This is a genomic window from Aliirhizobium wenxiniae, from assembly GCF_014201355.1.
GTDB classification, from domain to species: Bacteria; Pseudomonadota; Alphaproteobacteria; order Rhizobiales; family Rhizobiaceae; genus Neorhizobium; species Neorhizobium wenxiniae.
Window position 1 is genome coordinate 731983 of sequence record NZ_JACHEG010000001.1, and the last position, 57087, is coordinate 789069.

Annotated in this window: 52 protein-coding genes and 1 tRNA gene (1 of these 53 only partly in view); 28 read left to right on the top strand and 25 right to left on the bottom strand. The window is 58.5% G+C overall.

Going from position 1 to position 57087, the window contains the following annotated elements:
* Window positions 1-1080, bottom strand: partial view of a methionine synthase gene (gene metH, locus HNQ72_RS03575; protein WP_183989587.1) — the 5' portion only. 2697 nt of this gene lie to the left of the window's left edge; only the first 1080 of its 3777 coding nucleotides appear in the window; the start codon lies at window positions 1078-1080; the stop codon falls past the left edge of the window.
* Window positions 1081-1284: 204 nt separating this feature from the next.
* Between metH and HNQ72_RS03580 the strand changes: the two genes are divergently transcribed.
* Window positions 1285-2547 carry an AGE family epimerase/isomerase gene (locus HNQ72_RS03580; RefSeq protein ID WP_183989588.1) on the top strand — a complete coding sequence of 421 codons (1263 nt, stop codon included), beginning with the start codon at window positions 1285-1287 and terminating at the stop codon, window positions 2545-2547.
* Between the two features lie 21 nt (window positions 2548-2568).
* Here HNQ72_RS03580 and HNQ72_RS03585 read toward each other — a convergent pair whose 3' ends face one another.
* From HNQ72_RS03585 to HNQ72_RS03605, 5 genes are all read right to left on the bottom strand, one after another.
* Complete coding sequence (locus HNQ72_RS03585) at window positions 2569-3291, bottom strand: copper homeostasis protein CutC (protein ID WP_183989589.1); 723 nt, start codon at window positions 3289-3291, stop codon at window positions 2569-2571.
* A complete protein-coding gene (locus tag HNQ72_RS03590) occupies window positions 3275-4219 on the bottom strand; it encodes an ROK family protein (RefSeq protein WP_183989590.1) in 945 nt (314 codons plus the stop codon). Before HNQ72_RS03590 ends, HNQ72_RS03585 begins: the two co-directional genes overlap by 17 nt.
* Window positions 4219-5775, bottom strand: a complete 1557-nt coding sequence (locus HNQ72_RS03595; RefSeq protein ID WP_183989591.1) for a VOC family protein — start codon at window positions 5773-5775, stop codon at window positions 4219-4221. The genes HNQ72_RS03590 and HNQ72_RS03595 overlap by 1 nt, the downstream gene beginning before the upstream one ends.
* Before the next feature lie 7 nt (window positions 5776-5782).
* Window positions 5783-6931 carry a M20 family metallopeptidase gene (locus tag HNQ72_RS03600; RefSeq protein ID WP_183989592.1) on the bottom strand — a complete coding sequence of 383 codons (1149 nt, stop codon included), beginning with the start codon at window positions 6929-6931 and terminating at the stop codon, window positions 5783-5785.
* Between the two features lie 111 nt (window positions 6932-7042).
* The gene (locus tag HNQ72_RS03605) at window positions 7043-7630 is read right to left on the bottom strand and encodes a DUF922 domain-containing Zn-dependent protease (protein ID WP_183991274.1); all 588 of its coding nucleotides are present in this window, start codon (window positions 7628-7630) and stop codon (window positions 7043-7045) included.
* 277 nt (window positions 7631-7907) lie between these two features.
* On the opposite strand from HNQ72_RS03605, the gene HNQ72_RS03610 reads away from it, so the two are divergent.
* The 8 genes from HNQ72_RS03610 (at window position 7908) to pepT (ending at window position 15986) form a co-directional block, all read left to right on the top strand.
* A complete protein-coding gene (locus tag HNQ72_RS03610; RefSeq protein WP_148147572.1) occupies window positions 7908-8660 on the top strand; it encodes a FadR/GntR family transcriptional regulator in 753 nt (250 codons plus the stop codon).
* 73 nt (window positions 8661-8733) lie between these two features.
* A complete protein-coding gene (gene kdgD, locus HNQ72_RS03615; RefSeq protein ID WP_183989593.1) occupies window positions 8734-9645 on the top strand; it encodes a 5-dehydro-4-deoxyglucarate dehydratase in 912 nt (303 codons plus the stop codon).
* Between the two features lie 5 nt (window positions 9646-9650).
* Window positions 9651-10799 (top strand): mandelate racemase/muconate lactonizing enzyme family protein, encoded by a 1149-nt coding sequence (locus tag HNQ72_RS03620; protein WP_183989594.1) that lies wholly within the window; start codon window positions 9651-9653, stop codon window positions 10797-10799.
* Window positions 10799-11680 (top strand): amidohydrolase family protein, encoded by an 882-nt coding sequence (locus HNQ72_RS03625; RefSeq protein ID WP_183989595.1) that lies wholly within the window; start codon window positions 10799-10801, stop codon window positions 11678-11680. Before HNQ72_RS03620 ends, HNQ72_RS03625 begins: the two co-directional genes overlap by 1 nt.
* 52 nt (window positions 11681-11732) lie before the next feature.
* Window positions 11733-12719 carry a TRAP transporter substrate-binding protein gene (locus tag HNQ72_RS03630; RefSeq protein WP_183989596.1) on the top strand — a complete coding sequence of 329 codons (987 nt, stop codon included), beginning with the start codon at window positions 11733-11735 and terminating at the stop codon, window positions 12717-12719.
* 81 nt (window positions 12720-12800) lie between these two features.
* Window positions 12801-13322 (top strand): TRAP transporter small permease, encoded by a 522-nt coding sequence (locus HNQ72_RS03635; RefSeq protein WP_183989597.1) that lies wholly within the window; start codon window positions 12801-12803, stop codon window positions 13320-13322.
* Window positions 13322-14602 (top strand): TRAP transporter large permease, encoded by a 1281-nt coding sequence (locus HNQ72_RS03640; RefSeq protein WP_183989598.1) that lies wholly within the window; start codon window positions 13322-13324, stop codon window positions 14600-14602. The genes HNQ72_RS03635 and HNQ72_RS03640 overlap by 1 nt, the downstream gene beginning before the upstream one ends.
* 148 nt (window positions 14603-14750) lie before the next feature.
* Complete coding sequence (gene pepT / locus HNQ72_RS03645; RefSeq protein ID WP_183989599.1) at window positions 14751-15986, top strand: peptidase T; 1236 nt, start codon at window positions 14751-14753, stop codon at window positions 15984-15986.
* An 87-nt stretch (window positions 15987-16073) separates the two neighbouring features.
* On the opposite strand, the gene HNQ72_RS03650 is transcribed toward pepT, so the two are convergent.
* A complete protein-coding gene (locus HNQ72_RS03650; RefSeq protein WP_183989600.1) occupies window positions 16074-16790 on the bottom strand; it encodes a Crp/Fnr family transcriptional regulator in 717 nt (238 codons plus the stop codon).
* Window positions 16791-16991: 201 nt separating this feature from the next.
* On the opposite strand from HNQ72_RS03650, the gene HNQ72_RS03655 reads away from it, so the two are divergent.
* Complete coding sequence (locus HNQ72_RS03655; protein WP_183989601.1) at window positions 16992-17354, top strand: response regulator; 363 nt, start codon at window positions 16992-16994, stop codon at window positions 17352-17354.
* On the opposite strand, the gene HNQ72_RS03660 is transcribed toward HNQ72_RS03655, so the two are convergent.
* Window positions 17351-18070: a Crp/Fnr family transcriptional regulator gene (locus tag HNQ72_RS03660; protein ID WP_183989602.1), complete on the bottom strand. Its 720-nt coding sequence runs from the start codon at window positions 18068-18070 to the stop codon at window positions 17351-17353. The two genes, HNQ72_RS03655 and HNQ72_RS03660, sit on opposite strands and share 4 nt — an antisense overlap.
* 421 nt (window positions 18071-18491) lie before the next feature.
* Between HNQ72_RS03660 and HNQ72_RS03665 the strand changes: the two genes are divergently transcribed.
* Complete coding sequence (locus tag HNQ72_RS03665) at window positions 18492-19424, top strand: DnaJ C-terminal domain-containing protein (protein ID WP_183989606.1); 933 nt, start codon at window positions 18492-18494, stop codon at window positions 19422-19424.
* 114 nt (window positions 19425-19538) lie between these two features.
* Window positions 19539-19928: a response regulator gene (locus HNQ72_RS03670; RefSeq protein ID WP_183989608.1), complete on the top strand. Its 390-nt coding sequence runs from the start codon at window positions 19539-19541 to the stop codon at window positions 19926-19928.
* An 87-nt stretch (window positions 19929-20015) separates the two neighbouring features.
* Here the strand turns inward: HNQ72_RS03670 and HNQ72_RS03675 are convergent, their stop codons facing one another.
* Genes HNQ72_RS03675 through HNQ72_RS03685 form a run of 3 tightly spaced genes read right to left on the bottom strand, consistent with a single transcriptional unit; the run spans window position 20016 to window position 21673 of the window.
* Complete coding sequence (locus HNQ72_RS03675; protein ID WP_183989610.1) at window positions 20016-20423, bottom strand: DUF2177 family protein; 408 nt, start codon at window positions 20421-20423, stop codon at window positions 20016-20018.
* Window positions 20424-20432: 9 nt separating this feature from the next.
* The gene (locus HNQ72_RS03680) at window positions 20433-21092 is read right to left on the bottom strand and encodes a ChrR family anti-sigma-E factor (protein WP_183989611.1); all 660 of its coding nucleotides are present in this window, start codon (window positions 21090-21092) and stop codon (window positions 20433-20435) included.
* On the bottom strand, window positions 21089-21673 hold the full coding sequence (locus tag HNQ72_RS03685) for a sigma-70 family RNA polymerase sigma factor (protein ID WP_246450200.1): 585 nt from the start codon (window positions 21671-21673) through the stop codon (window positions 21089-21091). Before HNQ72_RS03685 ends, HNQ72_RS03680 begins: the two co-directional genes overlap by 4 nt.
* Window positions 21674-21880: 207 nt before the next feature.
* Here HNQ72_RS03685 and HNQ72_RS03690 point away from each other — a divergent pair, with 207 nt between their 5' ends.
* The 3 genes from HNQ72_RS03690 to HNQ72_RS03700 are packed head-to-tail and all read left to right on the top strand — an operon-like array spanning window position 21881 to window position 25241.
* Window positions 21881-23236 carry an NAD(P)/FAD-dependent oxidoreductase gene (locus tag HNQ72_RS03690; RefSeq protein ID WP_183989613.1) on the top strand — a complete coding sequence of 452 codons (1356 nt, stop codon included), beginning with the start codon at window positions 21881-21883 and terminating at the stop codon, window positions 23234-23236.
* The gene (locus HNQ72_RS03695; RefSeq protein WP_183989615.1) at window positions 23233-24030 is read left to right on the top strand and encodes a DUF1365 domain-containing protein; all 798 of its coding nucleotides are present in this window, start codon (window positions 23233-23235) and stop codon (window positions 24028-24030) included. The genes HNQ72_RS03690 and HNQ72_RS03695 overlap by 4 nt, the downstream gene beginning before the upstream one ends.
* Window positions 24030-25241: an SAM-dependent methyltransferase gene (locus tag HNQ72_RS03700; RefSeq protein ID WP_183989617.1), complete on the top strand. Its 1212-nt coding sequence runs from the start codon at window positions 24030-24032 to the stop codon at window positions 25239-25241. Before HNQ72_RS03695 ends, HNQ72_RS03700 begins: the two co-directional genes overlap by 1 nt.
* Here HNQ72_RS03700 and HNQ72_RS03705 read toward each other — a convergent pair.
* Window positions 25238-26008 (bottom strand): SDR family NAD(P)-dependent oxidoreductase, encoded by a 771-nt coding sequence (locus HNQ72_RS03705; RefSeq protein ID WP_183989619.1) that lies wholly within the window; start codon window positions 26006-26008, stop codon window positions 25238-25240. The genes HNQ72_RS03700 and HNQ72_RS03705 overlap by 4 nt on opposite strands.
* An 82-nt stretch (window positions 26009-26090) precedes the next feature.
* Complete coding sequence (locus tag HNQ72_RS03710) at window positions 26091-26816, bottom strand: phosphatase PAP2 family protein (protein ID WP_183989621.1); 726 nt, start codon at window positions 26814-26816, stop codon at window positions 26091-26093.
* A 231-nt stretch (window positions 26817-27047) separates the two neighbouring features.
* Here HNQ72_RS03710 and HNQ72_RS03715 point away from each other — a divergent pair, with 231 nt between their 5' ends.
* A complete protein-coding gene (locus HNQ72_RS03715; protein ID WP_183991278.1) occupies window positions 27048-27470 on the top strand; it encodes a secondary thiamine-phosphate synthase enzyme YjbQ in 423 nt (140 codons plus the stop codon).
* A 132-nt stretch (window positions 27471-27602) separates the two neighbouring features.
* The gene (locus HNQ72_RS03720; protein WP_183989623.1) at window positions 27603-27956 is read left to right on the top strand and encodes a hypothetical protein; all 354 of its coding nucleotides are present in this window, start codon (window positions 27603-27605) and stop codon (window positions 27954-27956) included.
* 92 nt (window positions 27957-28048) lie between these two features.
* On the opposite strand, the gene HNQ72_RS03725 is transcribed toward HNQ72_RS03720, so the two are convergent.
* On the bottom strand, window positions 28049-28792 hold the full coding sequence (locus tag HNQ72_RS03725) for an SIMPL domain-containing protein (RefSeq protein WP_183989625.1): 744 nt from the start codon (window positions 28790-28792) through the stop codon (window positions 28049-28051).
* A gap of 216 nt (window positions 28793-29008) precedes the next feature.
* Here HNQ72_RS03725 and HNQ72_RS03730 point away from each other — a divergent pair.
* The 5 genes from HNQ72_RS03730 to HNQ72_RS03750 all read left to right on the top strand — a co-directional run bounded on the left by HNQ72_RS03730 (window position 29009) and on the right by HNQ72_RS03750 (window position 31473).
* Window positions 29009-29084 (top strand) — tRNA-Ile (locus tag HNQ72_RS03730).
* Window positions 29085-29253: 169 nt separating this feature from the next.
* On the top strand, window positions 29254-30045 hold the full coding sequence (locus HNQ72_RS03735) for a hypothetical protein (protein WP_183989627.1): 792 nt from the start codon (window positions 29254-29256) through the stop codon (window positions 30043-30045).
* On the top strand, window positions 29931-30224 hold the full coding sequence (locus HNQ72_RS03740) for a helix-turn-helix transcriptional regulator (RefSeq protein ID WP_244654279.1): 294 nt from the start codon (window positions 29931-29933) through the stop codon (window positions 30222-30224). The genes HNQ72_RS03735 and HNQ72_RS03740 overlap by 115 nt, the downstream gene beginning before the upstream one ends.
* Window positions 30221-30967, top strand: a complete 747-nt coding sequence (locus tag HNQ72_RS03745) for a LysE/ArgO family amino acid transporter (RefSeq protein WP_183989631.1) — start codon at window positions 30221-30223, stop codon at window positions 30965-30967. The genes HNQ72_RS03740 and HNQ72_RS03745 overlap by 4 nt, the downstream gene beginning before the upstream one ends.
* 338 nt (window positions 30968-31305) lie before the next feature.
* Complete coding sequence (locus tag HNQ72_RS03750; protein ID WP_183989633.1) at window positions 31306-31473, top strand: hypothetical protein; 168 nt, start codon at window positions 31306-31308, stop codon at window positions 31471-31473.
* A gap of 8 nt (window positions 31474-31481) precedes the next feature.
* Here HNQ72_RS03750 and HNQ72_RS03755 read toward each other — a convergent pair whose 3' ends face one another.
* The 4 genes from HNQ72_RS03755 to HNQ72_RS03770 form a co-directional block, all read right to left on the bottom strand.
* A complete protein-coding gene (locus HNQ72_RS03755) occupies window positions 31482-32717 on the bottom strand; it encodes a DUF930 domain-containing protein (protein ID WP_183989635.1) in 1236 nt (411 codons plus the stop codon).
* 126 nt (window positions 32718-32843) lie between these two features.
* Window positions 32844-34904, bottom strand: coding sequence for an RNA polymerase sigma factor RpoD (rpoD, locus tag HNQ72_RS03760; RefSeq protein WP_183989636.1), 2061 nt, complete (start codon window positions 34902-34904; stop codon window positions 32844-32846).
* 481 nt (window positions 34905-35385) lie between these two features.
* On the bottom strand, window positions 35386-37404 hold the full coding sequence (gene dnaG / locus HNQ72_RS03765) for a DNA primase (protein WP_183989638.1): 2019 nt from the start codon (window positions 37402-37404) through the stop codon (window positions 35386-35388).
* Between the two features lie 131 nt (window positions 37405-37535).
* Complete coding sequence (locus tag HNQ72_RS03770) at window positions 37536-37988, bottom strand: GatB/YqeY domain-containing protein (protein ID WP_183989640.1); 453 nt, start codon at window positions 37986-37988, stop codon at window positions 37536-37538.
* A gap of 302 nt (window positions 37989-38290) precedes the next feature.
* On the opposite strand from HNQ72_RS03770, the gene carA reads away from it, so the two are divergent.
* Complete coding sequence (gene carA / locus HNQ72_RS03775; protein WP_183989647.1) at window positions 38291-39496, top strand: glutamine-hydrolyzing carbamoyl-phosphate synthase small subunit; 1206 nt, start codon at window positions 38291-38293, stop codon at window positions 39494-39496.
* A 37-nt stretch (window positions 39497-39533) separates the two neighbouring features.
* Here carA and HNQ72_RS03780 read toward each other — a convergent pair whose 3' ends face one another.
* Window positions 39534-40931 carry an MATE family efflux transporter gene (locus HNQ72_RS03780; protein ID WP_183989649.1) on the bottom strand — a complete coding sequence of 466 codons (1398 nt, stop codon included), beginning with the start codon at window positions 40929-40931 and terminating at the stop codon, window positions 39534-39536.
* A 127-nt stretch (window positions 40932-41058) separates the two neighbouring features.
* Window positions 41059-42306, bottom strand: a complete 1248-nt coding sequence (locus HNQ72_RS03785; protein WP_183989651.1) for a TCR/Tet family MFS transporter — start codon at window positions 42304-42306, stop codon at window positions 41059-41061.
* 164 nt (window positions 42307-42470) lie between these two features.
* Here HNQ72_RS03785 and HNQ72_RS03790 point away from each other — a divergent pair, with 164 nt between their 5' ends.
* Together HNQ72_RS03790 and HNQ72_RS03795 are read left to right on the top strand one after the other, a co-directional pair.
* Entirely contained in the window at window positions 42471-42950 is a 480-nt protein-coding gene (locus HNQ72_RS03790) for a DUF2938 domain-containing protein (RefSeq protein WP_183989653.1), read from the top strand.
* A 188-nt stretch (window positions 42951-43138) separates the two neighbouring features.
* Window positions 43139-44917, top strand: coding sequence for a sensor domain-containing diguanylate cyclase (locus tag HNQ72_RS03795; protein WP_183989661.1), 1779 nt, complete (start codon window positions 43139-43141; stop codon window positions 44915-44917).
* A gap of 57 nt (window positions 44918-44974) precedes the next feature.
* Here HNQ72_RS03795 and ypfJ read toward each other — a convergent pair whose 3' ends face one another.
* The 3 genes from ypfJ to HNQ72_RS03810 all read right to left on the bottom strand — a co-directional run bounded on the left by ypfJ (window position 44975) and on the right by HNQ72_RS03810 (window position 48271).
* A complete protein-coding gene (gene ypfJ / locus HNQ72_RS03800; protein ID WP_183989663.1) occupies window positions 44975-45880 on the bottom strand; it encodes a KPN_02809 family neutral zinc metallopeptidase in 906 nt (301 codons plus the stop codon).
* Between the two features lie 89 nt (window positions 45881-45969).
* Complete coding sequence (locus HNQ72_RS03805; protein WP_183989665.1) at window positions 45970-47193, bottom strand: MFS transporter; 1224 nt, start codon at window positions 47191-47193, stop codon at window positions 45970-45972.
* 139 nt (window positions 47194-47332) lie between these two features.
* Entirely contained in the window at window positions 47333-48271 is a 939-nt protein-coding gene (locus HNQ72_RS03810) for a phosphatase PAP2 family protein (protein ID WP_183989667.1), read from the bottom strand.
* A gap of 278 nt (window positions 48272-48549) precedes the next feature.
* On the opposite strand from HNQ72_RS03810, the gene carB reads away from it, so the two are divergent.
* From carB to HNQ72_RS03825, 3 genes are all read left to right on the top strand, one after another.
* The gene (gene carB, locus HNQ72_RS03815; protein ID WP_183989674.1) at window positions 48550-52032 is read left to right on the top strand and encodes a carbamoyl-phosphate synthase large subunit; all 3483 of its coding nucleotides are present in this window, start codon (window positions 48550-48552) and stop codon (window positions 52030-52032) included.
* A 103-nt stretch (window positions 52033-52135) separates the two neighbouring features.
* Window positions 52136-52594, top strand: coding sequence for an SRPBCC domain-containing protein (locus tag HNQ72_RS03820; protein WP_183989681.1), 459 nt, complete (start codon window positions 52136-52138; stop codon window positions 52592-52594).
* A gap of 113 nt (window positions 52595-52707) precedes the next feature.
* Window positions 52708-53913, top strand: coding sequence for a T6SS phospholipase effector Tle1-like catalytic domain-containing protein (locus tag HNQ72_RS03825; RefSeq protein WP_183989684.1), 1206 nt, complete (start codon window positions 52708-52710; stop codon window positions 53911-53913).
* A gap of 395 nt (window positions 53914-54308) precedes the next feature.
* Here HNQ72_RS03825 and HNQ72_RS03830 read toward each other — a convergent pair whose 3' ends face one another.
* Both HNQ72_RS03830 and HNQ72_RS03835 read right to left on the bottom strand, forming a co-directional pair.
* Window positions 54309-55757 carry a UdgX family uracil-DNA binding protein gene (locus tag HNQ72_RS03830; RefSeq protein ID WP_183991280.1) on the bottom strand — a complete coding sequence of 483 codons (1449 nt, stop codon included), beginning with the start codon at window positions 55755-55757 and terminating at the stop codon, window positions 54309-54311.
* Complete coding sequence (locus HNQ72_RS03835; RefSeq protein ID WP_183989686.1) at window positions 55757-56989, bottom strand: putative DNA modification/repair radical SAM protein; 1233 nt, start codon at window positions 56987-56989, stop codon at window positions 55757-55759. The genes HNQ72_RS03830 and HNQ72_RS03835 overlap by 1 nt, the downstream gene beginning before the upstream one ends.
* Between the last annotated feature and the right edge of the window lie 98 nt (window positions 56990-57087).

The following is a 57087-nucleotide window of genomic DNA, read 5'->3' on the forward strand; positions in this document are numbered from 1 at the left end:
AGGCTCGAGACCGGACAGGGACATGAACGGCACATGTTCAGGAAGCGCCCGCGGCGGGTATTTGGACACGGCCTCTGCGATTGCGCGAATATGGTCAGGTGTCGAGCCGCAGCAGCCGCCGACCACATTGACGAGGCCTTCGCGGGCAAACCCCTCCACCTGACGCGCCATCATTTCCGGCGTTTCGTCATACTGGCCGAACTCGTTCGGCAGGCCGGCATTCGGATAGGCGCAGATGAATGTGTCGGACACGGCCGACAGTTCCTGCAGATGCGGACGCATCGCATCGGCACCGAGCGCGCAGTTCAAACCGATGGTGAACGGCTGAGCATGGTTGACCGAGTTCCAGAATGCCGACGGCGTCTGACCCGACAGCGTACGGCCGGAAAGGTCCGTGATCGTGCCGGAGATCATCACCGGCAGATGCACGCCCTTCGCCTCGAAACGTTCCTCGCAGGCGAAGATCGCGGCCTTGGCATTCAGCGTATCGAAGATCGTCTCGATCAGGATGATGTCGGCACCGCCATCGATCAACCCATCGATCTGCTCGCCATAGGCGATCCTGAGGTCGTCGAAAGAAACGGCACGATAGCCGGGATTGTTGACGTCGGGAGAAATCGAAGCCGTGCGGTTAGTCGGGCCGATCGCGCCGGCGACGAAACGGCGACGACCGTCTTCCTTCTCGGCGCGGATCGCGGCACGGCGGGCGAGTCGAGCACCGTCGCGGTTCATGTCATAAACCGCGCCTTGCATCTCGTAATCCGCCTGCGCGATGCGCGTGGAGGAAAACGTGTTGGTTTCGAGAATATCGGCACCAGCCATCGCATAACGATAATGGATGTCCTCGATCGCCTGCGGTTGCGTCAGGATCAGGAGGTCGTTATTGCCCTGCTGATGACAGGCGCAGCCGATAAAGCGCTCACCACGAAAATGGTCTTCGTTGTAACCCAATCCCTGGATCTGCGTACCCATCGCGCCATCGATGACGAGAATGCGCTCACTGGCGGCTTTTTTGAGAGCTTCCAGAATTTCCGCGCCATCGCGGCGAGCACCTTCGGGACCGAACAGTTCATCGAACAAGGCAGACACTCCTGATAGAGATCAAGGCAATATTCATAATCATATAAAGATGCCTTTATGTGAAGTCCAGCACATACGTCGCAATCGCTGTCGGATTTGTCGCAACGGCCAACGGTCCGATTTATGCCAGATTCGCCGATGACAGCTATGGTCACAATGACTATAGCCTTTAAGTAACGTGTTGAGGCACAAGGGAGAAGAAGCATGAGCGATGCAGGTCAGACGTCAAAATTCTGGAGCGATCTAACCTATCATCGCCGCTGGCTGCTCGATCAGGCAGAGGGCCTGATGGACTTCTTCCAGTATCGTGCCATCAACCCCAAGGGCGGCTTCTACGATCTGGACGACGAAGGCCGCCCGCTTCCAAACGCCAATGCAGTCCGCGGCATCCACGCGTCGGCGCGCATGGTCCACTGCTACTCGATCGCCTACATGCTCGGACGTCCGGGTGCCGGTGACCTGATCGACCACGGCATGAATTTTCTCTGGAACGGCCATCGGGACCAGAAGAACGGCGGTTACGTCTGGTCGATGAACGATGACGGTCCGGCAGATACCAACAAGCAGGGTTACGGCCATGCATTCGTTCTGCTCGCCGCCTCTTCCGCCAAGCTCGTCGGCCATCCGCTTGCCGACAAGATGCTGGCCGATATTACCGAAGTGCTGGAAACCCGCTTCTGGGAAAAGCAGCACGGCGCCATCGCCGAGGAATTCACCGCAGACTGGGGACCGATCGACGACGGCACCTATCGCGGTCAGAACTCCAACATGCACCTGACCGAAGCACTGATGGCCGCCTTCGAAGCGACCGGCGAACAGCATTATCTCGACAAGGCAGAGAGTATCGCCGACCTCATCATCCGCCGCCTTGCAGGTGCGACCGGCTTCCGTGTCGGCGAACATTTCGACACGAACTGGACGCTCAACAAGGATTATTACCACCCGGACGAAATGTTCCGCCCGGCAGGCACCACCCCCGGCCACGCGCTGGAGTGGGCACGACTGACTCTTCAACTCTGGGTGCTCGGAGACAAGAAACACGCCTGGATGCCGGATGCAGCCAAGAACCTTTTCATTCAGGCCATGTCACTGGGATGGGACAAGCAGAAGGGCGGCTTCTTCTACACACTCGACTGGGATAACAAGCCGGCCAAGACCAACAAGCTCTGGTGGCCGATGTGCGAGGCTGCAGGTGCCGCTCACTTCATCAACCAGCACCTGCCGCACGATCCCTTCTTCGAGGACAGCTATCGCCTGATCTGGAGCACCATTGCAAACCGCTTCATCGACCACAGAAACGGCGGCTGGCACGAGGAGCTGACGGAAGATCTCGTTCCGGCTCACACCCTCTTCCCAGGCAAGGGCGATATCTACCACGCCTTCCAGGCCTGCCTCATTCCGCTTTACGCGGCAGACGGCAGCCTGACGAAGATGATCGGCGAGACCAACGGCGGCATTTCTGCTTGAGCGGTTTCTGTCGGCACACACTCAGAGTGCCGACAGCGCCTCACGCATCTCTGCTACCACGACTGAGCTGGTCCGGTATTGCTGCCGGGCCGCAAAGCCAAAGCCGACAAGCGCCTCGTCGACAAAAGTCACCGGCAGGCGACATGAGGCATGAATTTCCGCGACACCGGTTCCAGCGATGATATGTGCCGCATTGGCGGGCGTAATCCCGCTCCCGGCCATGATCGCAATTCGCCCGGCCGAGCGATCGGCGAGATGGCGAAGTAAAGCCATGCCGTCCGGCGCCCTGACCGCCAGCCCTGAGGTGAGAATACGTTCAAAGCCCAGACTGATTGCCTGTTCCAGCGCCTCATCCGCATCCGGCACAAGATCGAAAGCGCGATGCAGCGTCCGGCCCATACCGCGCGACTGCTTCACAAGCAATGCCAGCAGATCCACATCCAGCCGACCATCGCCGAGGCTTGCGCCAAGCACGACGCCCGCCAGTCCGCTTTCCCGCGCCGCATCAATATCCGCCAGCATCACATCCCGCGAGGCGGCATCGAAGATGAAATCCCCTGCCCTTGGCCGGATCATCACATAGACCGGCACCGGCATTTTCGCAGCCAGCGCCATCAATCCTTTCGACGGCGTAAGTCCGCCGACATCGAGCGCTGAACACAGTTCGATCCGCTGCGCTCCACCCGCAACGGCGGCCTCCAGCCCTTCCGCACTGTCGACACAGACTTCAAGCCGCACGGGCATCGGCAACTCCCTGGCGCGCCAGCACGGCCGCGCCCATCAGTCCACCATCCTCGCGGCGGATCGCCGGCACCAGCAGCGGCCGATCCAACCGGTTCAGGATGCGTGCCCGAACAGCCTCATCCAGCGCCGCAATCAATGCCGCCGCCGAGGCAAGCCCGCCGCCAACCGGTACGATCGACGGGCCGACCGTGTTGATCGCGACGGCAAGCGGATCGGCAACAAGCTGCAGATAGGCCTCGATCGTCTCTCTGGCCTCGGCATCCTTCGCCTGCCAGTCCTCGATGATCCGATGGCTGCTGCGCTCTTCGCCATGAAACAGCTCGTGCAGTTTCTCTATCCCCCGCGCCCCGCCGATCGTATCGACGCAACCGGATTGTCCGCAGCCGCAGGAAAACCGTGGCACATGAATCTGTCGACCGCCGATCTCGACGCTCGTATTCAGTGCCGGGCCGTGCCCCCATTCGCCGGTCACGCCGCCGGCACCGCGCAATATGCGGCCATCGACGGCAATCCCGCCACCGATCCCCGTGCCGATGATGATGCAGAATACCACCGAATGACCGCGCCCGACGCCATCATTCGCCTCAGCCAGCGTCAGGCAATCGGCATCATTCGCGGCAAACACCGAACGCCCCGTTGCTTGAGAAAACGCCTCGGCAATCGGCAGACCCGTCAGGCAAGGGATATTCGCCGAAAGCCCCTTGCCCGTCACCGGATCGACCAGCCCTGCCGTTGACAGGCCGATCGGTAAGATGCCGCTTGCATCTGCATCATCCGCAAGGTTGCGAAGCGCCTCCGCAAGCTCACGCGAATCCGATTTCGGCACCGGCACGCGCGCAAGTTCCTCCACCTGCCCCGACTTGCGAGAGATGCCGAACTTGATGAACGACCCGCCGATATCGGCACAGAGCACTGCTGCGCTCTGCATCACGCAACCCGCTCCTGCAGCCAGCCGCGCACGATCACCTCGTCTTCGCCCCCGAGCCCGTGATTGGCATCGAGCACTTTCGCCGTCAGTTGCGCCCCGCCAGCGTTCAGCCTGTCCTCCAATTCTCCCGCAAGCGGACCGTAAAAATCGTCGATGGCGCTGAGCGAGAGAACCTGCGTTCCGGACAGATCGACGACCGGCCGCTCCTCCAGCACATTCATCGAGCGTAGCAGTACTGCCTTGCGGATCGCATCTGGCCGAAGCTGCATCGTCGCCGCGAGCATGTTGCCGCCATTCGAATAACCGAGGAAAGTCAGTCGTTCCGGATCGACGCCATAGGCAGGCCCGATATCCTCGATGAAGGCGACAAAAGCCTCAACCTCGGAGGCGATCTCCTTCTGGTCGAATGTCGTCTGGTCGAAACGGCGAAAAAAGCGTGGCGACCCTTCATCCGTCGACCGGCCCCGCAACCCAATCAGCATCGAATTCGGTGCAACCTTGCTCCCGAAAGGCAGCATGGCCGTCTCGTTAGTGCCGCTGCCATGCAAAAGAACCAGCGTCGAACCATCCCAGCTTTCCGGCATGTGGATGCGATGCACGAAAGGCAGGTCGCGATAGATCACCCTCTCCTCGCCCGGCAGGCCGAATTGCGGCAGCATCACTTTCAACGCCTCGTGATCCGCCTTGTAGTGTTTGGGGATGAAAAATCCCGTCCCGAGCGCCTCTACCGTCTCATCCGCAGTAAAGCCCGGATCGTCGGTCGCAACCTCGATCAACGTGCCGCCCGGCTCGCGCACATAGAGCGAATAGAAATAATGCCGGTCATGCACATTGATGTCGCCCGCATCCTCGGCCTGAAGCGCCTTGTGCAGATCGTCGACGGCTTGCTGGCTTTTCGCCCTCACCGCCACATGGTCGATCGTTCCGGTTCCAGGTGCCGCCGTCCAGAACCCGCCGGCATTGCGTACATCGATGATCTGCCCGCCTTCGGATACCAGCCGCTGGATCGCTCCCTCCACCGCGCCGGGCACGAAGCCCGTATGCCGTTCAAGAAACGCAGCCGTTTCGTCCGCCTTTTCAGACAGTATTGTTGCCCCGCGAATGCCACGGATGGCATCCGCTTCGGCGATTCCTCCATCCTTCCACCAGACCCAGTCGCCATAGTCATCGACGCCGACAAGCTTGACGATGATCCCGTCCGGATCGGTCAGTCTCAGCACCGGTTCGCCGAACTCCTGTATCGGCCCGGTCATCTTCACATTGCATTGCAGTGCCCGCGTCAGCCAGAAACCGATCGCCTCGCGATCGATGGCGAAGCTGATCTCGCTTGGCGCTCCGTGCCCGACACGCCCGAGGGAACCGTCTTCCCAGGCCAGAAACGTGACCAGCGAACCCGGCGTCGCAGCACCGTCTCCATAAAAAAGGTGAAGCTGCTGCGCATCCTCGAAACCGGCTGTACGCTTGACGAGGCGCAGGCCCAGAAAACCGACATAGAAGTCGACATTCGCCTGGATCTTTCGCGTGATCGCCGTGAGGTGGTGAATACCGCTGGTCATGATCGTCTCACTTCGGCTCAAGGTTCATCATAAGGTTGGCAAGCAGCGCGGTGCGCGGCGCAAGGCTGCTGACGAAAATATGCTCGTCGAAAGTATGCGCCCCCGCCCCATCGGCGCCGAGACCGTCTAGTGTCGGCACGCCGAGAGCTGCGGTAAAATTGCCATCCGACCCGCCGCCCGTCGTCACACCTTCCAGCGTGATACCGAGCTTTGCGGCAATCTCTGCCGCGGTATCGAACAGTTTCACGCCCTCTTCGGATTGCGCAAAAGGCGGCCGGTTCATCTGGCCGGTGATCTCGAACGTGATATCCGGATCGACCGGCTTCATGGCCTCAATTCTGGCCGTGATCTCGCCAGCGGCCTTGTCGTCCGGCACGCGCACATCCACCACCATCCGGCATTCCGCCGGCACCGTGTTCCGCCCCGTCCCGCCCTGGATCGTGCCGACCGTCACGGTGATGCCGCGCTCGACATCGTTCAGCGCCTCAAGATCGAGCACCAGCCGCGCAGCCGCCCGAATTGCGCTGCGGCCATCCTGCGGGCGTGTACCTGCATGCGAAGCACGTCCTCGCACGGTGATATCGTACATGGCGACCCCCTTGCGGGCGATGACGATCTTGCCGCCATCCCGCGCCGGCTCGACAACCAGCGTGTAACCGGCACTTGCCGCCAGCTTTTCCATATAGGCACGCGACGAAAGACTGCCGATCTCTTCGTCCGGCACGAAAACCAGATCGACCGGCATGCGGCTGCCCTTGGCGACCGCAATCTTCAGCGCTTCGAGCGCCATCAGCGCTCCGGATTTCATGTCGTAAATGCCGGGACCGTAAAGCTTGTCGCCGTCCCGCTTCAACGGCAATTGCTTGGCGATCACGCCATGCGCATGCACGGTATCGAAATGCGCCAGAACCAGCACGCTCTTTTCATTGCTGCCTTCAGCCCGCGGCGAGCGCACTGTCAGAATATCGCCAAGTCCCAGCGTTCCGGGCAGGCGCTCCACATTCAGCAAAGCGGATTTCGCCAGTCCCTCTACCCGATCGACCAGCCGGTTGACCGCATTCGCATCGTGAGATGGTGTTTCGATCTCCACCCATGCCACGAGTTCCTGCAATAGAGCCTTGTCGTCAATATCGGCGGCTGAAACGGAATTGGTCATTGAAATCCCCTTGCTATGTTCTGCGAGCGTGGGGACTATAACCACGATACCGTCACGGGCAACGCCTCGTGGCTATGATCGGACTGTTCACAAATTCAGCAACAATCAGATTTATTCGTTCACCAATTTAAAGATGAGCTGGTGAACATTGCCGCCATTGTTCATCTCCAGCTTGTCATAGTCCCGGTGCCGCTCGCGATTGCGTTTCGAAATCTCGCCAAGCCTTGCGGTCAGGTCCTGCCTTATCTTCTGGCATTTTGGATCATCCGCAGCCGTAAGCCCAATGCTCACCGCCTCGATCTCCTTCACCATCTCCACGATCATGTCGCCATGCACTCGCTCATGGCGACGCACGCCTTCAGCAAACGTATCCCATTTCGCCTTCAGGGCGCCCGGCATCTTGCCGGCTTTCGGCAGCGTGTAGATCAGCGTCAGGCTTGGCCGTGCCGAGACCAGTTTGCATGACCCATCCGGCTGTGGCTGATAGTTTCGAGACCAGAGCAGCTTGAAATCCGTATGCGCGATAGTCCGCATCTGGCCACCGACAAGCGGTCCCTTCTCGCCAATCTGGGAATAAAGCTCGATGCCCGTGGAACCGCTGACCGTATAGGTCTTCACCTGTTCGACTGGCGCCCATTGCGCGGCCGCCAAAGACGGCGGAATGAACAGGAGGCTTCCGGCCACAACCCTTACCAGCATTCTTCTCACGGCAAACTCCAGCATCTGTCCTCTGCCGTGGTAGAGCGACGCGCCGTCGTTTTCAACACCGCACGCGATCGGAAGCCATGTCCGCGAACCGCGTCATTCCGGCTTATGTCGCCTCATTGCGGCCTATGCGATAAATCAGCACTGGAACATACCGCTGCGGATGGGTGACAAACAGGCAAACTTGTCATACATGTTAAATTAAGCAGCAATAAGCGATCGAACCCGGAAAACTCCCGGGACTATAATCTCCCAGGAAGGAAACGCATCCATGAGCGAGGAACTCAACACGGATCTGATCGCCTCCCCAAAGACGCGCGCAACGCAATTGAGCGACACACTGCGCCAGGCGATCGCCGAAGGACAATTCCCGCCGGGATCAAAACTTCCAAGTGAAGCGCAGCTGACATTGGCACATGGGGTCAGCAGGACGGTAGTCCGGGAAGCTCTAGCCGCCTTGCGGTCGGATCGCCTTGTGGAGGCCCGGCAAGGTGCTGGCGTCTTCGTTCTCCAAGCAACCCCGACACCGCCGCCATTCAACCTCTCCCTTGGCCATATCGATCTCGCGCGTGTTTCCTCGATGATCGAGCTGCTTGAATTGAGGACCGCCGTTGAGGTCGAATCAGCTGGAATGGCGGCCCTTCGGCGCTCGCCAGCACAGGAAGAGGTGATATTCGAGCGTCACTATGCCGTGCGCTCCTGTCTGGAAGCACATCAGCCGACGAGCGAGGCCGACTTCGCTCTTCACCTCTCCATCGCCGACGCGACAAACAATCCGCGCTTCCGCGAATTTCTGACCATGATCGGCAAGAACGTCATCCCCCGCGCCGCCCTGCGCGGCGACGAAACGGCGGAAGAGCAGATGGATTACATCAACCTGCTTGTCGACGAACACCATGCGATCGTCACCGCCATCTCCGAAGGAGACGAGGAAAAGGCCCGGGAAGCGATGCGCCGGCACCTGCGCGGAAGTCAGTTGCGCTACAGAAACCTGCTTCGCGCGCAGCGAGAAGATGTCAGATAACTCGTTGACATAAATTTCGCCAACCTGTATGACAATTTCTGTCTGGAGGAGACATTCAAGAGGAAATTTCATTATGACGCCTGAAGAAATCAAGGCAGCGCTTGGCGCCGGCCTACTGTCCTTTCCTGTTACCCATTTCGATGAAGAGGGGGAATTCAAACAGGATAGCTACCAGAGCCACATCGAATGGCTGTCCGGTTTCGAAGCGCCGGTTCTTTTTGCAGCCGGTGGCACCGGCGAGTTCTTCTCGCTCTCTCCTGATGAAGTGCCCACCATTGTGAAATCCGCCAAGGAAGCGGCGGCCAACAGCAATACCGCGATCGTTTCCGGTTGCGGCTTCGGCACCCGTGTCGGCGTTGAAATGGCAAAGGCCGTCGAAAAGGCCGGCGCCGATGGCATTCTTCTTTTGCCGCACTACCTGATCGATGCGCCGCAGGAAGGCCTCTATCAGCACGTCAAGAAAATCTGCCAGTCTGTCGGCATCGGCGTCATGGTTTATAACCGTGACAACTCCGTACTGCAGGTCGACACGCTGAAGCGCCTCTGCGACGAATGCCCGAACCTGATCGGTTTCAAGGATGGCACCGGCGACATCGGCCTCGTTCGCCAGGTCACGGCAACCATGGGCGATCGCCTGATGTATCTCGGCGGCATGCCGACAGCGGAACTGTTTGCCGAAGCCTATCTCGGCGCTGGTTTCACCACCTATTCGTCCGCCGTCTTCAACTTCGTTCCCGGTCTTGCAGTCGAGTTCTACAAGGAACTCCGCGCAGGCAACCGCGCCCGTTGCGAACAGATCCTGACGGAGTTCTTCTATCCGTTCATGGCGCTGCGTGCCCGTCGCAAGGGTTATGCCGTCGCCGCGATCAAGGCCGGCGTACGTCTGCAGGGCTTCGATGCCGGCAAGGTCCGTCCGCCGCTGGACGATCTGACGGCGGAAGAGGAGCAGATGCTCCTCAAGCTCATCGGCAGCCACAAGAGGTAAGCCGGATGAAAATAGCGTCGGTTCGCACTCATCTTCTTGAACACCGGCTCGATGTGGCTTTCGAAAGCGCCTCCATGCGCTTCGATCGCCGGGCTCATATATTGGTTGAGATCGAGTGCGACGACGGCACGGTGGGCTGGGGCGAATGCCTCGGCCCTGCCCGTCCCAATGCCGCAGTCGTTCAGGCCTATGCCAACTGGCTGATCGGTGAAAATCCGCTTGAGACCGAAAAGATCTGGGCGAAGCTCTATAATGCGCTTCGCGACCAAGGCCAGCGCGGTCTGGCCATTACCGCCCTGTCCGGCATCGACATGGCGCTCTGGGATATCAAGGGCAAACATTTCAACGCCCCCATTTCCATCCTTCTAGGCGGGCGTTTCCGCGAGAGCATCAAGGCCTACGCAACGGGCAGCTTCAAGCGCGACGGCGTCGACCGCGTCGAGGACAATGCCACCGACGTCGCCCGCTACAGGGCGGAAGGTTTCCACGCCACCAAGATCAAGATCGGCTTCGGCGTCGAGGAAGACCTGCGCGTCATCCGCGCCGTTCGCGAAGCCGCCGGCCCCGACATGCGGCTGATGATCGACGCCAACCATGGTTACGACGCTGTCGAGGCGATCAGGCTTGGCAATGCGGCTGCGCAATACGGCATCGACTGGTTCGAGGAACCCGTTGTGCCTGAACAGCTTGCCGCCTATCGCGAAGTCCGTAGCCGACAGCCGATCCCGGTCGCCGGTGGCGAGACCTGGCACACCCGCTGGGGCATGCGCGAGCCGATCGAGACCCGTGCGATCGATATCGTGCAGCCGGATCTCGCAGGGGTCGGTGGTTTTACCGAGGCAAAGCGCGTTGCGGATCTTGCGGCTCTTCATGGCATCCGCGTTGTTCCCCATGTCTGGGGAACTGCGATCCATATCGCTGCCGCCCTGCAGTTCATGGCGGCGATGGTACCAAGCCCGGTTCGGCTCAACCCGATCGAACCGATCCTCGAATTCGATCGCACTCACAATCCCTTCCGTCAGGCGATCGTCAAGACGCCGATCGAGCATAAGGGCGGCGTGGTGCAGATCCCGAACGGCCCCGGCCTCGGCATCGAGATCGACCGCGATGCACTGAAGGAATTCCGCATGCCCGACGAAAAGGGAGCGGCCTGATGCTCGTTCGCACCCTCACCGGCAAGGCTCCGAAGATTAAGCTGCCGCGGGGTGCGGTCGATACGCAGATGCACATGTATCTGCCGGGTTATCCGTCACTGCCCGGTGGCCCGGGCTTGCCGGCAGGCGCCCTGCCCGATCCCGATCAATATCGCAAGCTCATGCAATGGCTCGGCATCGACCGGGTCATCATCACGCAGGGCAATGCGCATCAGCGGGACAATTCCAATCTGGTTGCCTGCCTCGACATCATGGGCAATGTCGCCCGTGGCGTCGGCATCATCGACGGCAATACCAGCGATGCCGAGATGGTCCGCCTTTCAGAAGCCGGCATTGTCGGCGCCCGCATCATGGATCTGCCGGGCGGCGCAGTCGATCTTTCGGAACTCGAAACGGTCGATGCAAAAGCAGCTGCCCACGGCTGGATGCTCGCCGTGCAGTTCGACGGCAGCAATATCCTTGACCACGAAGCGCGTCTGGAAAATCTGAAGTCCCGCTGGGTCTTCGACCACCATGGCAAATTCTTCTCCGGCGTCACACCCGAAAGCGACGAGATCGCCGCCGTCAAACGCCTCATCGACGCCGGAAACTGCTGGTTCAAGTTCGCCGGTGTCTATGAATCATCGAAAACGGGTGGCCCCGATTACGCCGATGTCGCAGCTGTTGCGCGCGAGATCGCAAACTATGCCCCGGAACGGATTGTCTGGGGCACCAACTGGCCGCACAATCTGGCCCGCGAACAGGCGGATTACCCGGATGACGCAGCATTGACCGATACCGTACTTGGCTGGCTGCCGGACGACACCGCCCGGCATCTTGCCCTGATAGAGAACCCGCAGACCCTTTTCGGTCTGCAGGAATGGAGTGCATCAACGAGTTGATATTTTGAATAACCGGTGCGTGGAGGCACCGGTTTCTTTGGAGGAGGAAAACATGAAAATCACGAAAGCTCTCGGGCTGGCGCTGACGCTCGCCCTCGCTGCGACGACGGCCGTCCCGCTCGCTCACGCGCAGCAGGTCACGTTGCGCTCGGCTGACATCCATCCGGACGGTTATCCAACCGTCGACGCGGTCAAATATATGAGTGATCTCGTCAAGGAACGCACCGGAGGCCGCATCGGCATCCAGGTGATGAACAACTCGGTTCTCGGTGGCGAAAAGGACACGATCGAACAGACCCGTTTCGGCGTCATCGACATGAACCGCGTCAACGCCGCCCCGTTCAACAACCTTATCCCGGAAACGGTTGTCCTCGGCCTGCCCTTCCTGTTCCGTTCGACCGACCATATGCATAAGGTCGTCGACGGCCCGATCGGCGACAAGATCTTGGCTGCGTTCGAACCTCATGGCCTGATCGGCCTTGCCTATTACGACAGCGGCGCCCGCTCCTTCTACACGACCAAGAAGCCGGTCGAGAAACTGGCCGACCTCAAGGGCCTGAAGATCCGCGTCCAGCAGTCCGATCTCTGGATCGCCATGATGCAGGCTTTTGGCGCCAACCCGACGCCGATGCCGATGGGCGAAGTCTATTCCTCACTTGAAACCGGCGTGGTCGATGGCGCGGAAAACAACTGGCCGTCCTACGAGTCTGCCCGGCACTACGAAGTGGCGAAGAACTACACGCTGACCCAGCACTCGATGAACCCGGAAATCCTCGTCATGTCGAAGGTCTCGTGGGACAAGCTGACCCCGGACGACCAGAAGATCGTCCGTCAGGCGGCCAAGGACTCGGTCGTGAAGATGCGTGAACTCTGGACCGCCCGCGAAAAGACCTCGGAAGAAAAGGTTCGTGCCGGCGGCGTCAAGGTCATCAACGTCAACAAGGAAGAGTTCTCGGCCGCGATGAAGCCGGTCTACGACAAGTTCGTCACCGACGCGAGCATGAAGGCGCTGCTGGACGAAATCCAGGCAGTTCAATAATCGCCAAAATGATGGCCGGCCTCCTTTGAGGCCGGCTTTCGCATATCCGGCGCAAAGTCCGGAAGGAGGAGGAACAGAACAATGCGAAAATTCATGCAGGCGATAAAACCCGCTTTGGGCGTGGTCAGCCGCCTCTCACTATGGATCGCGGGCATAGGCATGATCGCCATGACGCTGATCGTCGGCTGGCAGATTTTCGGCCGCTACATACTCAATGACTCGCCGGCATGGTCGGAGCCTCTGTCGCTCCACCTGATGGCCTGGTTCATCATGCTCGGCGCCGCCGTCGGTGTGCGCGAAAGCGTGCATCTCGGCCTCGACATCGTGCGCTACATGATGCCACCGAACATCCAGAAGGCGATGGACCTGTTAAGCCTCGGCCTGATCGTGCTCTTCGGCATCGGCATGGCCTATTATTCGACCCTGCTTGCAGCCGGCACATGGTCCGCCCGCATCCCCGTCCTCGGCTGGCCGGGCGGCACCGATTTCTTCCCGATGATCGGCGGTGGAGTGATGATCGCGATCTTTGCTCTTGAACGTTTCATCGACGTCGCGATCGGCGAGGAAATCGCTGCAGACGTGCTTGTCCAGGAGGCCGCATAATGGCCTATACGATCCTTTTCGCTTCATTCACCTTTCTGATGATCATCGGCATGCCGATCGCCTTCTGCCTCGGCATCGCGTCTTTCGCGACGGTACTCTATCTGGGCCTGCCGCCGATCGTCGTTTTCCAGCAGCTGAACTCCGGCATGAACGTTTTTGCCATGATGGCGATCCCGTTCTTCATCTTCGCCGGCGACCTGATGGTGCGCGGCGGCATCGCCGCAAGACTGATCCGCTTTGCGGCCGGCCTGGTCGGCCACATGCGCGGCGGCCTCGGTCAGGTCAATGTCGTCGCCTCTACCCTGTTCGGCGGCATTTCCGGCTCGGCCGTAGCCGATGCCTCGGCCGTCGGTGGCCTGATGATCCCGCAAATGGCCAAGCGCGGCTATGATCGGGATTATGCGGTCAACGTCACCGCCAATGCGGCCATCATCGCCCTGATGATCCCGCCGTCGCACAACATGATCCTCTATTCGATCGCCGCCGGCGGCAATGTCTCGGTCGCCGATCTCTTCACCGCAGGCATCATCCCAGGCCTGCTTCTTGCCGCAGCGCTGATGTTCACCGCATGGTGGGTCGCCGTCAAACGCGGTTACCCGGCCGACGCCTTCCCAGGCTTTCGCCGCCTTGGCTATTATCTGGCAGCCTCGCTTCCGGGCATCCTGCTGATCGCCATCATCTTCGGCGGTGTGCGCTCCGGCGTATTCACCGCGACGGAAAGCTCCTGCATTGCCGTCCTCTACGCCTTCCTTGTCGCCATGCTCGTCTATCGCGAACTGGATTGGTCTGGCTTTGTCGAGGCAGTCATGGGCGCTGTCCGCACCACGGCCATGGTCCTGCTGGTCATCGGCACCGCCGCATCCTTCGGCTGGCTGATGGCCTTCCTGCAGGTCCAGACACTGATCATCGCCGCGATCAGCGCAATCTCGGATAATCCGATCATCGTGCTTCTGATGATCAACATCATCCTTCTGATCCTCGGCACCTTCATGGACATGGCGCCGATGGTCATCATCGCAACGCCGATCCTGCTTCCGGTGGTCAAGGCTTTCGGCATCGATCCGGTCCATTTCGGCGTCGTGATGATCCTCAACGCCGGCATCGGGCTGAATACACCACCGGTCGGAACGGTGCTCTTCGTCAGTTGCGCGGTGGGCGGCATATCCATCCGCGAGGCGATGCGTACGATCTGGCCCTTCTTCGGCGCCAGCCTTCTTGTTCTCCTTGCGGTGACATACATCCCCGCCCTGTCGCTCTGGCTACCGAGCCTGTTCCGGTAGGAATCGACACACCCACAAACTCAGATCCCGCTTCGGCGGGATCTTCCATTTCAGGCACTATTTTTATGCGAGAAATTGCGGTTCACGGCGAGAGCGTCGAGGTCTATGGTCAACCGCATTCAAATCGCTTTCCCATCCGGATTTCATCATGACCGATACCGTTACCAGCCGCTTCCTCCGTTACGTCGTCCTCGACACCCAGTCCGACGCATCTTCGCCCACCCAGCCGTCGACGGCAAAACAGCTAGATCTCGGCAGGCTTCTGGTCAGCGAATTGCAGGCGATCGGCGTGAAGGACGCTGAACTCGATGAGCACGGTTATGTCTACGCGACGATCCCATCCAACACCGGCAAGAACAATGTCCCGGTCGTCTGCTTCTGCGCCCATATGGACACCGCACCGGACTTTTCCGGCACCAACGTCAAACCGCAGGTGATCCGGAATTACCAGGGCGGCGACATCACGCTGCCGGGCGATACCAGCCGCATCATCAAGACGGCCGAACATCCCGAACTAAAGAACCAGATCGGCAACGACGTCATCACCTCCGACGGCACGACCCTGCTGGGCGCCGACGACAAGGCCGGCCTTGCAGAGATCATGACCGCCGCCGAATATCTGCTCGCCAACCCGGACATCAAGCACGGCACGATCCGCATCCTCTTCACGCCCGACGAGGAAATTGCCCGCGGCGTCGCCAAGGTCGATCTGCAGAAGCTCGGCGCAGATTTCGGCTACACGCTCGACGGCGAAACGGCCGGCACGATCGAGGACGAGACCTTCTCGGCCGATAGCGCCGACATCCTGATCAAGGGTGTCGCGATCCATCCCGGTTTCGCCTATGGCAAGATGGAAAACGCCATCCGCATCGCCGGCAACATCATCGCCAAACTGCCGAAGGATATGACGCCTGAAACGACCAAGGGCCGCGACGGTTTCATCCATCCGACCTCGGTATCCGGCACGATGGAAAGCGCAAAGATCAGCCTCATCCTGCGCGATTTCAGGACCGAAGGGCTGAAGGAAAAGGCGAAGCTGCTCGAGACCATCATCAGCGAAGTCATGGCCGACTATCCCGGTTCGTCGCATACGCTGAAGATCACCGAGCAGTATCGCAACATGAAGGAAGTGCTCGACCACCACCCCGAGATCGTCGACAACGCCATAGAGGCGATCCGTCGGGCTGGAATGTCACCGGTGCGTGGCAGCATTCGCGGCGGCACCGATGGCGCGCGTCTATCCTTCATGGGCCTGCCTTGCCCCAACATCTTCGCCGGCGGCCATGCCTTCCACTCTCCAATCGAATGGGTCAGCAGCCAAGACATGGAAAAGGCAGTGAAGACGATCGTCGAACTGGCCAAACTATGGGAAGAGCGCGCCTGAGGAACCGACAGGCTTTCCGAATTGCTTACGGGGCGTCAATTCGCAAACGGATTGGCGCCCTGTTCATGAGTGGCCAGATTGTTTCGGTCAGCTGAACGGCCCGAGCAGCCGAAAATATTCGCGCTCGCTTTCGCCGTAAGCATCTGCCGCAAACTCTTCAAGCGCCGGCCTGTCGCGCACGATGATCATGCCGCGTTCGGAATAGATCAGCTTGCGGCCCTCAAGCACATGCAAAGCCGTCGTCACGCTCGGGCGCCTGACCGCGAGCATAATCGACAGAAACTCATGTGTCAGGCTGATCTCGTCGCCGTCGGTGCGGTCGTGGCACATCAGGATCCAGCGTGCCAACCGTTCATCGATATGATGGACGGCATTGGAAAGAGACGTAAAAGCCCCCTGCACCGAAAGCGCCTGAACGTAACGCCCGAGCAGGTTCTTCAATTCGGCATCTTGATCGAGTAGCGGCTTCAAAAGCCCGGTCGAGATGCGAAAGCCGTCCCCCTGAACCTGCATGAAAATCGAAAACGGATCGGAACCTGCATCGAGCACGACAGCAGCGGGCGTCATCCCGTCGCGCCCGAAAATGCCGATCTCGGCATGCTGCCCCTGCGGCGAGCGAGCGACAATCGACGCTATGCCGGTCTCCGGGAAATAGGCGTATTCAGCCTCCTCATGCGGTTCCGAAAGCTCGAAACCGCGCGGCAGGTCCACCGGCTCCAGATTGGCGACGATTGCGGAGAAGGTCGCGGGCAGCATCAGCCGAAGCAGATTGTTACGGACCGCCGTTTGCCGAATGTCAGCCATCGCTCATCCTTGATAGGAGAACATGGCCTGTTCGGCTTCCTCTGAACGAGAAGTCTCCGCTTGATTTGAACGATTTCCATCTATGGCCATAAAATTCGCGACACAACCCGCCGGGCCTCCTCGGTACGGTATCAGACAAAGGGGTACACGCGCGCAAAAACTGTTTAACTAATCAGTATCTTGCAGGGGAAGAGATTCGATTTGGCAGACAGGCTCATATTGTTGCTGGAAGACCAGCCACTGATCTCCCTCGACATCGAGGAAGCGCTGACAGACAAGGGCATGAGCAATTTTGTCACGCTGCGCTCCCAAAAGGAGGCCATGGCCTGGCTTGAGCGATCCTCACCCGACTTCGTATTGCTGGATCTCTACCTCAACGACGGCGACAGCCAGCCGGTCCTTGCCCGCCTGCAGAAAAACAGCATCCCCTTCATGATCTATACCGGTAGCGAAAAACCGCCAGAATGGAATGCGGCGCTTTTCGAAGGAAGCGAATGGATGAGCAAGCCGAGCGATCCGGACGCACTGGCCGACCGGATCAGAACCCGACTTGCTGTCATCTAGGCCGATTTGCGGGTGATATCCTGGATATCCCCGAACATACGTTCATATTCCCGCTCGGCACCGCCATAGGAATCCACAGCAAACTGCTCGAGAGCTTTGCGGTCACGAACGATGATCGTGCCGCGATGCGAATAGATCAGTTGTTTGCCTTCCAGCACATGTAACGCCACCGTCACGCTCGGTCGGCGTACCGACAACATAATAGCCAGAAACTCGTGCGTCAGGTCGATCGCATCGCCATCCACCCGATCGTGGCACATCAGGATCCATCGCGCCAATCGTTCATCCACAGGATGGATGGCGTTCGACAGCGCCGTGAAAGCAGCCTGGCTTAACGCAACATGTGCCCAGCGCGTCAGGAGGCGCTTCAGCGGGGGCGAGGCTTCCATCATCCTGCGCATCACGCCAATCGGTACGCGGGCGCCATGTCCCGGCACCTGCATAACGACGAGATAGGGGGCATCCGCCGCACCCAATGCGATGGAGGACGGAGACACACCCTCACGCCCGAGAAGGCCGATCTCCGTGCGCTTGCCGGACGGGGATGTCACGACTGTGGAGATCACGCCGGAAAACGGGAAGTAGCAGTGTTCGAGCGGTTCGCCCGGCGCCGACAGCACAAACCCTTGCGGAAGATCGATTGGTTCCAAGACGGGTTCGAGGGCCGCGTAATCATCGAGAGAGAGAAGCGCCAGGAGCTTGTTCTGGTTTCGCATGTTTATCCTTTCTGTATCCTCTTTGTTGCGTACGGGTCATCCGCCGTCCCGGTTAGAGCGCGCGTCCTCTGCCTGAAAGCTTTCAGAACTGATCATCGCTGCGTCTCTCCCGTCCCGGCGGGCGCTTTGGTAACGAGTACGATCCCTTGAAGTTCCCAATTCAAAACACCACCTCATGGTTGTCGGTTGCCTGAGTGGGACCGGCATGATGAATTCCGCAGCTTCTACCGACCATGTTGCTTGACGAGGATATGGTGCGACGAAGGCATGATCCCCTTTAGTGCCCGCCGGATAAGGCGGAGCGCCGTCCATTACCCTTGTCCGATGATGGATCGGACCGCTGCAAGGCCGCCTGAAACCGTGCCCTCAGATCCCCGAGACGGCTCTGGTTTCAACTCATGTTTTGCGTCTGGAGGTAGTGATGAGACAGAATCCATATGAAATTTTGGGCGTGAAGCAGGATGCGTCGCAGAAGGACATCCAGAGCGCCTTTCGGAAGCTCGCCAAGAAATATCACCCCGATCTGAACCCCGGCGACAACAAAGCCGAAGAGGTCTTCAAGGAGATATCCGCCGCCAACGAAATTCTTGGCGATGAGGAAAAGCGCGCCCGCTTCGACCGTGGCGAGATCGACATCAACGGTGTCGAACGCGCCCCATTCCAGCAGCACCGGGAATATGCAGGAACTAACGGCGGAGAGGCCTTCTTCGATGAAGGCGGCTTTTCACAGTTCGGCGGCTTCGAGGATATTTTTGAAAGCTTCATGTCCCGCCGCGGAGGCCAGGCGAACTCGCAATTCGGCGGCGGGCAGTTTCGTTCCAAGGGGGCAGACGTTCACTACACGATGGAAGTCCCCTTCCTCGACGCCATCAACGGCACGACCGCACCGGTCTCTCTCGGCACCGGCTCATCGCTTGATGTAAAGATCCCCGCAGGCACACGCGACGGCCAGGTCTTGCGCCTGCGCGGCAAGGGAGGAAAAGGCGCGGCCAAAGGCCAGGATGGCGATGCCCTCATCGAGATCAAGATCAAACCGCACCCGTTCTTTAAGCGCGACGGCGATGATATCCGCGTGGAAATCCCCATCACCATTCGCGAGGCGGTGCTCGGCGGCAAGATCAAGGTACCGACTCCCGGAGGCTACCTGAACGTAACGCTAAAGCCCAACACCAATACCGGCACGACGCTGCGTCTCAAGGGTAAGGGCGCCCCGAAGACCGGCGGCGGATATGGTGATCTGCTGGCGACGGTGAAGATTGTCCTGTCGGAGAAACCGGATCCTGATCTTGCAGCATTGATGGAGAACTGGGCGGAAAAGCCCAACGAAGATCCGCGCAAACATCTTAACCTTTAAGTAAGGTGGAACTTTATAAGTCTGTCAGACGTCGTGTAAGACGAAAGCCACGCTTGAAATATTTGGACCAGGTGTCATCTTGCCCTGGTCCTCATATCACACTGTAAAGGTAAAATGACGGAAGCCGATTATCTGAACGACTATCCGAACATCCTCCTACTGGAGGACGATCTTCTTCTGGCGATGGACATGGAAGACCATCTGCTGCAAACCGGCCACAACATCATAGGCCCTTTCGGCAGGATCGCCGACGCGATGGATGCAATCCCGCGCAATGATCTGGCTGGCGCCATCGTCGATCTCAATCTCCATGGTGAACTGTCAGTTCCGGTCATCGAGATGCTTCGGGAACGGGACGTTCCGGTTATCATATGCAGCAGCCATGCCGAACTGCCGGAACTCAAGAGCAGGCTGAAAGACCTCCCCATGCTTCCCAAACCTTGGCATCCTCAAAAGCTCAACCGGCTGGTCGCAGAGACGTTTGGCGCAAGCAGCACTGCCTGATCACAGCATCACGGATAGCTTTGGTGAAATCAGCCCAGCAATGGGCTACGCCATTCGGCACGCGCCCACATCACCATCCGGAGACAATCACGTTCCGCTGGAAAACTTCTGCGCCACCCAGTACCCGATGACCGCCGAAAACGAGGTGAGAACCGTACCCCAAGCCATATCGACGGCGCTGACCATCGGTGACCAGTTCTTCAAGGTGGCAAGGTTCGTCATGTCGTAGGTGCCGTAAGCAACCAAGCCGAGAATGGCACCTGCAATGGCTGCTGTAGTCCAGTTTCCGGACACCAGCGCCGGCTGAACGGCGAAGTAGACGATACCGGCAACATAGAAGAGATAGAAAATACCGGCAGCTAGGAAGTTAGGTTGGTCAAGCAAAAGGCTGCCGATCCGGCTGCGGTAAAAACCTGTGGCGACCGTGCCGAGCCATATAAAATCGAGACCGAGGAAGGCGACCACAGTTCCTATATAGGCAAGCAGATAGGTCATCTCGTCCTCTCAGATTTTCAGGATCGGCTGCACCAGCCGCACGATCCAGCTCGAGAATTTCAACGGCGCTTCGGTCACGGCGAGGCAGATGCAATCCTCTCCCTCAGTTGCGGTGGGTGTATGCAGCAGATCGCCGTCGGCTTCCTCGATATCCCCGCGGGCGAACAGATCTTCGCCATCGCGAAAACTTCCGGCCAGCACCAGAGTCAGCTCGCGTCCCTCATGGGTGTGCTCCGGCACCGGCTTTCCGGCTGGAATGCGCAGCAGCCTCACCTGCGTATCCTTATCCTTCGTATCGATCAGGATCTGATAGGCACCACGCCCGAGCGTTCGCCATTTGAGGTCGGCAAGATCGCCACCGACATAGGATCGAAGTGGCTCCGGAAGCACGACTGTCTGCTTTGTGATCGTTGGGATCTCAGGCTTGATTTCCTCGACCCTGATATCAGCCGTTCGAGCCTTGAATCGCGCCCAGGCCTCGTCTTCATTGGCGCCTTCGTCTGCCTTGTCCAGAAGCGCTCCTGCGGCCCCTTCCATCGCATGGAGACGCTGACGACATTCGGAGCAAAGCGCCAGATGGGTTGCCACCGCAAGGCTCCAGCCTTCAGAAAGGCCTCCAGCGGCATATTCGATCAGAAAATCGTCGCTCAGATGATGCTTCACACTCATAGCCGTCCCTCCAGCGAGGAACGCAGCTTCTCGAATGCCAGCCGGATCCGCGATTTGACGGTTCCGAGCGGAACACCAAGATCGCGCGCGATTGTCGAATGCGAAGCCTCATCGAAAAAGGCACGCCGCAGCACGTCCAGTTGCTCCTCCGGCAAGGTCGCCATCGCACCGCGCAACAACTGTGCTTCCTGGAGCTGCTGGAACTCCTGATCGGCTGGAGCGACTTCGTCAACAACGAACGCCGGATCATTCATATCGAATTCCGGGCGTTTGCGCCTAAAGGCATCGATGCGCACATTGCGCGCGATTGTATAAATCCATGCAGACACGTTGCCGCGAGCAGGATCGAATTGTCCGGCCTTGTTCCACACCGCAGTCATGGTTTCCTGCATCAACTCTTCGGCAGCTTGTCTGTCTTTGGTCTTGGCTGCCATGAAGCTGCGGATGCGTGGAGCATAAAACCGGAATATAGCTTCGAACGCATCTGCGCTGCGCTCCCGTCCGACGATGGAAAGGAGCCGCACCATCTCGGCCTTCGCGAGATCCTCGGCTTCCGAGCCACCGGAGTTTTTATTGTTCATCCCGAGCCCACGCGCTGCTAGTCCCGCCAGCCGGACAGGCGACGGTCGATATATTTGCCATTTATCAAGCGAGATAGGTGAGCTCAAGTTCATGGCAAGCTTTACGAAAGGCTTCCAGATGTGGATCACACCCTTTGTGAATTTCTGCAGAGATCCGATTGCCGCCCTGGTTCGTAGTTGATTGCAGACAAGAGCGAGGATGCTGGGATGACGCCTTTGACTGGGAGTTTAGGACGGGAAGCGAAAAGGATCGCAGTCATCGGCTCAGGCATCAGCGGCCTGTCCTGCGCATGGCTATTGTCCAAAAGCAATAATGTCACTCTTTACGAAGCCGCTGACCGGCTGGGTGGTCATGCCAATACCGTGAATGCCGAGATAGAGGGTCGCAGCATCCCGGTCGATACTGGCTTCATCGTCTATAACGAGACCAATTATCCGAACCTCGTCGCCTTGTTCGACTATCTGGACGTGCCGACGATCGCTTCGGACATGTCGTTTGCCGCATCCATGGATAATGGCGGGTTCGAATATAGCGGCACCGGCCTGAAGGGACTTCTCGGGCAGAAACGAAACATCGTCCGGCCCCGCTTCTGGTCCATGTTGCGCGACGTTCTCAAATTCTACAAACAATCACCCGCCCTTTTAGATCAGCCGGATATGCGGGAGATCACGCTTGGCGCCTATCTCCGTCAGACAGGCTACTCCGCGTCCTTTATCAACGATCACCTGATGCCGATGGGAGCCGCCATCTGGTCGACGACGGCCAAGGAAATGCATGATTACCCCCTGCATGCCTTCCTGCGTTTTTTTGTCAACCATGGCCTGCTGCGTCTCTCCGGCAGGCCGCAATGGCGAACAGTCGAAGGCGGCAGCCGGGAATATGTAACGCGACTCGCCGCCGGCTTTGGCGGGACGATCAGGCTTTCCGCTCCGGTCGCCTCGATCCGCCGCGCCGCGAACGGCGTAACGGTAACTGACACGCACGGCCATTCGGACGAATTCGATGATGTGGTAGTCGCAGCCCATGCGGATCAGGCCTTGAACATGCTGGCAGATGCCGATGACCGCGAACGGAATCTGCTTGGCGCATTCGGCTATACCCGCAACAAGGCAGTCCTGCACAGCGATCCGGCATTGATGCCAAAACACCGCAATGTCTGGTCGAGCTGGAACTATATCAGCGGCACGGAAGGCAACGGAGATCAGCAACTCTGCGTCACATACTGGATGAACAGGCTCCAGAAGCTGGACACAGCCCAGTCCCTGTTTCTCACACTCAACCCCAACCGGGAACTGCAGCCGAGACTGATCCACGGCACATATGACTATACCCACCCCCGCTTCGACACCCGCGCCCTTAAAGCCCAGCACGATCTTTGGCAGCTTCAGGGCCGCAACCACACATGGTTCTGCGGCGCCTATTTCGGCAGCGGCTTCCATGAGGACGGCCTTCAATCGGGGCTTGCCGTCGCCGAAGCGCTCGGAGGAAACCGCCGTCCATGGAGCGTCGAAAACGAATCCGGCCGCATCAGGATCGAAGAATTTCGCGAGGCTGCCGAATGAGCCTGACCTCCAGCATCTATGCCGGCACAGTCGTCCACACGAGGCTGAGGCCGAAAAAGCATAACCTGCGCTACAGCGTCTTTTCGCTGCTGCTCGATCTCGACGAACTGGCAGAGTTGGATAGCTCTCTGCGCCTGTTCGGCGTCAATCGACGAGGCCTGTTCAGCTTCTGGGAGAAGGACCATGGCGACGGCATATCGGACGGCCTCAAGGCATGGGTAACGAGCCAACTCTCGGATGCCGGGATAAATACCGATGAGCTGAACATAAGGGTCCTCTGCTATCCCCGCATTTTCGGTTACGTCTTCAATCCCCTCACCGTCTATTTCTGCTACGGCGTTAAGAGCGAACTGCGGGCCGTCATCTACGAAGTCTGCAACACCTTCCACGAACGGCATGCCTATATCATTCCAGCCGATGGCGAGGACAGCGGCCAGATAAGCCATTCCTGCAACAAGGATTTATACGTCTCGCCCTTCGTGCCGATGGATTGCCGCTACGATTTCTCGGTCAGGACACCTGCAGAGCAGGTGCGGATCGCGATCAAAGAGTCCGACGCTGACGGCATGTTTCTCTATGCGATGTTCCAGGGCAGGCACGCCCCCCTCACCGACCGCAATCTGGCGATGGCCTTTCTCAAATATCCGCTGATGACGCTCAAGGTAACGGCTGCCATCCACTGGGAGGCGCTGCGCCTATGGCTCAAGCGGGTACCCGTTCATCGTCATGCACGCGCAGCCTCACCCAGAGCCTCGACCATCGTAGCCCATACCCCACGGACGGAGACCCGCTGATGTCGGATGTCGATCACAAGATTGAACTGCCGCTGCCGTCCTTTTCCTTTCTCGAGAGAATCCTCTGCCGATGGGCCAATCGCTTGGCGGTGGGGCAACTGACGCTGCGATTTGCGAGCGGTCGTGAAGCGCGTTTCGTCGGAGAAACAAGCGGGCCGACAGCAACGATCGAATTCAGGACCATGCGCCCACTTCGTCGTCTGGCGGCGGGTGGCAGCCTCGGCTTCGCCACGTCCTATCTCGAAGGCGAATGGGAAACTCCGGATTTAGGGGCAGTGATGGATCTGGCGATTGCCAACGAGGCCCGCTGGAACAGGATGATGAAGGCAAGCCCCATGGCTGCATTCATCGCACGTATCCGCCATCGACTGAACCGCAATTCGAAGGCCGGCAGCCGTCGCAACATCGCCTACCATTACGACCTCGGCAATGCGTTCTACGGGCAGTGGCTCGATGAAACCATGACCTATTCGTCCGCCATTTTCTCCGCACCACGCGAAAATCTGGCCGATGCGCAGAAAGCCAAGTACCGGCGCATTATCGAGGAACTGAATATTGGCAAGGACGACCACGTGCTCGAGATCGGCTGCGGCTGGGGCGCCTTTGCCGAAGAGGCTATCCGCGCAACCGGATGCCGCGTCACCGGGCTGACGCTCTCGAAAGAGCAGGCCGCCTTTGCCGAAACACGACTGAGACAGGCAGGCTTTGAAGACCGCGCCGATATCCGTCTGGAAGATTATCGAGACTGCGAAGGGACATTCACCAAAATCGTTTCAATCGAAATGTTCGAGGCGGTCGGTGAGGAGAATTGGCAGACTTATTTCGACCGGGTCAAATCCCTGCTCTCTCCGAAAGGACAGGCTCTCGTCCAGGTCATCACGATCGCCGAAGAGCGGTTCGCCCATTACCGAAGCCATGCGGATTTCATCCAGGCTTATATCTTTCCAGGCGGCATGCTGCCCAGCATCACGGCGTTCGAAGCAACAGCAAGGGCCTCAGAGCTTTCGGTAGAGGATCGCTTCTGCTTCGGTCGCGATTACGAGCGGACCCTGCTTTTGTGGGACAAGGCGTTCAGAGAGAACTGGCAGAGGATAATGTCACACGGCTTCGACGAACGCTTCTTCCGCATGTGGCACTATTACCTGCAATATTGCGCTGCCGGCTTTCGCACCGGCCGCCTCGATGTCGTGCAGTTCAGGCTGGCTAGCTAAGCTTCCTTGCGAAGCATCCTGCGCGTCACAGCAAGACTGATCGGATAGGGCAAAGCGGCAAGCAGCTTCATCGCCACCTTCATCCTCCACGGGAAGACGATCTCGAAGCGACTGCTCTCAAGCCCCTTGATGATGGCGTCGGCCGCCTCGTCTTCCTTGATCAGGAAGGGCATCGGAAAATCATTCGTCTTCGTCATCGGCGTGTCGACAAAGCCGGGATTGATGACCTGCAGAACCACCCCCTCCCGTTCAAGCTGCGGCCGCAAAGCTTCGCAAAGGGTAATCAGGGCCGATTTCGTCGCGCCATAAACTCCACCACCCGGGAGGCCTATATAACCGGCAACCGAGGCTACTACCGCAATATGCCCCGCTCGTCGTGCAATCATCGGCGCCATTACCGCCTCAAGAACGTGCCCCGTGCCAACGACATTGAGATTGAACATTTCTGCCAGTTGGCCAGCGTCGAACTGGCGCGCACTTTCGCGCATATAAGCGCCGGCGGAAAACAAGGCGAGATCGATTGATCCGAGCGACTGCTCTATATTGCGCACCACTTCGCTCGATGCCCATCCATCCGTTATATCGAGAGGATAGGCTTGGATAAGACCGGGCCGCTCTGCTGCAAGTATATTGAGCTTTTCCACCGAACGGGCACTGGCAGCCACCTGCCAGCCTCGGTCCGCCAGCTTCAGCGCGACCGCGCGCCCTATGCCCGAACTTGCACCGGTAATCCAGGCAAGGCGTTTTCCTGTTATCGTTTCAGCCATGGCATCCTCTATCGAGCTCATGCTTGATACGCAGGGCTAGTGCAATTGGATCCCACCAATGGAATTTACATGACGAGAAATTTCAGCGGACGGAGACGGAGTTTTTCGGCTCTCGTTCAATGAAGCGGCGTGCCAGCAGCCAACAGCCAGCAGCCCAGGCGGCACCGGCACACCAACCACCAAGCACGTCGGTAGGATAATGAACGCCTAGATAGAGGCGCGACAAACCGATCATGAACGTCAGCAAGATCCCCGTAGCCAGAAGGAATATCCGCGTGGAGCGATATTGTTGCGCACGCGAAAGCAGTGCAGCCAGGGTAAGATAGGTAACAGCCGAAAGCATCGCATGGCCGCTCGGAAAGCTCATGTCATGAACCTCGACTAGATGCGGAACGATATCCGGACGGGGCCGCGCGACACCGAGCTTGAGGACGCTGCTAAGCACCCACCCGCCGGCGATCGAAAGAAACATGAATATCGCAATTGCCGTCTGGCGCGCCAGTAGAAGGTAGACGAAAGCAAGAACGGTCATCAGCGAAAGCACCGTAACTCCGCCAAGCGCGGTAATATCACCCACGGCATGCGTCACCCAGGAAGGAGCGATTGGCACTCCAAGATCGGTTGTCTGCCTCAGTGCAAGCAGAATTTCCTCGTCGAACGCATGTGTGTCTCCCTCAAGCACCTCTCCCGTCAGCGTCAGGAAGGCAAAAATCCCGCCTGCCATCAAGGCGAAGATGATAAGGCTTATCGGCTCGAAAGTCATAAAACGATCGATGAAACGACGACTGAATTGCTGATGCAGTGGCATGCGCTCTCGCAGGCTTGTTGAACCTTCAGTCTAGATAGGGGACAAGTGCTCTCACGCAAGAATTTGACAGGCCATTCGGCCCGTATTGACGTTTGGTACGTCCTGACGATCATCTGGCCTTACGCGAACCCGCTTGCGCTGATTCTGTTAAACCTCGACCTGAAGCCGGATGCATGCCTCGCCTCTACATGGGGAACACGAGATCAGCGGAGCGGAAAAACGGAGGATTTGATGCCGCAAACCATGCTTTCCGTATCCACCCAAGGCCAGGGCCTGTACGAATTCACGGACCAGGCTGACGCCTTCGTTCGCAACCATCATGTTGGCCAAGGGCTACTGACGGTGTTTGTCAGGCATACTTCATGTTCCTTGCTCATACAGGAAAACGCCGATCCCGACGTCCAGAGGGATCTGAAAACCTTTTTCGGTCGACTGGTGCCACCCTCCATCCATCCGGACATGAGCTGGGTCGTTCACACGACCGAGGGGCCGGATGACATGCCGGCTCATATCAAGGCCGCACTGACAGCCGTGTCGATAGGCATCCCGGTTAATGGAGGACGCCTGATGCTCGGCACATGGCAAGGCATCTATCTTTTTGAACATCGCGACCAGCCACATCGCCGCGAGATCGTTCTCCATCTTTCAACCTGATCCGGATCACCCTTTGCGGCGCTGAACCCAGCCTGAACGTACCCTTGGGGATGCGTTCAGGCTTTGGGAAATAATGTCCGATCATCGCCTGACATGGCGAAAAGAAAAACGGCTGCAACAGGAGGATCTCCCATGACCAGTTTGCTCACCAGGATCGGACTTGCCGCAATCGTCGGCCTCAGCGGTATTTCCGCCACTGCGTCCACAGCTGCCGCCTTCGAACGAGGCTTCGGCCCCAACGGAAACGGCATATACGTGCAATATTACGAACGGCATGACGATCGGGGCCGCGATTGGCGCCGCCATCATGACCGCCCCGGCTGCTCGCCAGGGCGTGCGCTCGACAAGGCGGAGCGCATGGGGCTTCGGCGCGCCCGGATTGTCGATGCCTCCCGCCGCGCCATCGTCGTCGTGGGCCGCGATCGCCATGGCCGTGACCGCGTGGTCTTCGCCAACGAACGCGGATGCCCAGTAATTCGCCGCTAGGGCAGCAGCCCGAGCCGTGACCTGGAAACCAAAAAGCCCGGCCGCATAAGCGACCGGGCTTTTTTTTGCGGGACAAGTGCCTTTCAGTCAGCTTACTGCTGCAAGGCGAAGGTCACATTGACAGTCACAGTATAGGTGCTTTCTCCGGCTGCGACCGGAACGGAATCCCCAGCCATTTCCTTTGCCATCGCCATCCGCATCATGGGCTGCGCCATAGGACGCACCGAATTTTCACTCATCTCGATGATACGGCCAAGCTTGACACCTGCGGCCTCCGTCAAAGTCTTTGCCTTGGCAAGTGCCTGAGCGACGGCTTTCTTGCGAGCTTCGGTCAAGGCAGCTTCGGGATTATCGTTGGTGAAGCTGATCTGCCCTCCTTCATTGACGCCCAGCTTGACCGACTGATCAAGGAGCGCGCCAAGCTTCGAAAGATCACGCACCCGAACGGTCAACGCGTTGCTGACCTGATAACCGACGATCTTGCCGGGATCCGAGTTTCCATCTTTTGCATCCGTCTGCTCGTGGCGTGGAAAAATCTGGAACTGGCTTGTCTGGATATCTTTCTCCTCCACACCGCGTTCACGCAGTGCACCGACTACATTGCGCATGGCGGCATTGTTGGCCGTGAGGGCCGCCTCGGCGGTCTCAGCCTGCTGCAGCACGGTCAGGGAAAGGATGGCCATATCGGGAGCAACTGCGGTCTCCCCCTCGCCTGACACGTTGATCTGAGCTTCGCGCGGTTTGCTTTCCTGAGCAAAAGCGCTGCTGGACAAGGGACCGGAAAGCACCATGGGCACGAGGAGTGCGGCATAAGCAAAATGGGAGAAAGGCTTCATCGGTTCTTCCTTGTGTTCTTCTCTAGATTTCGACCCACCCGCTCTGCAGCAGACTGAAAGCGATGGGAAAGAGGCAATTCATTGACATTACAGAACCATACCTGCAGGTTCATTGTGAAGCTATTGCGGCAACCGCTTGTGACCGGTGAAGAATTGCGTTAGAGCGAGCACCAAGGTGAGACGAACCATTGCGTCGAACCACTGCCCTAACCGGCAGGGCCTGTAGCTCAATGGTTAGAGCCGGCGGCTCATAACCGCTTGGTTGGGGGTTCGAGTCCCTCCGGGCCCACCATTCTGTATTTTTTGCGTTATTTCCTCTACGCCTCGCGACCACAGCATCTGCAAACACGACAACAAATCACATGTATTTGACAATCGTGATATTCGGGCGCAGCATTCGGTCGGTTCGGATAATGCCTTCATCTTTGTTGTGGCCCTGAGGGTCGTTTCGCGAGGGGGACATGTCGGGCGTCATCGATACCGATCTCGTGAACATGACAGGCCGTACCGCCTATCTCGCAGGCGCGATGGAGCGTTCGCCGCTGCCCTATATCGATGTGTCAGGCTCGCGCTTCGGCAGCCGTGATTTCCGTCTGCGCGTCGAAGGAAGCTTAATTGGAGATGCTTTCTTCACGCGTCTTTTCCTGAACCAGGTCGAACTCAAGCGACTGGATGGCGATATTGCCCGGCACCCGAGCGGTATGTTGCTAATCGCGCTCCTGCAGAACGGCAGCTATGACCAGAATTTCGCCTATCACGCACCATTTTTGCAGACCGGTCCCGGCCACATCCTGATGCTTGATCTGGATGCACCGCAAAGCGTCACCTTTGCGCGGTTTTCCGTTGTCACCTGCGCCTATGTTCCGAGGCGGCATTTCGAACCGTTTATCGGGCCGGAGCCGATCCTCAAGCCGGTCATGATCAGGCCGGACAACGAATTGCATGGCCTGCTCACATCCTGCTTTCTCTCCTGCGCAGCGCTGCATGACCCTACAGCCATCACGGGACAGGCCGCGCTGCAGACGCTGACTCGGCTTGCGATGGTGGCCTACGGACTGGACGCGCGCTCCTGCGATGAACTCCGCACCTCGCTGCTCGAAGCGCGCCGAGCAAGAGCACAATTGTTCATCGCACTACGATGCCCGACCCCGGCCTCAATGCACGGAAGGTCGCGGATCACCTCGCCATCTCGTTGCGCTCGCTGCATCTGGCCTTCGAACCGACCGGCATCAGCGTTTCAGCCGTCATCATGAAGGCACGCCTGACCCAGGCCATGCAGTCCCTTCGGCATTTCCCGCAACGATCAGTCCTTGACGTGGCGCTGGACAGCGGATTCAACAATCTCGCAACCTTTTATCGCGCCTTCGGCCGCCAATTCGGCAATCCGCCCGGCACCCATCGCGTCCCACCACCCAAGAACCGCTGCGATTGAACGATTTTCGCAATCTTGGAGCCACGCTTACGCTGCGTGAGAAGAACACTGGCTCGCTATGCCGCATAACCGCAACAGATGCCGATTGTAACGGCAAACGCGGAGGGTTCGGCGTGTCGGGTTCCTACATCTTGAGTGCTGGCGGCACTGGTTTTGTCTTCGGCACCAGCCTGATCTTTTCGATAGGCCCGCAAAACCTCTATCTGATCAGGGCCGGCGCGCTGACAAAGGCGCCACTCCTGATCGCCACTGTCGGCTATCTCTCGGAATTCCTGCTGGTCACGGCCGGCCTCGTGTCGGTCGGCGCAGTCATCCGGATCGCCCCTGTTGTTGACGATATGCTTCGCCTGCTTGGTATCGGCTTTCTCCTCTGGTGCGGGCTGTCGTCGCTGTTGAAACGAAGGACGGATGCTCTGTCGCAAACCGTTGGCGTCACGACGACAACACGGGCGCTGTCGTCCATGCTCGCCGTTACGTGGCTCAATCCCCTCGTTTATATAGAGATCGTCTTCCTCACTGGCGCCATGGCAGCGAGTTTCGAACAGGAACTTCGCCTCTGGTTCGCGGCGGGCTTTCTGGCCGCCTCTGCGCTCCGCTTCTATGGCTGGGCGCTGATGGGTCGCCTGTTGCAGCACTGGCTGGCCAGTCCCCGCAACCAGCGCCTTTTCGATATCGCCGCAGGCCTGTTCCTTATCGCCTCTGCGGCACTCCTCGTCCGCCAGCTTTATCTTTTCCGCAACTAGGATGATGCTGCCGACGCCAGCTTTGGGTTCTTCAGTAACCGGAAGATCGTCTCCCAGACTCCGCAGATCATTGCCATAGAGCGCGACGGCAACGGTGCTACCGCAATTTCCTATTCGAGTTGGGCAATCCAGCTTGCGGAAGCCGCTGCCACCGCGGCCTATGCGAAGATCAACATCTGGGACGTTTGGCTGGCGCTGATCACCGCCCGTCTATGCCTTGGTTGTCTCGTCGTCATCCTCTCAATGGCTTTCAAGCGATATGCAACGCCGGAACCATTGACTTGAGCACCATGCATGACACCTTCCTTCGGGCTCAATCAGCAGGCAGGGGCTTCGGCATGGCAGCAGACGCAACGGCAATCAGCACGGATATCGTGGCAAAACTTACCGATGCGATTGAAAACCTCGATTCAATCCCCTCGGACGAAATTCTGGTCGTACTCAACGAGGCTCTGGATGTAATTCGCGAGCTGGTTCATATGCTCGACGAGGCGCAGACGCCGTAATCCGTAGGTTAGAACTCTGGAAACCGCCTGGCCTTCCATTGGCTGCGCGGCACCGCTCCACCGACTTCGAAGCCGAAGGACACCACCTTCGTCGCGCCGTCGTCAATCTCGCAGCGAAAACGCACGTCATACCATTGCGCACTGGCGCGGAAGGCCGCGCTGCGGATATCGAGAACGTTTCCCTGAGGCAGCGAATAGGACGGCAGGATTTCAGGCTGATAGGCAGGAGAACCGTGCCGCAACTGTTCCCTTAATTCCGTGGTGCAGAGCTGGCTCGCCCGTACGCCGCGCGGAATATTGGCCATCGCCGTCGTCGCCGAGGCATCCGACGTATCTGTCTGCGAGAACAGCCGCTTGGCCTCCTTCATAGGCTTGGCCTTCGAAGCTTCATCCCCGACAGGCTTTTCCTTCTCTGGCGGCCTCTCCACCGGCTCTGCCGCAATATCGGCAAGGATGCCTTCGATCGTACCGTCATCGCTGGTTGCGAGCGGATTTGCATTGGCCGTTTCAAGAGAAGGCGGCGCCACATCCTGTGGCAGGGCCGGTGCAGCTGCCCCGGCCTCGGCCTTTACCTCAGGTTCGGCTTCGCTTGCCGCTGCCTCGCTCGTCTCTTCGGCTGCCTCTGCCGGGATTTCGGGATCCCGATCCTCGGCTTTCGCAACCTCCCCCTCCTCGGCTGCATTGCCGTCGGGAGAAACGCCCGATCCCTTGCTGTCTTCTCCGAACTCGAACACCGGGCGAAGAACCGGCAACGGACGGCCGTTCGCCTCCTGCTGCTCGTTGTTCTGCGTCTGGTCCGCGGAGGCGGGCTCGGATGGCGGCGCCTGTGGCGGCTCCTCGCTCGCCTGCTCTTCAGGCGGCGGTGACGGCTCTGCAGGTGGCGGCTGTTCGGCTTCCACCTTTTCCTCTGGTGCTGGCGGAGGCGGAGGAGGAGGCGGCTCGGCTTTGGCCTCCTCGGCGGGTTTGTTTTCTGGCTCTGGTGGCGGCGGCGCCTGCTGCTCTTCCGGCTTCTGTTCCGGCATGGTCAGGTTCAGGGCCTGCTCCTGTTCGGCAGGTTTTTCCTCGGCCGGTTGCTCTTCCGGCGGTGGCACGATCTCGACCGAAACGCTTTCTTCCTGGGGTTGCGGCATCTCGGCGGCAGGAAGACGCACGAACAGGGCCACTGCGATGATGACATGCAGGGCAATGGAAGCGGCAATGCCTCCATAAAGCTTGTGACGCGGCTTTCGTGATCCTTCCTGCATGCCACCGATGTAGGATGAAAGAGCGGCAGTATGAAGTCCCTGCTGCCCATGGCGAACAACAAAAAGCCCGGCAGACTTTCATCTGCCGGGCAATATGCCGATAATTTGAAGAGCGTGCCGAAAGCCTTAGCTGTCGAGGAACGACCGCAGCTTGCGGGAACGGCTCGGATGCTTCAGCTTGCGAAGCGCCTTCGCTTCGATCTGACGGATACGCTCGCGGGTAACCGAGAACTGCTGGCCGACTTCTTCCAGCGTATGGTCCGTATTCATGCCGATGCCGAAACGCATGCGCAGCACGCGCTCTTCACGCGGGGTGAGCGATGCCAGAACGCGGGTCGTCGTTTCGCGAAGGTTCGCCTGAATGGCGGCGTCGATCGGCAGAAGCGCGTTCTTGTCCTCGATGAAGTCACCCAGATGCGAATCTTCTTCGTCACCCACCGGGGTTTCGAGCGATATCGGCTCCTTGGCAATTTTCAGGACCTTGCGGACCTTTTCGAGCGGCATAGCCAGCTTTTCAGCCAGTTCTTCCGGCGTCGGTTCGCGGCCGATCTCGTGCAGCATCTGGCGCGAGGTACGAACGATCTTGTTGATCGTTTCGATCATGTGCACCGGAATACGGATCGTGCGGGCCTGGTCGGCGATCGAACGGGTGATCGCCTGACGAATCCACCATGTCGCATAGGTCGAGAACTTGTAACCGCGGCGATACTCGAACTTATCGACCGCCTTCATCAGGCCGATATTGCCTTCCTGAATGAGATCGAGGAACTGCAGGCCGCGGTTCGTGTACTTCTTGGCGATGGAAATGACGAGGCGAAGGTTGGCTTCAACCATCTCCTTCTTGGCGATGCGCGCTTCACGCTCGCCCTTCTGTACCATCGACACGATACGACGGAATTCGGCAACGGAAATGCCGGTTTCTGTCGCAAGGTTCTGGATCTCCGAGCGGATATCAGAGATCGTGCGAATTTCGGCCTTCGCAAACTCTTTCCAGCCCTTGGCTGCAAGGTTGCCGATCGTCTCCATCCAGTTCGGATCAAGCTCTGCACCCTGATACTGCTCAAGGAAGCTGTCACGCTTGACGCCATAGGATTCCGCCAGACGCAACAGGCGGCCTTCGTTCTGCATCAGACGCTTGGAAATATCGTAGAGCTGCTCGACAAGGCTATCAACGCGGTTCTGATTGAGCGACAGTGACTTAACTGCCGTGATCAGCTCGTCCTTCAGCTCCTTGTAGCGCTTTTCCTGGCCAGAGGACAGCGTGCCCGAACAGGAGAGATGCGCCTCGACCTGCTGGTCCTGAAGCTTGCGCAGCTTCTTGTAGGTGTCAGCGATCAGATCGAGCGTTTCCATGACCTGCGGACGCAGTTCCGCTTCCATGGCAGCAAGGGACAGGCTCGACTCATCGTCGTCCTCCTCCTCTTCCTCCATCGGCATCTCGCCGCCAACCGACGTGATATCGTCGTCATTGGCAGCAGACATGCGGGCCTTGCGGCTCTTTTCCTTCTCTTCGGCAGCCTTGCGGTCGGCCTCGATCTTTTCTGGGCTCTGGAACTGCGGCGCCGCCTTGGCTTCCGGACCGGAATAGGTCGTTTCGAGATCGATGATCTCGCGCAGCAGGGTCGTGCCTTCGTTGAGTTCGTCGCGCCAGATGATCAATGCCTGGAAGGTCAGCGGGCTTTCGCAGAGGCCACCGATCATGGTTTCGCGGCCGGCCTCGATGCGCTTCGCAATCGCGATTTCGCCTTCGCGCGACAGAAGCTCGACCGATCCCATTTCGCGCAGATACATGCGCACCGGATCGTCGGTTCGGTCGGTCGGCTCTTTCTTCTTGACGGTCGCAACAGCCGTGCCACCGGACGTCGCCAGTTCGCCGCTTTCGCTTTCGTTGTCGTCGCCATCGGAGCTGTCATCGTCGTCGCGACCGGCGCCGTCCTCGGCCTCCTCGTCCTCGACCACGTTGATGCCCATGTCGGACAGCATCGCCATCGTGTCTTCGATCTGCTCGGAGGTTACTTCCTCGGATGGGAGAACCGAATTCAGCTCGTCCATGGTCACATAGCCGCGCTTCTTCGCGGCCTTGATCATCTTCTTGACCGCGTCATCAGAAAGATCGAGAAGCGGACCGTCATGCGAGGCTTCGCGTTCGTTCTCGGCTTCTTCGTTTTCTTTGACTTTTGTTGCCATGTATTTCGTCACTTTCCCTGAACGCCACTGCGCCGCACCAGATGGGCCACGTTGATGGCTGGCGGTTGAAGGCTTCATACCCTAACCGCGAATCACTTGCCCACTCGTAACGGAATGACCTTTAATTCCGAATTACCACAGACGACTGTTCCGCACAGAACAAACGCCCCGGATTGCCGGTAGTACCGACACGATCGACCCAATCCGCCTAACTTGCCTTGAAATGGTGATTCCCACAAATTAACGATCCGTCAAGCTTTTCCCCGAGATTTACACCGGAAAATTGGAAAAAGACGCGTTACACCTGCCCGTGCCAGGCATGTTCACCAGTTTCGTCGAATATGTAGGCAGGCTTTCCCATAAGACAAGGGCCAACCAAAATGCAAGAGGGCGAGACTGCACGGAAGCAAAAAACTGGATAAACAGAAGAGCTTCTATGACTCTCCAGTAGTTTGCCTCCAATGCCCGGTCCTTCGAGCATTCAGTGACTGACCGCGGCACCTTTCACTCGCCCCGAAAGCACTCCGAAACCATCGATAATCGCTTCCTGTGCTTCCAGCCGGGTAATTTCATTCTGGATCTCGAGAAGCGCCCTCAAGAGAATTTCCCCACGCTCCTCCTCGTCGCCGGTAAGCTCCTCAATTTCGCGCCGCAGCTCCATTTTCTGCAGGCGAAGCTCCTTGTTGCGCGAATGCAGCGCCCGCGTCTGGCGATAGGCGTGCAATGCATCTTGAGGATCAGCCTCCTCCGTCGCCGTCCAGAGCCGGGCATTGCGCACCTGTTGGTTCATAGCCGAAAGCAGATCGGAAAACCCTTCAGCGACAAGCCCTTCACGAACCGCCTCAACAGAGAGCTTTGTCCCGAGTTGACCGACAATCGAGAGCAGCGATGACCAAAACCGTTGCAGATCCTTGTTTTCGAAATCGACAGATGAAATCTCGTCGTATTCGTCGAGCAGCAATTGCGGATGGTTTGCGATCGTTAGCGCCAGCACGGTTTCGCGCAGCGCGGGGCGCGCCTGCGAAGAAAGCTTCAGCATCTGGTTCAGCCTTGCACTTCCCGCCGTTCCGCTTTCGATCATCGCTCCGGCCACGACCGATCCGCCTTGCGGTGCCCCGCCGCGCCCAGCCTTACGCCCGGGGCCGGCAGTATTGTTACGCTGAAAATTCTGGCGACGCTCCCCGCCTGTCCCACCCAACGGGCTGAAGAAGGCACCGAGCCTGCCGCGAATATCCTGCTGATAGTGGTAACGCACACTCTCATCGCCGATCACCGAGATGATCTGCTTCAACCGGGCATCGAGTTCAGCCCGCCGCTCAGGCGTATCGAAGACGGAGCCCGCGGTCTCACGCTGCCAGATCATGTCGACGAGCGGTCGCGCCTCCGACAGTACCCTGTCGAATGGCTCCCTGCCCTCGTTTTTCACCAGATCGTCCGGATCTTTGCCATCGGGAAGAAGCGCGAAACTGACCGACTTTCCGGGCTTGATCGCCGGCAAGGCAAGATCCGCCGCACGATTGGCCGCACGGATACCGGCGCCATCGCCATCGAAGCAAAGTACCGGCTGCGGACTTACCTTCCAGAGAAGATCGAGCTGGTTTTCCGTCAGCGCCGTGCCAAGCGGTGCCACGGCATTTTCGACGCCGGCCTGATAAAGCGCGATCACGTCCATATAGCCTTCAACGGCAATCAGCGTGCCGCTCTGCTTCCGGTCACCTGCCGCCTGCGCTGCCCGTCTTGCGCGCGCAAAATTGTAGAGCACCTGCCCCTTGTGAAAGAGTTCGGTATCCGGCGAGTTCATGTATTTCGCCATCGCATCCGCAGCCATGGCACGGCCGCCGAAGGCAATAACCTTTTCGCGCGACGACAGGATCGGGAACATGATGCGATCACGGAAATAGTCGTAGGAGACAGGGATATCCGATCCATGGCGAACAAGACCGCAAGCCTCAATCTGCTCCTTCGGCACACCCTTCCCCGCAAGATACTCTTTAAGAGCATTGCGGCTTTCGGGCGCATAGCCCAGACGGAACGTCTCGATCGTCCGACCGGTCAATCCGCGATCACGAAGATAGGCTCTCGCCTTGGCGCCATTGGCGCTCTGCAACTGGTCCTGAAAATAGAGTGTCGCCATTTCCATGACGTCCTGCAGCGAAGTCCGCTCCTTCTCGCGCTTCTCCATCTGCGGATCAGGCTGCGGCATCGCAACGCCGGCAAGATCAGCGATCTGCTGCACGGCCTCGGGAAAACTCAGCCCCTCAAGGTCTGTCAGGAAGCGGAAATGGTCACCCGAGACACCGCAACCGAAGCAATGATATCGCCCCTTGCGGTCCTCACAATGAAAGCTCGGGCTTTTCTCGCCATGGAACGGGCAGCAGGCCCAATAATCCCCGCGCGATACATTCGTTTTGCGCCGATCCCACGTCACACGTCTGCCGATCACCGTGGAGATCAGCACGCGGTCGCGTATCTCGTCTAGGAACGTGTTTGAAAAGCGCATGTCTACTCATATAGGCAGAAGTCACGGGCTGCACCACGGCCAAGATGTTTCTTGCCCGGTATTCACAGCCCTTTGTAAAACGATTGCGGCGCCCGCAGGCGCCGCGATGCCTCAATTCGGCAGTCCCGACCTTAGCTGAGCTTTGCCTTGATGACGCCGGAAGCCTTGGCAAAATCCATCTGGCCGGCATAGCGCTCGCGCAAAATAGCCATGACCTTGCCCATGTCCTTCATTCCGGCAGCGCCGATCTCGGCAACGACGGCTGCGACAATCTCGTCGACCTTTTCATCGGAAAGCTGCTCCGGCATGAAGGTCTTGAGCACGTCAATCTCTTCGCGTTCCTGCGTAGCAAGCTCTGCGCGTCCGGCATCCTCATAGATTTTCGCCGACTCTTCGCGCTGCTTCACCATCTTCTGCAGGATCTGCAGGATTTCATCGTCAGTGGCGGCATCCTTGCCGACGCCGCGATTGGCGATGTCGCGATCCTTGACCGCGCTCTGGATCAGGCGAACGGTGGAAAGCCGCCGGCTGTCCTTCGCCTTCATCGCTTCCTTCATCGTTTCTGTGAGCTTTTCGCGCATCATCTCAGGTGTTCTCCGTCATGGCGGGCACGATCGTCCCGCAGCGCCCATGTAAGGGCCGTTGACGGCGGTGATAGATCACGCAGAGAAGCCGATCAATCTTTTCCGGCTTTCACCTGCCGATTGAGGGCGATTCTTTAACGGATGAGATTGACCGCGCCTTAGCCTTTGTTTATTTTCCCGCACCTGCACGACATTTGGATTGAAGAGCCGCCGGCGATGACGCTTGCGCACTTTTCTGCGACAACATGAACCCCTGCAGCCTGTCTTCGCCGAGACGGGAACGATGGGTCAGAAGGATAGACATGACCGGCTCCGCTCCCTGGACACCTAAGAAGCCCACCGCCCTCCTCGTTCTTGCGGATGGCACTGTCATCGAAGGCACCGGCATCGGCGCGACCGGCAAGGTTCCGGCGGAAGTCGTCTTCAACACGGCGCTGACCGGCTACGAAGAAATCCTCACGGACCCATCCTATCTCGGCCAGATCGTCACCTTCACCTTCCCCCATATCGGCAATATCGGCACCAATGACGAAGACATCGAAGACCTGACGCCCGCGGCGCGCCGCGGCGCGGTCGGCGTCATCTTCAAGGCCGACATCACCGACCCGTCCAACTACCGTGCAGCCAAGGACCTCGACGGCTGGCTGAAGAGCCGGGGCGTTATTGGCCTGTCCGGCATCGACACCCGCGCGCTGACGGCCTGGATCCGCGAACACGGTGCACCGAACGCCGTTATCGCTCACGACCCGAATGGTGTCTTTGACATCGAGGCGCTCAAAGCCGAAGCCAAGGCATGGAGCGGTCTAGAAGGTCTCGATCTTGCCAAGGAAGCCACCTCCGGCCAGTCCTCGCAGTGGACGCAAAAGCCGTGGGTCTGGAACGAAGGTTATAGCGAACTGAAGGCCGAAGACGCAAAGTACCACGTGGTCTGCATCGATTACGGCGTCAAGCGAAACATCTTGCGCCTGTTCACCGGCCTCGACTGCAAGGTGACGATCGTCCCGGCTCAGACCTCTGCCGAAGACATTCTGGCGCTGAAGCCCGACGGCATCTTCCTGTCGAACGGCCCGGGCGATCCGGCTGCAACCGGCGAATACGCAGTGCCGGTGATCCAGGAAATCATCAAGACCGACATCCCGACCTTCGGCATCTGCCTCGGTCACCAGATGCTGGGCCTCGCTCTCGGCGCCAAGACCGAAAAGATGCATCAGGGCCATCACGGCGCCAACCACCCGGTCAAGGACCATACGACGGGCAAGGTTGAAATCGTTTCGATGAACCACGGCTTCGCAGTCGACTCGAAGTCGCTGCCGCAAGGCGTTGAAGAGACTCACATCTCACTCTTCGACGGAACGAATTGCGGCCTGCGCCTCTCCGGCAAGCCGGTCTTCTCCGTCCAGCACCACCCGGAAGCATCTCCCGGCCCGCAGGACAGCCATTATCTCTTCCGCCGCTTCATCAATCTGGTGCGCGAGAAGAAGAGCGAACCGGCTCTCGCCGAACGCTGATCGTCAGATTTCTTCAGGACTTCCGAATGGCCCGCTTTCAGCGGGCCATTTCTTTTTGGCTCTTCACCAGCATCCAGAAACGGACGCATAGGAAGATCGCGGCAGCGGCAAGCCCCAGCACGAAGCCGAACCAGACACCCTTGCCACCGAGACCGAGCGGGAAGGCAAAGACATAGGCGCAGACGAAACCGATCGGCCAGTAGGCGATCAGCGCAAGGATCATCGGGATTTTCGTATCTTTGAGACCGCGCAGCAGCCCGGCGCCGACCGCCTGTAGACCATCGACCAGCTGAAATGCCCCGGCGATGACGATCAGCGGCGCGGCAAGCGCCAGCACGGCAGCAGCATCGTGCTGGGTCGTATCCAGAAACAGGCCACCCCAGAAATATGGGAACGCCGCATAAAGAACACTGCCGACGATCGCAAAGACGACGCTGACCACCAGGACCGCGATCCCTGCCCGATTCACCCCGAGATCATCACCGCGACCATTTGCAAGCCCGACGCGAACGGTCGCCACCTGCGCCAGCCCGAGCGGGATCATGAAGGCAATCGACGCCAATTGAAGCGCGATACCATGAGCCGCAAGCTCCAGCTTGCCGATCATTCCCATCAAAAGCGATGCGGCTGCAAACAGGCTGGTTTCGGCCAGAATGGTAAAGCTGATCGGCAGGCCGAGAACGAAGACCTCACGAATGATCGGCCAGTCCGGACGCCAGAAACGCACGAAAATCTCGTAAGCCCGTGTCGCCTCGTGCATCTGCACATAGGCGATGATGATGATGAAGCCGGTAAGATTAGCGCAGACGGCCGCAAATGCTGCACCGTGGATACCGAGACGAGGTGCGCCGAAATGGCCGAAGATCGTCAGATAGGCCACCACGAAGTTCATCGCGAACATGCCGAGCGTGACATAGAGAACGATGCTCCCCTTCTCGAGCCCGGTCACGAAGCTGCGGATCGCGAACAGGCCGAGCGCCGGGAACATGCCCCACTGCGCGATGCGCAGATAGCCTTGGGCATTCGCCGCCACATCCGGCGCCTGGCCGAGCGCAAGCAGGATCGGCTCGGAAAACCAGAGGATCGGCGCCATCAGGGCGCAATAGGCGATAACGACCCAAAGCCCCATACGAACCGCACGCCGGACACCCACCTTGTCATTATGTCCGAGGGCCTGCGCAACGAGCGGAATGACGGCGCTGGTAAAACCTGTGCCGAAGATGAAGACGATGAAAAAGACCTGTGTCGCGATGACGACGGATGCAAGCTCCGTGGTACCGAGCCAGCCAACAAGGATGACGTCGGTCGTATGGATCGCCATCTGCGCCAGCTGCGCGCCGACAAGCGGAATCCCCAGAGCAAACGTGGCACGCAGATGCCCGGCCCAGGAGTTTTCCCGGTTTTCGATTGCGACCGTGTTGAGCGAACTCGACATTTCAAACCTCGATAAAAGAAAAGGCCGCTTCCAGAAAATGGTCAGCGGCGCAGCACTTTGCCTATAAAGGCGGCAGGTTTTTCGGGCAAGGCTGGCGGTCCATCCAGTAGTTTTTGTGCGGCTTACTTCACGAAACCTGATGGATCGGGGTTACGGCCGAGGTGTCTCGCGATATGCGCGTAACGAACACGATCGCTGCGCACGCCATGAAGATGGCCGCCATCAGGTAGGGCGCTCCGGCAAATTCGACGATCGCGCCCTCCCCCGTGAACCTGCTGAAAAGCTGGGTGAATATGGCCGGCCCGATGATGGTCGTTAGGCTGGTCATGCTCGTCATCGCGCCCTGCAACTCCCCCTGCGCCGACGGCGGCACCTTGGCCGAGGCGATGCTACGCAATGCGGGATCGGCAACATTCTCGATCGTCGTCAACAGGATAACGGCATAGACCATCCAGCCTTCCCAGGAGAAGGCATAACCGGCGAGACCGAGACAGGAAAAACAGATCCCGAGCACGCTGGTTCGCCATTCGCCGAGAATCGGAATGAGGCGCGGTAGGGCAAACACCATGACCAGTGCTGCGCAAATGCCGAACAGACCAAGCGACAATCCGATCTGCGCCTCGCTCCAGCCATATCGATAGGTCGACACGAACGACCAGACCGACGGATAAACGGCGTGAGACAGCCAGTAGAGAAACATCACCAGCAATATCCAACCAACACCGGAATAGTGGCGCATCTGGCGCAGAGCCCCAAGCGGATTGGCCCGCCGCCAGTCGAAGGCCCGCCGGTTGTGCCGCTCCAGTGTTTCCGGCAGCAGGAACCATGCTGCGATAAAGTTGGCGAGCGACAACAGGCCGGCCCCCAGAAACGGCACACGCGGTCCGAACTCTCCCAACAGGCCGCCGATCACAGGCCCGATCGTGAAGCCAACTCCGAAGGCGATACCGATCAGGCCGAAATTGCGTGCCCGCGTGCGGTCGTCACTGATATCGGCGATGTAGGCGGAACAGGTGGCGAAACTGCCGCCTGAAAAACCTGCCAGGGCGCGGCCGATGAAAAGCATCCAGAAACTGGTCGCGGCGGCGCAGATAAGATTGTCGATGGCAAAGGTCAGCACCGAGATGAGCAGGATCGGCCGCCGCCCGAAGCGATCGGACAAATTGCCGATCAACGGCGCAAACAGGAACTGCATCGCCGAATAGATCAGCAGAAGCCAGCCGCCATCGATTGCAGCAGTGCTGACATCATCCCCGGTCAATTCCTGCAGGAAGGCCGGCAGGACGGGCATGATGATCGCGATACCGATGACGTCGAGAAACAGAATGACGAAGACGAGAAACAGTCCTCGGCGGACGGATTTCGGTTCGAGCATCGAATGCCTCGTTCAATATCTCATTCTGAGAAGACGATTGGATCGCCGGAACGCCTACATAGCGGAAAAAGAAAATCAGAACAATACGGGAACATTTCAAAATTTCTGATGCCAGCGACGACGGAATCGCGGCTATATCCTTCGACAATCAGGGGGCGAGTGTGATGATTGAGTTGATCTGGCAGGGCATATTGATCGGCATCGGGGCGACGGTGCTTATGGATATCTGGGCGCTTGTCCTGCATTTCGTCTACCAGCAGCCCAAGCCGAACTGGGCGCCCGCGGGTCGCTGGTTCCGGCATCTGGCGAAGGGCAAAGTCTTCCACGACAGCATTGCAGCCGCAGAACCTTATCGCCACGAATTGGCGCTTGGCTGGATCGGCCATTATGCCGTCGGCATTCTTTATGGCGTCATTCTCGCCCTGATCATGGGACCCGACTGGATGCGGTCTCCGACCTTCCTGCCCGCCTGGATCCTCGGCATCGTCACGATCGGTGCCGGCTGGTTCCTGATGCAGCCCGGCATGGGCCTCGGCTGGGCGGCCTCGAAAACGCCCAACCCGAAAAAGGTGCGGCTACTGAATTTTGTCGCCCACACCGTTTTCGCACTCGGACTTTACGGAACGGCACTGCTGATCCGCTGATATTCGACTAAACGCCGTCATCGGAACCACCGGGGACGCCGGCAATGAGGTGCGAGAGCCGATCCATTGTTACAGGTGGATCTCTTGTCGTTGACTTCCCGTTTATCACGACGAATTAACATGGGCGCGCGACACCTTTGCCCGACCTTGGGAGACATCCTGCGTCGGCGAACAGATGGCGGTTCAGGATGCGACTGAGTACGATCACACATCTTGCCTATGCGGTAACTCTCGTTCTCACGGCCATATCGGCCTCCACCTTCATGTTGTCCGCGAGAAGCGCCTCGCAAGAGCGCACGGCGATCCAGCAACATCTTGAGGTGGATGATCTGGCGGAAGAACTGGCAGTCATTGCCGAGAGCCGTACAGACGAGGCACGCCTTTATGTCATGCGTGGCGATGAACAGCATCTGGCACGGTTCTACGTGGATGACGATCAGGAAGGACATCTTGAAGGCAGTATCGCAAAACTGTCCGGCACCGGCATCTCCCCGGAAGAAAAGACGATGTTCGACCGCATTCGAAATGCAGCAGATGCGATCGACGCAATCGAAAAGGAAGCCATCAGCATTTACCGCGCCGGCCGGCAGAGTGACGCGCAACAAGCTCTCTTTGGTGACGAACATTACCGCCTGCAGACCGAACTCCTGAAACAGGTCGAAGAGGTAAGAGCCAGCGTTACCGCACGTTCGCAGTTCGCTGTGGATGCCGCCAAGGCACGAAGCGATTTCTTCGGCAACATTGCGAAATCCATGCTGGTTCTGACAGCCCTGATGTTTCTGGCCGTGCTTTACTTCGTCTTGAGCCGGCGCGTGGCGTTGCCGCTGATCAGGATGAGCAACGTCGTCACTCGGTTGGCACGTCAGGAGTACGACGTTGAGGTTCTGGACGACGGAAGGCGGGATGAGATCGGTGAAATGAACCACGCCATCCAGATTTTCCGTAACAATGGGCTGGAAAGGGAGCGCCTCGACGCTGAGCGCCGCAAGGACCAGCGCATGAAGGATCTGATGCTGCAGATGATGCATCGCGTGCAGGCCTGCCAGAACCAGGAGGAACTGTCGGATGTGGTTTCCCGCTTCATGCCGCAGATCTTTCCAGATGCGCCGGGCCACCTGTTCATCATCAAAGAACAAGGTTCCACCCTACACTCGCGGGGACAATGGCTGGATCCCATCGCATCCGAACTGCATTTCTCTATCGATGACTGCTGGGCACTGCGGCGCGGACGTCCGCATTTGAGTGAACCGGATGGTGACGATGTTATCTGCCACCACATTCATATGGCCCAAAACAGCAATCTCTGCATTCCGCTGACCGCACTCGGAGACATCGTCGGCCTCCTTTATCTTGAGACCGCCGTCGGCAATCATACCTCGCAGGCGGACCGCCTGTATTTCGAGCTACTGGCAGAGAATGTAGGGCTTGCCGTCGCCAACCTGCAGCTTCGGCAACGCCTGGTTGGCATGGCTAAACGCGACGCCTTGACTGGCCTCCTCAACCGGCGCTCTCTCGACGAGGCTTTGAACAGGCTTACTGAAAATCCAGGCACTCCGCTCGCTTGCTTGATGATCGACATCGACTATTTCAAGCGCTTCAATGATCAATTCGGCCATGATGCCGGGGATGCCGTGATGCAATACGTCGCTCGCATCCTCTTGGAGGTGGTCGGCGAAAAGGGCGATGTATTCAGGTTCGGTGGCGAAGAATTCACCGTGCTTTTGCCCGGCACTACAGAGATTGATGCAGAGAAGGTTGCGGAACGGCTGCGACACGCCGTCGAACGAGCTCCTCTGTCCTACCGCGGCCGGCTGCTCGATCCGGTTACGATTTCGCTCGGTATTTCCACCCGTCCGCAGGGAGGCACGATCTCCAGCGTTCTGGAGCAAGCGGATAGGGCTTTGCTCGCGGCGAAAAGAAATGGCCGCAATCAGTGGATCAAGGACGAAATGCCGGAGCAGGCCTGACCGCTCCGTCACCAATCATTTCCGCGGCCACGGCGATCTTCGCCCGACAAAGATGGTCTATACATCCCCTGAGAACGTATCGCAGGCATTCATGTTGCCGCTGTCAAAACCACGCTTGAACCAGCGCATCCGCTGCGCGGACGTGCCGTGGTTGAAGCTTTCCGGCACGACATACCCTTGCGTCCGCTTTTGCAGCGTATCGTCACCGATCTGCTGCGCAGCGTTCAGCGCCTCCTCGAGGTCGCCCTGGCTGAGAAAGCCCTTCTGATCAGTGCGCTTGCCCCAGACGCCGGCAAAGCAATCAGCCTGCAGCTCGACCCGTACCGACATCTGGTTTGCCTCGGTCTCGCTCATCCGTTGGCGCATCTGGTTGAATTTCGGCAAAACGCCGATCAGGTTCTGCACGTGGTGGCCGACTTCGTGTGCGATCACATAAGCCTCAGCAAAATCGCCGGACGCACCGAAGCGCTGCGAAAGTTCGTTGAAAAATGTCGTGTCGAGGTAGAGCTTGCGGTCACCTGGGCAATAAAACGGTCCGGAAGCCGATGAGGCGAAGCCGCAGGCCGAGCGCACCTGGCCCGAAAAGAGCACCAGTGTCGGATCCTGATATGTCTGTCCGGCAGACTTGAAGACTTCCGACCATGTGTCTTCGGTATCAGCGAGAACCGTGCGCACAAAGGCGGTCATCTCGTCATTGGCCGGCGCGCCCTGTTGCGTCTGCTGCGAGCTGTCACCGCCATCGAAGCCGATATCACCGCCTGAAAGCAGCGTCAGCGGATTGATGCCGGTGATCCAGCAGATGATCAGCACGACGACAATGCCGCCAATGCTCAGGCCACCGCCGCCTCTTCGACCGCCCCCGATCGGAATACGCATCCCGCCGCGACCGAACGGGCTTCCTCCCATTGAAGCCCCGCGCTGATCCTCGACATTATCCGACTGCCGGCGACCCTTCCATTCCATAGTGCCCACTCCTCGACGGCTTCATGTATTAAGAAAGGACAATATAGCGCAACGGCAAGGAAAGGCGATGAGGGATTGGCGAAATGCCCTCACGCCACCTGCAGCTGCTTCTTGCTCGGCAAGAACACCGTCAGCAACCCGATCGCCGGCAGGAAGGAGCAGACGCCGTAGACGAAGACAATCCCGTGACTGTCTGCAAGAACGCCGAGCACAGCTGCCGCAATGCCGCCTACGCCGAAGGCAATACCGAAGAAGATGCCGGCAATCATGCCCACCCTGCCAGGAACCAGTTCCTGCGCCATGACGATAATCGCCGGGAAGGACGAGGCCATGATGAAGCCGATGATGGCGGAAAGCACGATCGTCAGCGGCAGGTTCGCGTAAGGCATGGCGAGCGTGAACGGCAGCACGCCAAGGATCGAGACCCAGATAACCACCTTCGAGCCGAACCGGTCGCCGATCGGACCGCCAACAACGGTGCCTAGCGCCACGGCACCGAGGAATACGAACAGCATGATCTGCGACATCTGCACCGAAACTCCAAACCGCTCGATCGCAAAGAAGGTGTAGTAGCTGCTGATCGAAGCCATGTAGGCGTTTTTCGAGAAGGTCAGGATCGTCAGAACGACAAGCGCGACGACCACCGTGTTCTTCGATAGATTGTGGGCACCGAGAACCTTCTTCTTCCCCTTGTTGGCAGCCATATGTGCCTTGTACCAGCTGGCAATCCAGGTCAGGACGATGATGCCGAGAAGCGCCATCCCCGAAAACCAGCCGACACTACCCTGCCCCATTGGCACGATGATGAAAGCCGCAAGCAGCGGCCCGATCGACTGGCCGAAGTTGCCGCCAACCTGGAATGTCGCTTGGGCAAATCCGTAGCGGCCGCCGGCGGCAAGCCGTGCAACACGGGATGCCTCGGGGTGAAACACCGCCGACCCGATTCCAACAAGACCCGCAGCAATCACGAGAATGGCATAGGTTGGCGCCCAAGCCAGCAGGATAAGCCCGAAAAAGGTCGAGGCCATACCGATCGGCAAGGAATAAGGATAGGGCTTCTTGTCGGTGATGATGCCGATCACCGGCTGCAGCAGCGAGGCCGTGCATTGGAATGCCAGGGTCAGGATGCCGATTTGCCAGAAATCCAGATGGAAGTCCGCCTTCAACATCGGATAAATCGCCGAAATCATCGACTGCATGATGTCATTCAGCATATGGCAGAAGCTTGCCGCCAGGATAATTGGCAGAACGGTTTTTTCTGCCGCAGCTGCCCCGGCGGGGGCGCCAGCGGTCTTGGATGTTGCATCGGCCATGGATTTCTCTCCCGGCTGGCAGACGTCGCCTCGGATGCCGCCTGCCGCCTCTGTTCCTGATAATCGGCAGGAATAGTACCGCTCGGTTCGATTGTCTATGACAGCAAGTGGTCAAGCGGTACGCCCGCAATGCGAATGATCACGCAGGCACCAGCACCGGATTGGCAGCCTCCCTTTTCGACCAGCGCCGCCGGGTCAACCACGTCACCAGCGCGATGGATGCAGCCGCAACGACGATCCCAGCAATCACATCCACGACATAATGATTGGCATGAGTTACAGCCGAGGCTCCCATCAAGATGTTAAGAAGCAGCATAGGGATACGAATGAGCCTCACTGCCCAGCTTGCCCATGCACATAGCACTGCAACGGCAGCATGGACGGATGGGAAGGTGAGAATTCCGGCGGAGTTTTCGAGTGCCAACACAAAATTGGGATCAGTCCTTACCGCATTGAACTGGTCCAGAAAGAAATAGCCGAAATGCGCATTGATATTGACAAGTTCTGCCTGTGCTAAACCATAGACAGCATACGTTCCAAGCGCTGGAAACCAGATCGCCAACACGCTCGAGATAAAGCCAATCAGGGCATACGCGATGACCATATGATAGGCGCGTAGCGCTTTTCTCGAGACGACCAACAGAAATGGCACCGCCAAAAGCTGAATAAGAAAGGTCTGGTAGGAAAAGCCGAGCGCTTCGGCAAGCAGAGGACGACTGTCGACAAACGAGATAAGGCTGTGCCAATCGATACCCAGTGTCGCGTCCCAGCGCACGAGCGCCTGATCTGCAAGCGGCATATCGAGCAGCATCGCGATATAGGTTGAAATAAGCACCGCGTTGGATACCAGTATCATGCAAAACGTTGTCTCGAAAACGTAACCAAGCATATGAATACGCCGGAGATGGCAATAGCCGCCGAAGAACGCCAGCATCGCTCCGAAATAGCAACCGACAACCATAAAGCTCTTCGGATCAATATTCAGTCCTATAAGCGCCGCCAAGCCGAACACCACAGGATAACTCGCAAGCGTCAGCCCCAAGAGGATGCCTCGCGCAACCGCCAACTCCGACGTCATAGGATCGCCCCAACCCTTTTCCCCGGCGTTTTATAACTCTGCCAAGGTTAAAGTCCTGATGATGATTTCGGTAAAATAGCCACCATCCTATTCGGGTTCGTGCCTCCCTATCGACGGCTTTAGCTTTTCCTGTCGATTTGCCCATTTATGGGGTTCTCATTGGCCGCACATTTGCCTATAAGCCGCGTCTAGCCAGAAAAATGATGCGCACGTGACCCGACCGGAGCTACCCATGCCCCGTGCCGGTTTTTCGCGCAGACAAAGAGCGGATAGAGACCATGCCAAAGCGCCAAGATATCAAATCGATCCTCATCATCGGCGCGGGTCCGATCGTCATCGGCCAGGCATGCGAATTCGACTATTCCGGCACCCAGGCCTGCAAGGCGCTTCGCGAAGAAGGTTACCGGGTCATCCTGGTCAACTCCAATCCAGCTACGATCATGACCGATCCGGGTCTTGCCGACGCAACCTATGTTGAGCCGATCACACCCGAAGTCGTCGCCAAGATCATTGCCAAGGAACGCCCCGACGCGCTTCTGCCGACGATGGGCGGCCAGACCGCACTTAATACCGCGCTCTCCCTGAAGCGGATGGGCGTTCTCGACCGCTATAATGTCGAGATGATCGGCGCCAAGCCGGCCGCCATCGACAAGGCAGAAGACCGCGCACTCTTCCGCGAAGCCATGGCCAAGATCGGTCTGGAAACGCCGAAGTCGATGCTCGCCAATGCCACCGACATCAAGGACGCCGATCGCAAGGCCCATGAAGCCTCGCGCGCCGAACTGAAGGGTAAGCTTTCCGGCGCAGAACTCGACAAGGCGCTCGACGAACTGGAAAACCAGTGGAATCTCGGCGAAAGCGACCGCAAGCAGCGCTACATGGCCCATGCCATGGCGATCGGCGCACAGGCGCTCGACGTCGTCGGCCTGCCTGCCATCATTCGTCCATCGTTCACCCTCGGCGGCACCGGCGGCGGCATTGCCTATAACCGTTCGGAGTTCTTCGAGATCGTCGGCTCCGGCCTCGACGCTTCCCCCACCACCGAAGTGCTGATCGAAGAATCGGTTCTCGGCTGGAAGGAATACGAGATGGAAGTGATCCGCGATAAGGCGGATAACTGCATCATCATCTGCTCGATCGAGAACATCGATCCGATGGGTGTTCACACTGGTGACTCGATCACTGTCGCGCCGGCTTTGACGCTGACCGACAAGGAATACCAGATCATGCGTAACGCCTCGATCGCGGTTCTGCGCGAGATCGGCGTTGAAACGGGCGGTTCGAACGTGCAGTTCGCCGTCAATCCTGCCGATGGCCGCCTCGTCGTCATCGAAATGAACCCGCGCGTTTCGCGCTCGTCGGCACTGGCATCCAAGGCTACCGGCTTTCCGATCGCCAAGGTCGCGGCCAAGCTCGCCATCGGCTACACGCTCGACGAACTGGACAACGACATCACCGGCGGCGCAACCCCTGCCTCGTTCGAACCGTCGATCGACTACGTCGTCACCAAGATCCCGCGCTTTGCCTTCGAAAAGTTCCCGGGCGCATCGCCGGTCCTGACCACCGCGATGAAGTCCGTTGGTGAAGTCATGGCCATCGGCCGTACCTTCGCGGAATCGCTGCAGAAGGCGCTGCGCGGCATGGAAACCGGCCTGACCGGCCTCGATGAAATCGAGATCCCCGGCCTTGGCGAAGGTGATGACCACAACGCCATCCGCGCCGTGATCGGCACCCCGACGCCGGACCGTCTGCGCCAGGTCGCCCAGGCGCTTCGCCTCGGCATGACCGAGAACGAAGTCCACGAGGCCTGCAAGATCGACCCGTGGTTCATCGCCCAGCTGAAGGCGATCGTAGACATGGAAGCCCGCATCCGCGAGCACGGCCTGCCGGCAGACGCCGAAAACCTGCGCATGCTGAAGGCCATGGGCTTCTCCGACGCCCGCCTCGCCTCGCTGACCCACAAGCGTCCGAAGGAAGTCGCCGAACACCGCAACGCGCTCAACGTGCGTCCGGTCTTCAAGCGTATCGACACCTGCGCCGCCGAATTCGCTTCGCCGACCGCCTACATGTACTCGACCTACGAGACGCCTTTCGTCGGTGAACTGCGTTCGGAAGCCGAAGTCTCGACCGCCAAGAAGGTCGTTATCCTAGGCGGTGGCCCGAACCGTATCGGCCAGGGCATCGAGTTCGACTATTGCTGCTGCCATGCGGCCTTCGCGCTGAAGGATGCCGGCTATGAAGCGATCATGATCAACTGCAACCCGGAAACCGTGTCCACCGACTACGACACGTCCGATCGCCTGTATTTCGAGCCGCTGACGGCCGAAGACGTGATCGAAATCCTGCGTGCAGAACAGGAAAAGGGCGAAGTCGTCGGCGTTATCGTCCAGTTCGGCGGCCAGACCCCGCTGAAGCTTGCCGAAGCACTGGAAAAGAACGGCATCCCGATCCTCGGCACCGCGCCCGACATGATCGACCTCGCTGAAGACCGCGACCGCTTCCAGAAGCTGCTGATGAAGCTCGACCTGACGCAGCCGAACAACGGTATCGCCTACTCGGTCGAACAGGCTCGCACGGTTGCCGGCGAGATCGGCTTCCCGCTGGTCGTACGCCCCTCCTATGTTCTGGGTGGCCGCGCCATGCAGATCATCCATCAGGAAAGCCAGCTGCAGACCTACTTGCTCGACACGGTTCCGGAACTGGTTCCGGAAGACATCAAGCAGCGTTACCCGAACGACAAGACCGGCCAGATCAACACTCTGCTCGGCAAAAACCCGCTTCTGTTCGACAGCTATCTGTCGAATGCCATCGAAGTCGATGTTGACTGCCTGTGCGATGGCACTGATGTCTTCGTCGCCGGCATCATGGAACATATCGAGGAAGCTGGCATCCACTCGGGCGACTCGGCCTGTTCACTGCCGCCACGTACCCTCTCCGGAGCGATGATCGACGAGTTGGAACGCCAGGCCAAGGCCATGGCGAAAGCGCTGAATGTCGTCGGCCTGATGAACGTCCAGTTCGCCATCAAGGACGGCACGGTCTACGTTCTTGAAGTCAACCCGCGCGCCTCGCGTACGGTGCCTTTCGTTGCCAAGACCATCGGCGCGCCGATCGCCAAGATTGCCGCCCGCGCAATGGCCGGCGAAAAGCTTGACCCGCTGTTTTCCGCCTATGGCGAAAAGCCGGATCCCCGCAACCTGAAGCACATCGCCGTCAAGGAAGCCGTCTTCCCGTTCGCCCGCTTCCCTGGTGTCGATACCCTGCTCGGTCCGGAAATGCGCTCGACCGGCGAAGTCATCGGCCTCGACACCGATTTCGCGCTGGCATTTGCCAAGTCGCAGCTCGGCGCAGGCGTGGAACTGCCGCGCGAAGGCACGGTCTTCGTCTCCGTCCGCGACTCCGACAAGGACCGCGTCCTGCCGGCAATCAAGATCCTTACCGAAATCGGCTTCAAGGTTCTCGCGACCGGAGGCACCCAGCGCTTCCTGGCCGAAAACGGTATCGAGGCTACCAAGATCAACAAGGTGCTGGAAGGCCGCCCGCATATCGAGGACGCCATCCGTAACCGCCAGGTCCAGCTCGTCATCAACACGACCGACGGCAACAAGGCCATCTCGGACTCGAAGTCGCTTCGCCGCGCCACCCTGATGCAGAAAGTGCCTTATTACACGACCATGGCAGGTGCCGAAGCCGCCGCCATGGCAATCAAGGCGTTGAAAGCCGGCAATCTCGAAGTTCGCCCGCTGCAGGCCTACTTCTAAGCAATATAAGAGCCGGTCAGCATTCCTGTTGACCGGCTCTTTTTCGCTCCGCTATCTACCCGGTCGATAACTTGACTAAACGATGCCGGGACGGAGGAAGACCATGAATGATGATGTGAACCGCTCGCTTGTCATCGAAAACGAACGTGTCTTCGCCACGGACCGCGCCACGCTGTTCAGAGCCTTTTCCGACAAGACACTCTTGGAAAAGTGGTGGGGACCACACGGTTTCACCAACCGCATCGAGAAATTCGACTTCGTCGATGGCGGCACATGGGTGATTGTCATGACATCCTCCAGCGACACCGACTTCGAGAATCACTGGACTTTCGACGAGATCCGGCAGGATGAGCGTATTGCTGCGTTTCATCACGGACCGATGCACGCATTCGGCCTTGAGATCGGCTACCACGACGATGACAACGGAACACGCCTTACCTGGCGCATGTCCTTCGAAGACACCCAGGACAATCGCGATATCGAGAAATTTCTCTCTGCCGCCAATGAGCAGAATTTGGACCGGCTGGAAACCGTGCTCTCCACCATAAAAAAGCGCAGCTGATACCAAAGCTATACGGCGATACATGCAACGCATATAGCCATCAGAAACAAAACCTTCAGTTGCAAATGGAAAAAATGCACCCTAACTTGATTTAACTAAGTTGAGGGGATTTCATGTCGAAGAACATCGTCATTCTGTTCGATGGCACATCGAACGAGATTTCAGCGGATCGCACCAATATTCTGCGCCTCTTTGGAGCACTGGAGCGGTCGGAGCAGCAGATCGTCTATTACGATCCCGGCGTAGGCACATTCGGCGCCAGCAACGCCTGGTCGAAGGTTTATCGCAATACGATCGAGATCTGGGGACTGGCCACCGGCTGGGGCATGGACCAGAACATCAAGGAAGCTTACCGTTTTCTCATCGAGAATTACGATCCTGGGACCAAAGACAAGAATGGCAGCTACAGGGATCGCGACCGCATTTATATATTCGGGTTTAGCCGCGGAGCCTATTCTGCAAGGGTTCTAGCTGGATTTATCCACGCGCTCGGCCTCATGAGCAGCCAGCATCTCAACCTCCTGGATTATGCTTACAACACCTATAAAGGCATCCCTGCCCAGGAAGAGGTTGACCACGACAAACTTCAGGAAGACGAGGGACGCTCGGCCTTCGCCTCGATGCGTCTCTATGAGCGAACACTGCGCACCGGGCGCCCGCCAATCAAACTGCTCGGCCTGTTCGATACGGTTGCCTCCGTCATCGAGCCGGGCAAGCATTGGCTGCAGATGAAGACGCACCCCTTTTCCAATATGAATCCCAGCGTCGAATGGGTACGCCATGCCGTGGCCATAGATGAACGTCGCACGATGTTTCAGCCAGAATTATGGATTCCCGATCAAGACTACAGAGGCAGCCCCTTCAAGAAAGTGAAGGGGAAACAGAACTTCAAGCAGGTCTGGTTTGCGGGCGTGCATGGCGATGTCGGCGGCGGCTATCCCGAGCCGGACAGTGGCCAAGTCAAGATCCCACTCGAATGGATGATTAGAGAGACCGAACCGACGGGCTTGCTTTATCGAACCCAAACCGTTGAAGATATTGTCAAAGGACAACGTAACAACAGATATGTCAGCCTGAACGCAACGGCAGACCTGCACGATTCCATGAGCCTCGGCTGGAAACCGCTGGAGTATCTTCCTCGTCGCGTACCTGAAAACTCATGGCGCAAGCGTGGCGATCGTCGCTCGATTTATATCCCGTTGCGGGATCGTCGTTTTATCCCAGAGAGCGCCATGCTGCACAGTTCCGTGCGCACCCGTATGCAGAAGGGTGGTTATAATCCCCCCAATCTGCCGAAAGATCCGATCTACGTGGATTGATCAAACCACTCCCGAACTGATTGGCCGGCGATCGGCCGCCTCTACTTTCGCAAAGGCGGCCATGGCCCATCATGGACCACATTCATCCGGAATAATCCCGGAGGAATTTCCACATCAGAAGTGATCCGAAAGCCAACGTCGTCCACATCGCAAATGCGACGCAGACGGACATGATCAGGCTTGCGACCCGCCTCGTCATCGGGCGGCACCTCCGGGGTTGCTCCGGGAACAACGCTAAGCGTGAATTTTCCACCTGTCTTGAAGCACTCGACGGGAACGTTAAAAGGTAAAAACTAACGGCCGGATTTCGTCGCCACCATGTCTCGCATTGCACCATTTACGCTCCGAAACGATACCGCAATGCAGCATGGGCCTGTTGAAAACCTGGTTGCCGCTCACATGAGCCGTTTCACCGACGCGAAATCTCCGCGAAAGCGGTCAATCTCCTTCTGTTTCAAATCCTCATCAACAATACGCAGCAGGTAGGATGGGTGAACGGTAACGAATAGCGTCTTGCCTTCTTCCATTGCGATTGGCTCGCTGCGAATATCTGCCAGCTTCTGCCGCATGTCAGTCAAAGCGAAGAGCGCCGTCGCACCCATTGCGACGATAAGTTTCGGCTTTACCAGTTCCAGTTCCTGGCGCAGCCACCAGCGGCATTGCCGAACTTCCCCCATGTTGGGTTTCTGGTGGATACGCCTTTTCCCACGCGGCTGATATTTGAAGTGCTTCACTGCATTGGTGACATAAAGCCTGTCGCGTTCAATCCCGGCGAGCTTCAGCGCCTCCTCGAAAAGCGTTCCCGCAGGCCCGACAAACGGCCTCCCCACCAGATCTTCATGGTCACCAGGTTGTTCGCCGATCACCATCACGTCGGCATCCGCTGGCCCTTCTCCAAATACCGTCTGGGTTGCGAGGCAATGGATGTCGCAACGCGTGCAGGAGCGTGCGGCTTCTCTGACCGCAGCGAGTGTGCCCGCAGCAGGCAGAGGAATTGTCGCCGCCCTCGCCGCGGCCTCCTGAATGCGATGATGGAACGGCAAAGGCTCGCTCGCTCGCCTGACGGCCATCTCAAGCACATCTGCCTCTGCCTTGGCGATCAGGCCGGGAATGAGCTCCGCCTCGGGCAGGTTCTTCCAGTATTTCTTCGGCATCTCGGCCATCATCATCTTCACCTTCAATCGCGCCGGATTAAAGATGGAAGCATAATAGGTGCGCCAGAGATCATCGGTCTCATCACGAAGATCTGGCCTTGGTGCAGGATCGTCGTTCACCTTCAGTTTTTCGCCATCCCAAGAAGCCGACCCCTTGGGCGTGGCAATCAACCAGTCCATGTCGGTAAACCGCCGCTGAAAGAATGGTGCCACGCGATCAACGATGAAGTGATCCGGCTCGAACCACGCCACAAAGCGCCGCCGCCCCACCTTCCCCTCCGGCAGCGGAATTTCCTTGAAGCGCACGAAAGCCGTCATCTTGTGATAGTCACGCCCGACCGACTTCGCCAACTGACGCGCCGCAGCCACATCACGATCGGTCGCCATGTTGAGTAGACCATGCGAATGGAAAAGCCTGAACAGCAGCCGATAGAGAAGTGCAAATCGGGTCGGATCGGAATGGCAGATAACCGCTTCAGCTAACCGGATGAAAGAAGGCTGCACACTGATTTTCGGTGGCGGATTTGCCGGCGGCGGAAATCTGTTGTCATCGAAGCCAAACAGGCCGTCAGCATCGTCCATCGTCCGCCATTCGATGAATTCAGGAGTAATTCCGGCCATCATGAAACCCCGGGCCGCATCCCGCCATTCATCAAGATCGCCCCGCCCCCGCAAGGAATAGCGAAACATCATAACAGCGACAGTTGCTCCGGCTTAGGTTGAAACATGGCGCGAAGATCAGACCGGTCGACCAGCCGGTGTGGCGTCCAGCCGTCACAGATGACAAAGGGCTGTATCTTCCGGAGCGATACGTTCAGTCGCTTCAGATCATCCAGCCTGAGTTTTTGGAACCGCCGAGACGACAGAATGCCGTTGACCGCTTTGGTGCCGAAGCCCGGAACTCTGAGCAACATCTCGCGATCTGCACGGTTGACATCGACTGGGAACCGATCGCGATGAGACAATGCCCAGGCAAGTTTTGGATCGAGATCGAGATCGAGCATTCCACCATCACGTCCCGACGTAATTTCCTCAATGTCGAACCCGTAGAAACGATAGAGCCAGTCGGCCTGATAGAGCCGGTGTTCACGCATCAATGGCGGTTTGATCAGCGGCAGCTTTTTCGACGAATCCGGGATGGGACTGAAGGCGGAATAATAGACACGCTTCAATCCATAACTTCCGTAAAGCCTGGCACTGGTGCCGAGGATCGTGGCATCACATGCGCCATCGGCCCCGACTATCATCTGCGTGCTCTGCCCCGCCGGCGCGAATTTGCGCCGGCGCTTGGTCTGCAATGTCGGCTCCGCCATTTCCTCGATCTTCAGTCGCAGGTTCCCCATTGAGCGACGAATGTTCGCCGGCTGCTTCTCCGGTGCGAATTTCCCGATCCCGGCGTCGGTCGGCAATTCGATATTGATCGAAAGACGATCCGCATAAAGCCCCGCCTCCTCGATCAGATGAGCAGAAGCTTCAGGGATAGACTTCAGATGGATGTAGCCACGGAAGTTATGGATCGTCCGCAATTCCCTGGCGATCCGCACCATCTCTTCCATGGTGTGATCGGAGGAGCGGATGATCCCCGAAGACAGAAAAAGCCCCTCGATATAGTTGCGGCGGTAAAATTCGAGCGTAAGCCAGATCACTTCTTCCGGCGTAAAACGCGCACGTTCCACATTGCTGGAAGAACGATTGATGCAGTAAACACAGTCGTAAATGCAGAAATTGGTAAGCAGGATCTTCAGAAGCGAGATACAGCGACCATCAGGTGCATAGGCATGACAGATACCCGATCCCTCGGTCGAACCGAGCCCTCCGCTTGCCGAGGAATCGCGCCTCACCGTCCCGCTCGACGCGCAGGAAGCATCATATTTTGCGGCGTCCGAAAGGATCGCCAATCGTTCTTTCAGCGACTTCTTCATTGTCAATGTTCACTATATGTTCCAGTCGCCACTGTCAAGAGATTGACAAACGGGCGCGGTTCACATCACATGTGGCACGCGGGAGATATGGCATGGTT

Coding starts and splice junctions, on each gene's coding strand:
- HNQ72_RS03650 (WP_183989600.1), bottom strand. CDS start 16,790: ATGGCTGACATTCGGCAAACGGCGGTCCGTAACAATCTGCTTCGGCTG.
- HNQ72_RS03585 (WP_183989589.1), bottom strand. CDS start 3,291: ATGCCCGTGCGGCTTGAAGTCTGTGTCGACAGTGCGGAAGGGCTGGAG.
- kdgD (WP_183989593.1), top strand. CDS start 8,734: ATGACGCCTGAAGAAATCAAGGCAGCGCTTGGCGCCGGCCTACTGTCC.
- HNQ72_RS03630 (WP_183989596.1), top strand. CDS start 11,733: ATGAAAATCACGAAAGCTCTCGGGCTGGCGCTGACGCTCGCCCTCGCT.
- HNQ72_RS03695 (WP_183989615.1), top strand. CDS start 23,233: ATGAGCCTGACCTCCAGCATCTATGCCGGCACAGTCGTCCACACGAGG.
- HNQ72_RS03750 (WP_183989633.1), top strand. CDS start 31,306: ATGGCAGCAGACGCAACGGCAATCAGCACGGATATCGTGGCAAAACTT.
- HNQ72_RS03830 (WP_183991280.1), bottom strand. CDS start 55,757: ATGTTTCGCTATTCCTTGCGGGGGCGGGGCGATCTTGATGAATGGCGG.
- dnaG (WP_183989638.1), bottom strand. CDS start 37,404: ATGCGCTTTTCAAACACGTTCCTAGACGAGATACGCGACCGCGTGCTG.
- HNQ72_RS03605 (WP_183991274.1), bottom strand. CDS start 7,630: ATGCTGGTAAGGGTTGTGGCCGGAAGCCTCCTGTTCATTCCGCCGTCT.
- HNQ72_RS03700 (WP_183989617.1), top strand. CDS start 24,030: ATGTCGGATGTCGATCACAAGATTGAACTGCCGCTGCCGTCCTTTTCC.
- HNQ72_RS03640 (WP_183989598.1), top strand. CDS start 13,322: ATGGCCTATACGATCCTTTTCGCTTCATTCACCTTTCTGATGATCATC.
- HNQ72_RS03610 (WP_148147572.1), top strand. CDS start 7,908: ATGAGCGAGGAACTCAACACGGATCTGATCGCCTCCCCAAAGACGCGC.
- HNQ72_RS03810 (WP_183989667.1), bottom strand. CDS start 48,271: ATGACGTCGGAGTTGGCGGTTGCGCGAGGCATCCTCTTGGGGCTGACG.
- HNQ72_RS03835 (WP_183989686.1), bottom strand. CDS start 56,989: ATGAAGAAGTCGCTGAAAGAACGATTGGCGATCCTTTCGGACGCCGCA.
- HNQ72_RS03635 (WP_183989597.1), top strand. CDS start 12,801: ATGCGAAAATTCATGCAGGCGATAAAACCCGCTTTGGGCGTGGTCAGC.
- HNQ72_RS03625 (WP_183989595.1), top strand. CDS start 10,799: ATGCTCGTTCGCACCCTCACCGGCAAGGCTCCGAAGATTAAGCTGCCG.
- carB (WP_183989674.1), top strand. CDS start 48,550: ATGCCAAAGCGCCAAGATATCAAATCGATCCTCATCATCGGCGCGGGT.
- HNQ72_RS03675 (WP_183989610.1), bottom strand. CDS start 20,423: ATGACCTATCTGCTTGCCTATATAGGAACTGTGGTCGCCTTCCTCGGT.
- rpoD (WP_183989636.1), bottom strand. CDS start 34,904: ATGGCAACAAAAGTCAAAGAAAACGAAGAAGCCGAGAACGAACGCGAA.
- HNQ72_RS03825 (WP_183989684.1), top strand. CDS start 52,708: ATGTCGAAGAACATCGTCATTCTGTTCGATGGCACATCGAACGAGATT.
- HNQ72_RS03620 (WP_183989594.1), top strand. CDS start 9,651: ATGAAAATAGCGTCGGTTCGCACTCATCTTCTTGAACACCGGCTCGAT.
- HNQ72_RS03735 (WP_183989627.1), top strand. CDS start 29,254: ATGTCGGGCGTCATCGATACCGATCTCGTGAACATGACAGGCCGTACC.
- HNQ72_RS03780 (WP_183989649.1), bottom strand. CDS start 40,931: ATGTCGAGTTCGCTCAACACGGTCGCAATCGAAAACCGGGAAAACTCC.
- HNQ72_RS03725 (WP_183989625.1), bottom strand. CDS start 28,792: ATGAAGCCTTTCTCCCATTTTGCTTATGCCGCACTCCTCGTGCCCATG.
- HNQ72_RS03715 (WP_183991278.1), top strand. CDS start 27,048: ATGCCGCAAACCATGCTTTCCGTATCCACCCAAGGCCAGGGCCTGTAC.
- HNQ72_RS03670 (WP_183989608.1), top strand. CDS start 19,539: ATGACGGAAGCCGATTATCTGAACGACTATCCGAACATCCTCCTACTG.
- HNQ72_RS03705 (WP_183989619.1), bottom strand. CDS start 26,008: ATGGCTGAAACGATAACAGGAAAACGCCTTGCCTGGATTACCGGTGCA.
- pepT (WP_183989599.1), top strand. CDS start 14,751: ATGACCGATACCGTTACCAGCCGCTTCCTCCGTTACGTCGTCCTCGAC.
- carA (WP_183989647.1), top strand. CDS start 38,291: ATGACCGGCTCCGCTCCCTGGACACCTAAGAAGCCCACCGCCCTCCTC.
- HNQ72_RS03665 (WP_183989606.1), top strand. CDS start 18,492: ATGAGACAGAATCCATATGAAATTTTGGGCGTGAAGCAGGATGCGTCG.
- HNQ72_RS03680 (WP_183989611.1), bottom strand. CDS start 21,092: ATGAGTGTGAAGCATCATCTGAGCGACGATTTTCTGATCGAATATGCC.
- HNQ72_RS03740 (WP_244654279.1), top strand. CDS start 29,931: ATGCCCGACCCCGGCCTCAATGCACGGAAGGTCGCGGATCACCTCGCC.
- HNQ72_RS03660 (WP_183989602.1), bottom strand. CDS start 18,070: ATGCGAAACCAGAACAAGCTCCTGGCGCTTCTCTCTCTCGATGATTAC.
- HNQ72_RS03820 (WP_183989681.1), top strand. CDS start 52,136: ATGAATGATGATGTGAACCGCTCGCTTGTCATCGAAAACGAACGTGTC.
- HNQ72_RS03710 (WP_183989621.1), bottom strand. CDS start 26,816: ATGCCACTGCATCAGCAATTCAGTCGTCGTTTCATCGATCGTTTTATG.
- HNQ72_RS03590 (WP_183989590.1), bottom strand. CDS start 4,219: ATGCAGAGCGCAGCAGTGCTCTGTGCCGATATCGGCGGGTCGTTCATC.
- HNQ72_RS03600 (WP_183989592.1), bottom strand. CDS start 6,931: ATGACCAATTCCGTTTCAGCCGCCGATATTGACGACAAGGCTCTATTG.
- HNQ72_RS03785 (WP_183989651.1), bottom strand. CDS start 42,306: ATGCTCGAACCGAAATCCGTCCGCCGAGGACTGTTTCTCGTCTTCGTC.
- ypfJ (WP_183989663.1), bottom strand. CDS start 45,880: ATGGAATGGAAGGGTCGCCGGCAGTCGGATAATGTCGAGGATCAGCGC.
- HNQ72_RS03720 (WP_183989623.1), top strand. CDS start 27,603: ATGACCAGTTTGCTCACCAGGATCGGACTTGCCGCAATCGTCGGCCTC.
- HNQ72_RS03580 (WP_183989588.1), top strand. CDS start 1,285: ATGAGCGATGCAGGTCAGACGTCAAAATTCTGGAGCGATCTAACCTAT.
- HNQ72_RS03795 (WP_183989661.1), top strand. CDS start 43,139: ATGCGACTGAGTACGATCACACATCTTGCCTATGCGGTAACTCTCGTT.
- HNQ72_RS03690 (WP_183989613.1), top strand. CDS start 21,881: ATGACGCCTTTGACTGGGAGTTTAGGACGGGAAGCGAAAAGGATCGCA.
- HNQ72_RS03805 (WP_183989665.1), bottom strand. CDS start 47,193: ATGGCCGATGCAACATCCAAGACCGCTGGCGCCCCCGCCGGGGCAGCT.
- HNQ72_RS03770 (WP_183989640.1), bottom strand. CDS start 37,988: ATGATGCGCGAAAAGCTCACAGAAACGATGAAGGAAGCGATGAAGGCG.
- HNQ72_RS03685 (WP_246450200.1), bottom strand. CDS start 21,673: ATGAACAATAAAAACTCCGGTGGCTCGGAAGCCGAGGATCTCGCGAAG.
- HNQ72_RS03755 (WP_183989635.1), bottom strand. CDS start 32,717: ATGCAGGAAGGATCACGAAAGCCGCGTCACAAGCTTTATGGAGGCATT.
- HNQ72_RS03595 (WP_183989591.1), bottom strand. CDS start 5,775: ATGACCAGCGGTATTCACCACCTCACGGCGATCACGCGAAAGATCCAG.
- HNQ72_RS03790 (WP_183989653.1), top strand. CDS start 42,471: ATGATTGAGTTGATCTGGCAGGGCATATTGATCGGCATCGGGGCGACG.